General features: G+C 66.7%; 45 protein-coding genes. 24 read left to right on the top strand and 21 right to left on the bottom strand.

All coding sequences use genetic code 11. The features are described from left to right. Positions 1 to 57: 57 nt before the first annotated feature. The 4 genes from ACLFRM_RS02895 to wrbA all read right to left on the bottom strand — a co-directional run bounded on the left by ACLFRM_RS02895 (position 58) and on the right by wrbA (position 2,460). A complete protein-coding gene (locus tag ACLFRM_RS02895) occupies positions 58 to 540 on the bottom strand; it encodes an FKBP-type peptidyl-prolyl cis-trans isomerase (RefSeq protein ID WP_410754211.1) in 483 nt (160 codons plus the stop codon). A gap of 104 nt (positions 541 to 644) precedes the next feature. Continuing rightward, positions 645 to 1,466: a UTP--glucose-1-phosphate uridylyltransferase GalU gene (gene galU, locus ACLFRM_RS02890; protein ID WP_410754210.1), complete on the bottom strand. Its 822-nt coding sequence runs from the start codon at positions 1,464 to 1,466 to the stop codon at positions 645 to 647. Then, complete coding sequence (locus ACLFRM_RS02885) at positions 1,463 to 1,900, bottom strand: DUF2069 domain-containing protein (RefSeq protein WP_410754209.1); 438 nt, start codon at positions 1,898 to 1,900, stop codon at positions 1,463 to 1,465. Before ACLFRM_RS02885 ends, galU begins: the two co-directional genes overlap by 4 nt. Next, positions 1,900 to 2,460, bottom strand: a complete 561-nt coding sequence (gene wrbA, locus ACLFRM_RS02880) for an NAD(P)H:quinone oxidoreductase (protein WP_410754208.1) — start codon at positions 2,458 to 2,460, stop codon at positions 1,900 to 1,902. Before wrbA ends, ACLFRM_RS02885 begins: the two co-directional genes overlap by 1 nt. Positions 2,461 to 2,682: 222 nt before the next feature. On the opposite strand from wrbA, the gene ACLFRM_RS02875 reads away from it, so the two are divergent. Genes ACLFRM_RS02875 through ACLFRM_RS02865 form a run of 3 tightly spaced genes read left to right on the top strand, consistent with a single transcriptional unit; the run spans position 2,683 to position 5,585 of the window. Continuing rightward, the gene (locus ACLFRM_RS02875) at positions 2,683 to 3,291 is read left to right on the top strand and encodes a thioredoxin family protein (RefSeq protein WP_410754207.1); all 609 of its coding nucleotides are present in this window, start codon (positions 2,683 to 2,685) and stop codon (positions 3,289 to 3,291) included. A gap of 36 nt (positions 3,292 to 3,327) precedes the next feature. Beyond that, entirely contained in the window at positions 3,328 to 4,803 is a 1,476-nt protein-coding gene (locus tag ACLFRM_RS02870; protein WP_410754206.1) for a TolC family protein, read from the top strand. Beyond that, entirely contained in the window at positions 4,800 to 5,585 is a 786-nt protein-coding gene (locus ACLFRM_RS02865) for an efflux RND transporter periplasmic adaptor subunit (RefSeq protein WP_410754205.1), read from the top strand. The genes ACLFRM_RS02870 and ACLFRM_RS02865 overlap by 4 nt, the downstream gene beginning before the upstream one ends. 94 nt (positions 5,586 to 5,679) lie before the next feature. Here ACLFRM_RS02865 and ACLFRM_RS02860 read toward each other — a convergent pair whose 3' ends face one another. Beyond that, complete coding sequence (locus tag ACLFRM_RS02860; RefSeq protein ID WP_410754204.1) at positions 5,680 to 7,386, bottom strand: proline--tRNA ligase; 1,707 nt, start codon at positions 7,384 to 7,386, stop codon at positions 5,680 to 5,682. Between the two features lie 186 nt (positions 7,387 to 7,572). Further along, on the bottom strand, positions 7,573 to 8,112 hold the full coding sequence (locus ACLFRM_RS02855) for a DUF4124 domain-containing protein (RefSeq protein WP_410754203.1): 540 nt from the start codon (positions 8,110 to 8,112) through the stop codon (positions 7,573 to 7,575). 219 nt (positions 8,113 to 8,331) lie between these two features. Between ACLFRM_RS02855 and ACLFRM_RS02850 the strand changes: the two genes are divergently transcribed. Then, entirely contained in the window at positions 8,332 to 9,285 is a 954-nt protein-coding gene (locus ACLFRM_RS02850; protein WP_410754202.1) for a LysR family transcriptional regulator, read from the top strand. 167 nt (positions 9,286 to 9,452) lie between these two features. Here the strand turns inward: ACLFRM_RS02850 and ACLFRM_RS02845 are convergent, their stop codons facing one another. The 3 genes from ACLFRM_RS02845 to ACLFRM_RS02835 all read right to left on the bottom strand — a co-directional run bounded on the left by ACLFRM_RS02845 (position 9,453) and on the right by ACLFRM_RS02835 (position 12,209). Continuing rightward, positions 9,453 to 10,022, bottom strand: coding sequence for a DUF302 domain-containing protein (locus tag ACLFRM_RS02845; protein ID WP_410754201.1), 570 nt, complete (start codon positions 10,020 to 10,022; stop codon positions 9,453 to 9,455). A 226-nt stretch (positions 10,023 to 10,248) separates the two neighbouring features. Next, on the bottom strand, positions 10,249 to 11,673 hold the full coding sequence (locus tag ACLFRM_RS02840) for a PhoH family protein (protein ID WP_410754200.1): 1,425 nt from the start codon (positions 11,671 to 11,673) through the stop codon (positions 10,249 to 10,251). 41 nt (positions 11,674 to 11,714) lie between these two features. Then, positions 11,715 to 12,209, bottom strand: a complete 495-nt coding sequence (locus ACLFRM_RS02835) for a peroxiredoxin (RefSeq protein WP_410754199.1) — start codon at positions 12,207 to 12,209, stop codon at positions 11,715 to 11,717. A 274-nt stretch (positions 12,210 to 12,483) separates the two neighbouring features. Between ACLFRM_RS02835 and dapA the strand changes: the two genes are divergently transcribed. Continuing rightward, positions 12,484 to 13,380, top strand: a complete 897-nt coding sequence (gene dapA, locus ACLFRM_RS02830) for a 4-hydroxy-tetrahydrodipicolinate synthase (RefSeq protein ID WP_410754198.1) — start codon at positions 12,484 to 12,486, stop codon at positions 13,378 to 13,380. 63 nt (positions 13,381 to 13,443) lie between these two features. Continuing rightward, the gene (gene bamC, locus ACLFRM_RS02825) at positions 13,444 to 14,559 is read left to right on the top strand and encodes an outer membrane protein assembly factor BamC (protein WP_410754197.1); all 1,116 of its coding nucleotides are present in this window, start codon (positions 13,444 to 13,446) and stop codon (positions 14,557 to 14,559) included. Between the two features lie 159 nt (positions 14,560 to 14,718). On the opposite strand, the gene folE2 is transcribed toward bamC, so the two are convergent. The 12 genes from folE2 to ACLFRM_RS02765 all read right to left on the bottom strand — a co-directional run bounded on the left by folE2 (position 14,719) and on the right by ACLFRM_RS02765 (position 27,417). Beyond that, entirely contained in the window at positions 14,719 to 15,507 is a 789-nt protein-coding gene (folE2, locus tag ACLFRM_RS02820) for a GTP cyclohydrolase FolE2 (RefSeq protein ID WP_410754196.1), read from the bottom strand. 99 nt (positions 15,508 to 15,606) lie between these two features. Further along, positions 15,607 to 16,008 carry a 6-carboxytetrahydropterin synthase QueD gene (queD, locus tag ACLFRM_RS02815; protein ID WP_410754195.1) on the bottom strand — a complete coding sequence of 134 codons (402 nt, stop codon included), beginning with the start codon at positions 16,006 to 16,008 and terminating at the stop codon, positions 15,607 to 15,609. Then, complete coding sequence (gene dxs, locus ACLFRM_RS02810) at positions 16,005 to 17,921, bottom strand: 1-deoxy-D-xylulose-5-phosphate synthase (RefSeq protein WP_410754194.1); 1,917 nt, start codon at positions 17,919 to 17,921, stop codon at positions 16,005 to 16,007. The genes queD and dxs overlap by 4 nt, the downstream gene beginning before the upstream one ends. Next, on the bottom strand, positions 17,921 to 18,913 hold the full coding sequence (locus ACLFRM_RS02805) for a polyprenyl synthetase family protein (RefSeq protein WP_410754193.1): 993 nt from the start codon (positions 18,911 to 18,913) through the stop codon (positions 17,921 to 17,923). Before ACLFRM_RS02805 ends, dxs begins: the two co-directional genes overlap by 1 nt. Before the next feature lie 5 nt (positions 18,914 to 18,918). Continuing rightward, positions 18,919 to 19,200: an exodeoxyribonuclease VII small subunit gene (locus tag ACLFRM_RS02800; RefSeq protein ID WP_410754192.1), complete on the bottom strand. Its 282-nt coding sequence runs from the start codon at positions 19,198 to 19,200 to the stop codon at positions 18,919 to 18,921. An 83-nt stretch (positions 19,201 to 19,283) separates the two neighbouring features. Then, a complete protein-coding gene (gene radA / locus ACLFRM_RS02795; protein ID WP_410754191.1) occupies positions 19,284 to 20,666 on the bottom strand; it encodes a DNA repair protein RadA in 1,383 nt (460 codons plus the stop codon). Between the two features lie 7 nt (positions 20,667 to 20,673). After that, the gene (locus tag ACLFRM_RS02790) at positions 20,674 to 21,948 is read right to left on the bottom strand and encodes an HlyC/CorC family transporter (RefSeq protein WP_410754190.1); all 1,275 of its coding nucleotides are present in this window, start codon (positions 21,946 to 21,948) and stop codon (positions 20,674 to 20,676) included. A gap of 115 nt (positions 21,949 to 22,063) precedes the next feature. Next, positions 22,064 to 22,885, bottom strand: a complete 822-nt coding sequence (locus ACLFRM_RS02785; protein WP_410754189.1) for an inner membrane protein YpjD — start codon at positions 22,883 to 22,885, stop codon at positions 22,064 to 22,066. Between the two features lie 97 nt (positions 22,886 to 22,982). Then, positions 22,983 to 24,386 carry an FAD-binding oxidoreductase gene (locus ACLFRM_RS02780; RefSeq protein ID WP_410754188.1) on the bottom strand — a complete coding sequence of 468 codons (1,404 nt, stop codon included), beginning with the start codon at positions 24,384 to 24,386 and terminating at the stop codon, positions 22,983 to 22,985. 3 nt (positions 24,387 to 24,389) lie between these two features. Next, positions 24,390 to 24,953 (bottom strand): hypothetical protein, encoded by a 564-nt coding sequence (locus tag ACLFRM_RS02775; RefSeq protein ID WP_410754187.1) that lies wholly within the window; start codon positions 24,951 to 24,953, stop codon positions 24,390 to 24,392. Between the two features lie 82 nt (positions 24,954 to 25,035). Further along, complete coding sequence (locus ACLFRM_RS02770) at positions 25,036 to 25,443, bottom strand: YraN family protein (protein WP_410754186.1); 408 nt, start codon at positions 25,441 to 25,443, stop codon at positions 25,036 to 25,038. 27 nt (positions 25,444 to 25,470) lie between these two features. Continuing rightward, the gene (locus ACLFRM_RS02765) at positions 25,471 to 27,417 is read right to left on the bottom strand and encodes a penicillin-binding protein activator (RefSeq protein WP_410754185.1); all 1,947 of its coding nucleotides are present in this window, start codon (positions 27,415 to 27,417) and stop codon (positions 25,471 to 25,473) included. A gap of 163 nt (positions 27,418 to 27,580) precedes the next feature. Between ACLFRM_RS02765 and rsmI the strand changes: the two genes are divergently transcribed. From rsmI to ACLFRM_RS02675, 18 genes are all read left to right on the top strand, one after another. After that, positions 27,581 to 28,480 carry a 16S rRNA (cytidine(1402)-2'-O)-methyltransferase gene (gene rsmI / locus ACLFRM_RS02760; RefSeq protein WP_410754184.1) on the top strand — a complete coding sequence of 300 codons (900 nt, stop codon included), beginning with the start codon at positions 27,581 to 27,583 and terminating at the stop codon, positions 28,478 to 28,480. A 55-nt stretch (positions 28,481 to 28,535) separates the two neighbouring features. Then, the gene (locus tag ACLFRM_RS02755) at positions 28,536 to 29,585 is read left to right on the top strand and encodes a GGDEF domain-containing protein (protein ID WP_410754183.1); all 1,050 of its coding nucleotides are present in this window, start codon (positions 28,536 to 28,538) and stop codon (positions 29,583 to 29,585) included. 138 nt (positions 29,586 to 29,723) lie between these two features. Then, complete coding sequence (fliL, locus tag ACLFRM_RS02750; RefSeq protein ID WP_410754182.1) at positions 29,724 to 30,245, top strand: flagellar basal body-associated protein FliL; 522 nt, start codon at positions 29,724 to 29,726, stop codon at positions 30,243 to 30,245. Positions 30,246 to 30,302: 57 nt separating this feature from the next. After that, the gene (gene fliM, locus ACLFRM_RS02745) at positions 30,303 to 31,355 is read left to right on the top strand and encodes a flagellar motor switch protein FliM (RefSeq protein ID WP_410754181.1); all 1,053 of its coding nucleotides are present in this window, start codon (positions 30,303 to 30,305) and stop codon (positions 31,353 to 31,355) included. Then, complete coding sequence (gene fliN / locus ACLFRM_RS02740) at positions 31,348 to 31,767, top strand: flagellar motor switch protein FliN (RefSeq protein ID WP_410754180.1); 420 nt, start codon at positions 31,348 to 31,350, stop codon at positions 31,765 to 31,767. Before fliM ends, fliN begins: the two co-directional genes overlap by 8 nt. Before the next feature lie 11 nt (positions 31,768 to 31,778). Continuing rightward, positions 31,779 to 32,222 carry a flagellar biosynthetic protein FliO gene (fliO, locus tag ACLFRM_RS02735; RefSeq protein WP_410754179.1) on the top strand — a complete coding sequence of 148 codons (444 nt, stop codon included), beginning with the start codon at positions 31,779 to 31,781 and terminating at the stop codon, positions 32,220 to 32,222. Continuing rightward, on the top strand, positions 32,212 to 32,982 hold the full coding sequence (gene fliP, locus ACLFRM_RS02730; protein ID WP_410754178.1) for a flagellar type III secretion system pore protein FliP: 771 nt from the start codon (positions 32,212 to 32,214) through the stop codon (positions 32,980 to 32,982). Before fliO ends, fliP begins: the two co-directional genes overlap by 11 nt. Before the next feature lie 3 nt (positions 32,983 to 32,985). Next, a complete protein-coding gene (gene fliQ / locus ACLFRM_RS02725; RefSeq protein WP_410754177.1) occupies positions 32,986 to 33,255 on the top strand; it encodes a flagellar biosynthesis protein FliQ in 270 nt (89 codons plus the stop codon). A gap of 10 nt (positions 33,256 to 33,265) precedes the next feature. Then, entirely contained in the window at positions 33,266 to 34,036 is a 771-nt protein-coding gene (gene fliR / locus ACLFRM_RS02720; RefSeq protein ID WP_410754176.1) for a flagellar biosynthetic protein FliR, read from the top strand. A gap of 4 nt (positions 34,037 to 34,040) precedes the next feature. Beyond that, positions 34,041 to 35,180, top strand: a complete 1,140-nt coding sequence (gene flhB, locus ACLFRM_RS02715; RefSeq protein ID WP_410754175.1) for a flagellar biosynthesis protein FlhB — start codon at positions 34,041 to 34,043, stop codon at positions 35,178 to 35,180. 132 nt (positions 35,181 to 35,312) lie between these two features. After that, positions 35,313 to 37,343, top strand: a complete 2,031-nt coding sequence (gene flhA / locus ACLFRM_RS02710) for a flagellar biosynthesis protein FlhA (RefSeq protein WP_410754212.1) — start codon at positions 35,313 to 35,315, stop codon at positions 37,341 to 37,343. Positions 37,344 to 37,386: 43 nt separating this feature from the next. Continuing rightward, entirely contained in the window at positions 37,387 to 38,928 is a 1,542-nt protein-coding gene (gene flhF / locus ACLFRM_RS02705; RefSeq protein WP_410754174.1) for a flagellar biosynthesis protein FlhF, read from the top strand. Further along, the gene (locus ACLFRM_RS02700) at positions 38,925 to 39,815 is read left to right on the top strand and encodes a MinD/ParA family protein (protein WP_410754173.1); all 891 of its coding nucleotides are present in this window, start codon (positions 38,925 to 38,927) and stop codon (positions 39,813 to 39,815) included. The genes flhF and ACLFRM_RS02700 overlap by 4 nt, the downstream gene beginning before the upstream one ends. Beyond that, complete coding sequence (locus ACLFRM_RS02695) at positions 39,812 to 40,534, top strand: RNA polymerase sigma factor FliA (protein WP_410754172.1); 723 nt, start codon at positions 39,812 to 39,814, stop codon at positions 40,532 to 40,534. The genes ACLFRM_RS02700 and ACLFRM_RS02695 overlap by 4 nt, the downstream gene beginning before the upstream one ends. Positions 40,535 to 40,659: 125 nt before the next feature. Continuing rightward, positions 40,660 to 41,046 (top strand): chemotaxis response regulator CheY, encoded by a 387-nt coding sequence (gene cheY, locus ACLFRM_RS02690; RefSeq protein WP_410754171.1) that lies wholly within the window; start codon positions 40,660 to 40,662, stop codon positions 41,044 to 41,046. Between the two features lie 9 nt (positions 41,047 to 41,055). Beyond that, positions 41,056 to 41,826: a protein phosphatase CheZ gene (locus ACLFRM_RS02685; RefSeq protein ID WP_410754170.1), complete on the top strand. Its 771-nt coding sequence runs from the start codon at positions 41,056 to 41,058 to the stop codon at positions 41,824 to 41,826. Positions 41,827 to 41,916: 90 nt separating this feature from the next. Continuing rightward, positions 41,917 to 44,010 carry a chemotaxis protein CheA gene (locus ACLFRM_RS02680; RefSeq protein WP_410754169.1) on the top strand — a complete coding sequence of 698 codons (2,094 nt, stop codon included), beginning with the start codon at positions 41,917 to 41,919 and terminating at the stop codon, positions 44,008 to 44,010. Between the two features lie 3 nt (positions 44,011 to 44,013). Next, positions 44,014 to 44,663 (top strand): response regulator (locus ACLFRM_RS02675; protein WP_410754168.1); only part of this gene is annotated, 650 nt, incomplete at its 3' end.

The following is a 44,663-nucleotide window of genomic DNA, read 5'->3' as shown; positions in this document are numbered from 1 at the left end:
GGCACGCTGCCTTTTCTGTAGGTCGTTTCGGGACCGTGGCCCGAACGCATCGCTCGATCAGTGCTCGTGGCCGCCAGGTCCGTGGACGTGACCGTGTTCGATTTCTTCCTCGGAGGCCGGCCGCACGTCCTTGATCTCGACGTCGAAGTGCAGGGTCTCGCCGGCGAGTTCATGGTTTCCGTCGAGGGTGATCTCGTCGCCGTTGACCTCCTTGATGGTGACCACGGTGACGCCGCCTTCGGTCTGTGCCTGGAAGCGCATGCCCGGCTCGATCTCGTCGACGCCCTGGAACATGGAGCGGGGGACGGTCTGGACCATGCGCTCGTCGCGCTCGCCATAAGCGTCCGCCGGCTCGATCGAGACGGACAGGGTGTCACCCACCGACTTCTCGTCGAGTGCCTTCTCCAGGCCCGGGATGATGTTCTGGTGGCCGTGGAGGTAGGCCATCGGGCCGGTCTGCTCGGAGCTGTCCATGACCTCTCCGGCATCGTTTTTCAGGGTGTAGTCGATGGAAACGACGTGGTCGTTCTGAACTTGCATTGATTTGCCTCGCGTGGACGGCGGTGAATGTCGGGGGTGGTTTCCCGAATCCCTGTGCGACCTCAGGATCGACGAGAAATTCCCCGGATGCGCGGGCAAAGGCCCTAGCGCGTGCTGAGGTGGTAGAAGTGGTTGGTGGCGGCAACGAAGCCCGACGGGCTGCCGCAGTCGAAACGTCGTCCCTTGAACCGGTATGCGATCACCTTGCCTTGTTCGGCCTGCTCGCGCAAGGCGTCGGTGATCTGGATCTCGCCGCCGGTGCCGGGGGGCGTGCGGCGCAGGATGTCGAAGATGTCTGGGGTCAGGATGTAGCGACCGATGATGGCGAGATTGCCCGGCGCATCCTCGGCCGAGGGCTTCTCCACCATGTCGGTGACCCTGATCACGTCGTCGTCGATGGGGGTGCCGCCGATGATGCCGTACTTGTGGATGTCCCGTTCGGGGACCTCCTCGACGGCGATCACCGAGCACTGGTGCCGCTCGTAGATGGTGGCCATCTGCGCCATGATCCCGACCGGCGACCCCACGCAGAGGTCGTCGGCCAGCACGACGCCGAACGGCTCGTGACCGATCAGCCGTTCCCCGGTGAGGATGGCGTGGCCCAGACCGAGCATTTCAAGCTGGCGGGTGTAGGAGAAGGTGCAGTTGTCGATCAGGCGGTCGATCGAGGCGAGCAGGGATTCCTTCTTTGTGCCGCGGATCTGGTGCTCGAGCTCGTAGTTGACGTCGAAGTGATCCTCCAGCGCCCGCTTGCCGCGACCGGTGACCATGGCCATCTGGGTCATGCCGGCCTCGAAGGCCTCCTCGACGCCGTACTGGATCAGCGGCCGATCGAGAATCGGCAGCATTTCCTTGGGCATGACCTTGGTGGCGGGCAGGAACCGGGTGCCGTACCCGGCGGCGGGAAACAGACACTTCTCGATCATCGTGAATCCTCTGGTTTGGTGCGTGCTTGTTCGGTACGACGGCCACGGGGCGTGTTGCGACCGGCCTTCAGGAAACGGCGGCGCTTGATGCTGTGCCACCAGGCGGCCAGGAAGGCGGTGGTCGCCGCAATGGCGATCAGCAGGTGCCAGCCACGATCGGCCGGAACGGCCCAGGCATCGGTGGCCGAGATCAGAAGGTAGAACAGGGCGACCAGCGCCGCCCAGATCATGGTCTTGTAATGTCCGCGCCACAGGCCCGGCGATACGGCGACGGCCGGCAGCAGCAACAGGGCCGTGGTCAGTCCCCCGGGACGGAGGTCGGCCTGGCCGGCGACCAGCAGACCGAGGTAGCCGACGATCACGCCGGCCAGACCCAGCAGCATCAGCCGTAGCGGCCAGATCGGCAGCCCCTCGCTGGTCTGCCCGGCGAACATCAGGTCAGCTGCCGCGCGATCGTGGCCACCCGGGCACCCAGCGCACGGCTCAGTTCGCGCTCGTCGCGGCTCAACCGGGGGTGGTCGTTGGCCGTGTGGCTGGCCCCGTACGGCGTGCCGCCGGTCTGGGTGTGTGCCAGTTCGGGCTGCTGGTAGGGAATACCCGTGATCAGCATGCCGTGGTGGATCAGCGGCACGATCATCGAAAGCAGGGTAGTCTCCTGACCGCCGTGCATCGAGCCCGTGGAGGTGAACACCCCGGCCGGCCGGCCGACGAGCTCGCCCCGGAACCACAGTCCGCTGGTGTCCTCGAGGAAGCGCTTGACCGCCGAGGCCATGCCGCCGAAGTAGGTCGGGCTGCCGAGCAGCAGGCCGCGGCACTCGCGCAGGTCGTCGATGGTCACCTCGGGATCGCCGTCGGCGGGCTGCTGGCCATCCGGGCAGGGGATGCGCCGCAGCCGGGCCTGAGCGTCCTCGACCTGTTCGACGCCGCGTGCGGCCTGTCGAGCGAGGTTTTCGGTCTTGCCGGTGCGGCTGTAGTAGAGAATCAGGATGTCCACGGGGTCGTCCGGGCTGGTGTGGGGTGTTTGCGCGCCGGACCAGTTTAGCAATAACCTCGACGATCCGGGGTTGCCGGCCGGGCAAGTCCGGTACGGGTTCCCTGAGTGGGTGTACCCGGGGATGGGCGTATTGACAAATCCCCGTGTCGGTTTGAATGTTAGCTCTCTATCTGTCTTGCGACATGTGTGGGCAAGACCTGGAGACACCGGGAGGAGACGGCGATGACGGCAAACGATGTGAGCAGTCAGTTCTTGAGCGATCGAACGATGGGCCAAGGGGCGGGGCGCTCTTCGGGTAGCACCGCCCACCGGCTGGCCCGCCTGGGCGTTGGGTTGCTTCTCGCCATCGGGGTGGTGTTCTCCTCCGTCGGCCATGCCCAGGACCTCGAGGATTTCTGGGACGATCCGTTCAAGGACCTCAAGGCCGACGTCGAGCAGGCCCGCGACGAGGGCAAGGCGGGAGTGTTCGCGTTCTTCGAGATGGAGGAATGCCCGTTCTGCCACCGCATGAAGACCCAGGTGTTCACCGACCCGGCGGTGCAGGAGTACATCAAGGAGAACCTCGTCACGGTCAGCATCGACATCGAGGGTGACGTGATGATGACGACCCCGGATGGCGAGGAAATGAAGGAGAAGGATTACGCCTTCAAGGAAAAACGGGTGCGTGCCACGCCGGTGATGATCTTCTTCGATACCGATGGCGAGTCGGCAGTCCGCTATACCGGGCCGACACAGTCGCCCGAGGAGTTCCGGCAATTGATGAAGTTTTTCGTCTCGGGTGCCTACAAGGAACCGGGCATGAACTTCTTCAAGTACAAGAAGCAGCAGTAGTGAACCGTGGGTCGCCCCTGGCGGCCCACGAACGGCATGGAGGCAACCAGGATGGTGAAGGCGCGATTGTTCGGCACGGGTCAGTCGGTCGGTCGGGGACGGTCGATCGTCCTGGCGGCCCTGGCTTCGTGCCTGCTTGTCGGCTTCGCGGACTCGAAGGCCCTGGCGGCGGACAACCTCCCGCCACCGCCGACCGTCGAGGACGATGGCTTGGTCGAACCGGAGGCATTGCCGGACAAGCTGACGTTCGACCAGGTGCTGGACCTGCCGCTGGAGAACCAGTACGGCGTTGTCGGGGCGCGTGCCCGGTACGAGAGGCGACGCGCGGAGCAGGAGATGATCCGTTCGTCGAACCGGCCGCAGGTCACGGTCGATGGACGCTTGCGCTACGTCGAACCGGGGGATCTCGCGGTCGAGAACGATCAGCACGATGATCACCGGGCAGGCCTGTCCCTGCGGCAGAAGCTGTTCGACTTCGGGCGTCAGCAAGACCGCGAGGCAGCCGCCGAGGCGCGCCTGGTCGGCGAGCGGCTTTCCCTGCTCGACGAGCAGAAACGTCAGCGGCTGGCGATTCTGCGTGCCTATTTCGACGTCCTGCTCGCCGATCAACGCTACCAGGCGCTAAACGAGCGCATGGCGATCCTCTTCATCCGCTATGACCGGGCCCGCGACCGTCGGGAACTGGGGCAGACCTCGGACTACGATATCGCGGTATTCGAACGCGATTACCAGGACGCGATGTTGCAGCGTGCCCGGGCGGATGCCGATCGCCGGCTGACTCGGCGTCATCTGGCCGAGATCACCGGCCGCCCGGGCCGGTTGCCGCGTTCGCTCGAGGCGCCATCGTTGACCCGCCTGTTCGAGCGTGAGGTGCCGGCGGTCGGGGATCTGATCGAGACAGCCTTGCAAGAGGATCTCGCCCTGAACGCGCTGCGTCATCGGCACGACGGTAGCAAGTCCGACCTCACGGCGGCGCGTGGGGGCAACCTGCCCAGCATTCATGGCGAGGTCAATGCCGATCACTACAGCCGTGAAGGCGCGACCCGTGACCCGTTCCGCGCAGGTGTCTACATCGAATTCCCGCTGTTCCGCGGTGGTGCCAGGGACGCCGAGATCGCCGCCGCCCAGGCCGACCGGATGGGCGTGGTCGCCCGCATGGCCGAGCGCGAGGCCGATATCCGCCGCTATGCCACCGAGCTGGTGGAGATGATCCGGGTACACCAGTCGATCGGCAAGCAGCGTATCGACGCACTGGATAGCTATGCCGATCTCAATTTCATGCGCAACCAGACCCTGTACCAGATGGAGAAGGCCGCCGACCTGGGCGACGCCATGACGGAGATGTCGATGGCAAAGCTCGAACGCATGCAGACGACCTACGCGCTGGCCATGCGCTGGGCCGAAGTGGCCCTGCTCACCAACCAATCGCTGGAAGCGGTGCTGTTGGGCGAGCCCGGAGGCAGCGACGAGGTGAACGGCGGTGAAGACACCACGGAGGACGAAAGATCATGAAACGTATCGAGTCGCGATGGGCGCGTTGTTTCACCGTGCCCTTGGCCGTGTTTTCCTTCGGCCTGGGCGGGGTTGCCTGGGGCGAGGAGGTCGAGGGGCAGCTGGACTTCGCCGACCGGGTGGCGCTCTCGACGCCGGTGGCCGGGGTGGTGGAGTCGTTGCCGGTCAGGGCCGGTGAACGGGTCGACGAGGGCGCACTGCTGCTGGCGCTGGATTCGACGCCGTTCGATCAGCGCCACCGGATGGCTTCCGCGCAGATCGAGGGCCTGAGTCTGGCCGCCGAAGAGGCCTCTCTGGACGCCGATCGGGTGCAGGAGCTTTACGACCGCACGGTCGGTTCGGATTCCGAGCGTGCCCTGGCGGTGATCGAGCGCGAGAACGCCGAAGGCGAGCGGGACCGGGTCCGGGCACAGGCGGCACTCCGGGCCTGGGAGCGGGAGCAGTCACGTCTGGAAGCGCCGTTCGACGCCCGGGTCCTGTCGGTGGATGCCGCGGTGGGCGAGGTGGTCTCGCCGCAGTTGACGCCGCCGACCCTGATCGAGATAGCACGGGCCGACCAATTGCTGGCCATCGCTCGGGTAAGCGCCGATCAATTGGGTGACCTGGAGCTGGGCGACGAGATCACCGTCTCCCGGGGCGAGGAGCGCCGGACGGGGAGGGTCGATGCCATTCGGGCGCACGGCGACGATGGCGCGGTGCGCTACGATCTGGCGGTGCGGGTGGAGTCGGGCGAGGGCTGGCGTGCCGGTCAGTCAATCACCCTGACGTTGCCGGACGACTGAGCTCGAGCCGTTTCCGACGCCATGCGAGGCGGGGCGGGATCTCACATCCCGCCCCGTTTCTGGTTTTGGATATTGTGCCTCGCCGAAGAGCCGCTCAGGTCAGCTGGGCATCGATCCAGTCGAACAGCTGGTCGGCGGCGATGTCCTCGCTGGCCTCGGCGTCGCGTCGGCGCACCTCGAGCTGGCCGGCAGCCAGGCCGCGCGGGCTGACGACGACGCGCAGCGGAATGCCGATCAGCTCCCAGTCGGCAAAGGCTGCCCCCGGGCGCAGACCGCGATCGTCGAGGATGGTCTCGATGCCGCGGGCCCGCAGCTCGGCGTAGATGGCCTCGGCCCGCTCCATCACCGTCTCGTCCTTGTTGGCACCGATCGGCACGATGGCGACCGCAAACGGGGCGATCGGCATCGGCCAACGGATGCCGCGGTCGTCATTGTTCTGCTCGATCGCCGCGGCGACGATGCGCGAGACGCCGATGCCGTAGCAGCCCATCAGCGGGGTGAGTGGCTTGCCGTCCTCGCCGAGGACCTCGCAGTTCATCGCCCGGCTGTACTTGTCGCCGAGCTGGAAGACGTGGCCCACCTCGATGCCGCGGCAGATGTCGAGCTTGCCCTGACCGTCCGGGGCCGGGTCCCCGGCGACGGCATCTCGCAGGTCGGCGGTCTCCGGCTCGGGCAGGTCGCGTCCCCAGTTCACACCCGTCAGGTGATAGCCGTTCTTGTTCGCCCCGCAGGCGAAGTCGGTCAGCGCGGCGGCGGCGAAGTCGACGATGACCGGGATATCGAGCCCCACCGGGCCGATCGAGCCGACCGAGGCCCCGGTGAGTTTCGGCGCCTGGGCCTCGTCGACGAAGGTCAGGGGCTCGGCGATCGCCGGGTGCTTGGTCGCCTTGATCTCGTTGAGCGAGTGGTCGCCGCGCAGGATCAGGGCGACGGCGGGCGACTCGCTGCCGGCCACCAGCAGCGTCTTGACGGTGCGCGTCGCCGGCAGGTCGAGTGCGGTGGCCACGTCCTCGATGGTGCGCGCGTTGGGCGTGGCCACCTCGGCCATGGTCTCGGCCGGTTCCGGGCGCGGGCCGTCGGCCGGGAAGGTGGGCGCCATCTCCACGTTGGCGGCGTAGTCGCCGTCCACCGCGTAGGCGATGGCATCCTCGCCGGAGTCGGCCAGGACGTGGAATTCGTGCGAGGCGTTACCGCCGATCGAGCCGGTATCGGCCACCACCGCGCGCCAGGCCAGTCCCAGTCGCTCGAGGATACGGCTGTAGGCCGTGTACATGAGCTGGTAGGTCTGCTCGAGCGAGGTCGCATCGGCGTGGAAGGAATAGGCGTCCTTCATCACGAACTCGCGGGCCCGCATCACGCCGAAGCGCGGGCGGATCTCGTCGCGGAACTTGGTCTGGATCTGGTAGAAGTTCACCGGCAGCTGGCGGTAGCTCTTGAGTTCGCGGCGCGCGTAGTCGGTGATCACCTCTTCGTGGGTGGGCCCGAAGCAGAAGTCGCGGCCGTGGCGATCGGTCAGACGCAGCAGCTCGGGACCGTACTGCTGCCAGCGTCCCGATTCCTCCCACAGCTCGGCGGGCTGGACGGCCGGCATCAGCAGTTCCAGTGCCCCGGCCGCGTCCATCTCCTCGCGGACGATCGCCTCGACGCGCCGCAGAACCTTGAGCCCCAGCGGTGACCAGGTGTAGAGCCCCGATGCGAGCTTCTTGAGCATGCCGGCACGCAGCATCAGCTGATGGCTGACGATCTCCGCCTCGGACGGGGTTTCCTTCATGGTGTTGATGGCGAATTGGCTGGCGCGCATGGGGGTCTCGTTCGTGTTGGAAAGCGGGATGCCGGTGGTGGATCACCGGGACTTGGCAGGCGGGGATTGTACCGAGGCAGGCGATGGGGCGTCGAGGCAATTGCCGCAGGTGCGGGACGAGCCCTGCGGACGGCTAAACGGCCGCACAGGGCGGCCGCTTGAGTCGGTGGTGGTGACGTGAGGAGCCTACTCCTCGGCCGCGCTACAGGCCTCCTCGATGATGGCGTCGAGCCGCTTGAGTCGCTCCTTGCGCTGCTCTTCGCTCATCGGCTGATACTTGCCGTCCTCGTCCCGTACCATCAGCTGGTTGCCGCTGTTGGCGACGGACTCGCGTTGTTCGCGCGCCTGCCGACAGGTCTCCCGAGCCTTTTCCCGGTCCACGACCTTGGTTTCCGTGGCCGGATCGGACGGATCGCCTTCGCTAGATTCCGGCTCCTCCTCGCTCGGCGACTCGTCGATCTTTGGAGGCTCGTTTGGCTCCGGGGTGCCGACGGCGTCGACTTCTTCGGAGGGGCGATCCTTCGGCGGGGTCTGCGAAAACTGGACGTTGCCGCGCTCGTCGACGGACTTGTAGATCGTGGCGGCCTCGACCGGCTGGTGAGTTAACGCCAGCATGATCACGGCGACAACGGCGAGGCCCGCGACGGCCAGGCGGCGACCGCTACTCGCCTTGTTGCGTGTCGAGGGAGTCCCCAGCGGGGCGAGTTGTGCTGCGATTCCTTGCATGATGTCGGGTCCCGAAGTGATGGACGATCCAGTGCCGACCCGGCCCTTGGCCGAGCAATATGGTTCTTCCTGAGGATAAACCCCTCGTCCCGCCGTGAAAAGCCCCGGCAAGGCGGTCGTGCGGTGATGGTGGTCGGCGGCGTGCTGGTCGCAAAGCACAAGGTGGCTTGATACACTCTCTGGCCCAGTTTATCGCTCACCGGAACAGAGACTGAACCAATGGCCGACCGTCGCCTCAAGGTTTTCAATACCGTTGCCCGCCTGTTGAGCTTTACCAAGGCCGCCGAGGCGTTGCACATGACCCAGCCGGCCGTGACGTTCCAGGTGCGCCAGCTCGAGGAGCATTTCGACACCCGCCTGTTCGACCGGACGCACAACCGGGTGACGCTCACCGATGTCGGTCACACCGTCTACGAGATCTCCGAGCGGATCTTCGAGCTCTACGACGAGATGGATCGTCGTGTGAAGGAGATGACCGGCGAGATCGGCGGGGCGCTGAACATCGGGGCCAGCATGACGGTCGCCGAGAACATGCTGCCGGCATTGCTGGGCAATTTCCGCCAGGAACACCCCGACCTGTCGGTGCGCCTGAAGGTGGGCAACACCGAGTCGGTGGTGTCCATGGTCGAGCACAACGTGGTCGATCTGGCGCTGGTCGAGGGCAGCGTGACCAACAAGAATCTCCTGGTCGAGACCTGCCGCCGCGACGAGCTGGTGGTGATCATGCCGCCGGAGCATGAGCTTGCCGCCTATGCCGACGACGGCGTTCCCGTGGAGAAGCTGATGAAGTATCCCTTCATCTGCCGAGAGGAGGGCTCGGGCACGCGCGAGGTGGTCATCTCCTACATGAACGAGCAGGGCTTTGCCGAGGGCTGGGACGTCTGCATGGAACTGGGCAGCCCCGAGGCGATCAAGGGCGCTGTCGAGGCGGGCATGGGCCTGTCGATCATGTCCTCGGCGGGTATCAGCAAGGAGCTCAAGCTGGGTCTGCTGACCGCCGTGCCCTTGCAGCCCCGGCTGTTTCGCGACTTCTCCTTCGTCCGTCAACGGCACAAGTTCCGGCTGCCGGCGATGGAGCAGCTACTGGAGTTCTCGCGCCACTACTGTCGCGACAGCACGCCGATGCACGACCTGGAAGTCATCCAGCATACGGCGAACGGCGAGGAGGCCTGAGTCGCCTGCCTTGAGCTACCACCAGTAGCAAGACGAAGAACGCCCGGATCGCCTCCGGGCGTTCTTCGTCGTGGGATCGGTCCAGATCCCGCGCAACAAGAAACCCGGCGCGGGGCGGACCCGGCCGGGTTTCTGGAAAACGCGCCCCGAGGGGGCGGTCAGGGGGATCAGAAGCCGCCGCTGGCCCCGGCTTCCATCATCTTCCAGATGCTGTCACGCACGTGCATGGCGTCCTTCTTGAAGTCCGGATCCATCTCCTTGCCGCCGTGAACGAACATGTCCATGTTGAGACTGTAGAGCCAGTAGCCCCCGTCCTCGTCTTCGACCACCGAGATACGGCATGGCAGGTAGGCGGAGAAGTAGGGGCTGAAGTTGACGGCCTTGCGAGCGATCTGCGGGCTGCAGTACTGATAGATCATCAGGTAGCGCTGCTCTTCGCCCGTCTCCTGCTCGAGTTGCCTGGACAGCGGCATCTCGCCGACGTTCATCAGGCCCGTACCGACCGCGGCCGACTCGATGCTGGTCTTGATGTCGTCGGGGGTGAGGCCGTCCTCGACCTTCATCCGCCAGACGGTGGCAGCGCCCAGATCGCCGCCGCTTTCGACGAACTTGTCGTACATGTCCCCGTAAATGTCCATGGCCTTCGGATCGAGGTTGTCCTTGACCGAAAGGAACCCGCAGCCGGACAGCGTCATGATGGCGGCACCGAGGATCGATACCTTGAGGAAATTGCGCATGGGTGACTCTCCCTGTGTAATTTTTCGTCTTCAGGCCACCTGGCCTCGACGAATTCGATTATCTGCGCATTAGTACATGCTTACAAACTTGATTAATTTACTCCTGATAAAGGGCCTTAATTTGGTCATCCAGCCCCATCATGGCGGGGCGACCCAAAAAAGTGATCGCCCGCAGCGAGGCGGGCGACAAGGTGCTTTCGGTCGGCCGGACGCCGATTCAAGGTCCTCAGAGCACCTCGGCGGCAAACTCGGCCAGCCGTGAACGCTCGCCGCGAGTCAGGGTCACGTGGGCGCCGTGTGGCCAGCCGCGGAAGCGATCGACCACGAAGGTCAGCCCCGAGCTGGTCTCGGTGAGGTAGGGCGTGTCGATCTGGGCGATATTGCCCAGGCAGACCATCTTGGTGCCCGGTCCGGCGCGGGTGATCAGGGTGCGCATCTGCTTGGCGGTCAGGTTCTGGGCCTCGTCGATGATGACGAGCTTGTTCTGGAAGGTCCGGCCGCGCATGAAGTTGAGCGAGCGGATCTTGATGCGCGACTGCAGCAGATCGTTGGTGGCCGCCCGTTCCCAGGAACCGCCCCCGCCATCGGTCTTGGCCAGCACCTCGAGGTTGTCCATGAGCGCGCCCATCCAGGGCGTCATCTTCTCTTCCTCGGTGCCGGGCAGAAAGCCGATGTCCTCGCCGACGGGGATGGTCACGCGGGTCATGACGATCTCGGTGAACAGTTTCTGCTCCAGCACCTGGGTCAGGGCCGCGGCCAGTGTCAGCAGCGTCTTGCCGGTGCCGGCCTGGCCCAGCAGGCTGACGAAATCCACGTCCGGGTCCATCAGCGCGTTGAGCGCAAAGCTCTGCTCCGGGTTTCGGGCGGTAATGCCCCAGACGGAGTGCCGCTCCTGCTGGTAGTTGGTGACGCTCTCGAGCACGGCGCTGCCGTCGGCCTCGACCTGGCGCACCACCGCGGTGAACGGCGACGGCGCCTCGAGTCGCAGGTAGAGGTTCGGATACCACTCCGCAGTGTCCGCCCCGTGGATGCGATAGAAGACCCGGCCCTCGTCCTGCCATGACTCGAGTGCCTCGCCATGCGCCTCCCAGAAATCCGGGCCGAGCGTCTCGTGGCCGGTGTGCAGCAGCGAGACGTCGTCGAGCACCTGGTCGTTGTGGTAGTCCTCGGCCTTCAGTCCGACGGCGGTGGCCTTGATCCGCAGGTTGATGTCCTTGGAGACCAGGATGACTTCGCGGTCGGTGATCCGTTCCTGCAGGGCCAGCGTGATGCCCAGGATCTGGTTGTCCGCCCGGCTGCCCGGCAGGCTCACGGGCAGGTCGTTGCTCTCCTCACGGGTCTGCAGGAACAGCCGACCGGTCGGCGTGACGGCCCGTTCCGGCTGGCCGTGCAGGGTGGTATGGATGGGCAGTCCCTGGTTGATCGTGGCGATGTCCACGTCCGTGAGCATCTCGTCGAGGAACCGGCTGACCTGTCTGACGTTGCGTGCGGTCTCGGACTGGCCCTTCTTGCCGGCATCGAGTTCCTCGAGCACGATCATCGGCAGGTAGATGTCGTGCTCCATGAAGCGGTACAGGGCGGTGGGGTCGTGCATCAGCACGTTGGTGTCGAGAATGAACAGGCAGCGATTCTTGCGGGTGGTGGTGATCATCGCGTGAGGTAGTCCCTTTGATTGGAGGGCGGTCGGCCGTTTTACAGGGCCTTGACCGCCTCGAGTACCGCCTCGACATGCCCCGGTACCTTGACCTTGCGCCAGGTCTGCCGGATCACGCCGTCGGCGTCGATGAGAAAGGTGCTGCGCTCGATGCCCTCGAAGCGCTTGCCGAACATGTTCTTCATCCGCAGGACATTGAAGGACTGGCTGACCGAGCGGTCGGTGTCGGCGATCAACGGAAAGGTGAGGCCCTGCTTGTCGCAGAACCTGCGGTGGCTGGCGGCATCGTCGTTGGAAACGCCCACCACACGGGCACCGGCCGCCTCGAAGTCGGCCAGGCGGGTCTGGAAGTCCCGGGCCTCGGTGGTGCAGCCGGGCGTGTTGTCGCGCGGGTAGAAGTACAGCACCAGCGGGGTGCCGCGAAAGTCGTCACGGCTCAGGGTGTCACCGTCGACGGTCTGGCCGGAGAAATCGGGCGCGGGCTGGCCCGTGCGGGGTTCGGGAGACGAGGTGGCGGCCATCTTGCTGCTCATTGGTTCGATCAAACTCCCAGGCTGTGACGTCGTGATGAAGGCGGACCGCCGGATGTCGGTGTCCGGATCCAATATAGCAGCCACTCTGGGGGCGTGCGGGTGCCGACGGCAAGGGGCCCGAGTCCACATGGTTCCGGCTTGTCACTGGCCAATGACTGCCGGTACTATGCGGGTTTGGCCCCGCCCCGCGAGTACCTTGCGCAAGGTCGCCACCGGGGCCGGGTAGCGACGATCCACCGATCCGTACGCGAATTAACGAGATACGCGAGGCGACATGGCGGCGAACACGATTACCGGCAGCATGGTGGCCCTGGTCACCCCATTGCACGATGACGGCGCAGTGGATTATGTCGGTCTCAAACGCCTGATCGAGTGGCACGTGGATGCCGGCACCCACGCGGTCGTCGCGGTCGGCACCACCGGGGAGTCGGCCACCCTCGACTACGAGGAGCACATCGCCGTCATCCGGGCCACGGTCGACCTGGCCGCCGGGCGCGTTCCGGTGATCGCCGGCACCGGCGCGAACTCCACCCGCGAGGCGCTGGCGCTGGCGCGAGGCGCCCGCTCGGCCGGCGCGGACGCACACCTGTCGGTCACTCCTTATTACAACAAGCCCACCCAGGAAGGGCTCAAGCAGCACTTCCGGGCGATCGCCGACGCGGTCGACCTGCCGATGATCCTCTACAACGTTCCTGGCCGCACGGCGGTGGACATGGCGCCGGATACCACCCTGGCGCTGGCCGAGCACCCGAACATCGTCGGTATCAAGGAGGCTACCGGCTCGATCGAGCGCATGCGCGACATCATCCAGCGTTGCCCCGCCGACTTTTCCGTCTACAGTGGCGAGGACAACCTCGGCGCCGCCTGCATGTTGTCGGGCGGGAAGGGTAGCATTTCCGTCACCGCCAACGTCGCCCCCGGCCTGATGGTGCAGATGGCCGAGGCGGCCCTTGCCGGCGACGAGGCGGGGACCGCATCGCTGGATGCCCGTCTGGCCCCGCTGCATCGCGAGCTTTTCTGCCAGACCAACCCGATCCCGGTGAAATGGGCCCTGCATCGCATGGGTCTGATCGGGCCGACACTGCGCCTGCCGCTGACGCCGCTGGACAGCGCCTACCGGACGGGTGTCGAGCAGGCGCTCAACGAGGCGGGTTGTCTCGACGGGACCTGACCGGGACCGCCTTCACCGATTTCCCCTCCCGACATTCAATCAAGACACTGGAACCGAACAGGCATGCGATACCCCACCACCTCCCGGATGTTGACCTTCGCCGCGCTGGCGGCCACGGGCCTGATCAGCGGTTGCTCGAATATTCCGTTCGTCGGCGGCGACGACGACCGCGAAGCCGAGCGCGCCGCGCAACTGGAAGTGCCGCCGGCCTTCTCTGCCCCGGCCTCCGGCGGATCGGTGGCATTGCCGGAGATCGCCTCGGCCCGCGCCGAGAAAATGTCGCGCGACCAGGGCGGCGGCGTGCTGGCGAGCGGCACCGACATCCGCGTCGCCGGCGAGCCGGGCAGTCGCTATCTGGTCGTGGGCACCGATCCGGATTCGGTCTGGCCGAAGCTGCAGGGCTTCCTGCGCGATGAGGGGTATTCCGTGCGCCGCGTGGAGCCGGGCGTCGGCCTGATCGAGACCGACTGGACCGGCGTGGCCAGCGACGATGGCGGCGGCTTCAATATCATGAGCTTTCTCAAGATTGCCCGGGACACCCTGTTCAAGCCTGACTCGATCGAGAAGGTGCGCCTGCGCATCGAACGTGGCGAGAGCGACGACGAGACCCTGGTCTTTGTCACCGGGCAAAAGCGCGAGCTGACCGGCGACGAGCCGCTGGTGCCGGGCGAGGAGAGCACCACCTTCGAGTACAGCAACCCGGTGGACTCGCAGGCCATGACCGCCGAGACCATGTCGCGCCTGTCGGCCTACCTCTCTGGCGACAGCGCCGAGGAGTCCCGCGCCCTGGTGGGACAGAAATTCTCCTCCCGCTCCAAGGTGATTGCCGGCGACGAGCCCGAGGACCGCTACATCGAGGTCGGCCAGTCCTACCCGCGTGCCTGGAACCGGGTGGGCCTGGCCCTCGACCGTCTTGGCTTCGACCCGGTCTCACGTGACCAGGAAGAGGGCGAGATCGAGGTCAAGCACAGCTATCCGCAGTCGCTCTACGAGGGCATCGTCATGCGCGGCGTGACCGTCGACAAGGACGCCGAGATGACCCTGCACTTGAGCCTCGAGGTCCAGCCGCGTCGTGACGGCGGTACCGACGTGCGTATCGATCGCCTCAACGTCGCCGGTGGCACCCTGCCGCAGGACCGGGCCGTGATCCTCTCGCGGATCAACACCGAGCTGGAATAACCGGCTTCGGCGAGGCGGGCCGGGCCAACCGAGCCGACCCAAAGGAAAGGCCCCGTCTCGTCGAGACGGGGCCTTTCTGTATCTCGTCAGCCGTCTGCCTGGGGCCTGTCCCGGGTCCGAGGCCGGCGCCGACGAGGCGAGACCTGCACGCGATTCGGGTCAGCGCCCGGGGCGGTGAATCACCGCCCAGGCCGAGTGGTTGTGGATCGACTCGAAGTTCTCGACGCTGATCGAGAAGCCGTTCAGGCCGGGATAGCCCTCCAGGGCGTTGGCGACGTCGCGCACCATGTCCTCGACGAACTTGGGGTTGTCGAAGGCGTACTCGGTGATCCACTTCTCGTCTGGGCGCTTCAAGAGTCCCCACAGCGGGCAGGACCCCTGGGTCTCGACCGCGGCGATCAGCTCGCGCAGCGACAGCGTCGGGTCGCTGATCTCGGTTTCCACCGTGATGTGCGAGCGCTGGTTGTGCGCCCCGTAGGCCGAGATCTCCTTCGAGCAGGGACAGAGGCTGGTCACCGGGATCACCAGCTTGAGGTCGATGTGGGCGCGGCCGTGTTCGACGCGACCGATCAGGGTCACGTCGTAGTCCATCATCGCGCCCTGGCCGCTGACGGGGGCCTCCTTGGCGATGAAGTAGGGGAAGGTGAAGTGCGCCTCGCCGGACTGGGCCTCGAGCCGTTCGATCATCGCTCGGGTCCAGTCGGCGAGACCCACAATCGACAGCGTCAGTGGTCCGTCGTTGAGCAGGGCCACGAAGCGCGACATGTGGGTGCCCTTCTTGTCGGCCGGCAGGCCGACGGTCAGCTGGCACTCGGCCACGGTGGCGTGCTCGCGGTCCTCGTCGAGGAACGTCATGGGGTGACGAATCGCCTTGATGCCCACCTGGTCGATCGCGATATCGCGAGCATCGTGGCTGGACTGGACGTCGGGCATGTCGTGGCTGTTCATGGGCAGTTCAAACGCTGTGTGAATGGGGTGGGCTCGCGCCGCGTGGGGGCAGACTCTAGCACGTCGTGACGCACCTGGCCCCGGGCTTGCCCCGGGCGCTCAGGGACGGAAGGTGGCCGACGAGCGGTCGTTCTCCCAGACGGTCACGGCCGATACCCGGTAGGCGTCGGTATCGAAGCCGGCCGCCAGTGACCGATGGAAGTAGGCCGCGATGTGTTCGGCGGTCGGATTGACCGAGTCGAACGGCGGCACCTCGTTGAGGTAGGCGTGATCGAGCCGCTTGGCGATCTCGCGGGCCCGGGCACGAATCACCTTGAAGTCGACCACCATGCCGACCTCGTCGAGCTGCCGCCCGCTGACCTCGATCACCACTCGCCAGTTGTGGCCGTGCAGCCGGGCGCAATTGCCGTCGTAGCCGTGCAGGCGGTGGGCCGCGGCGAACTCCACCTCGGTGGTCAGGGTATAGATTCCCCCGGATGGCAGCGAATACGCGGTACTCATGTGGCGCTCACCTTGTCTAGAAATGCGGCGATACTAGCGGCGATCGAGACAGAATCAAGCCCGGTGTCGGCAAGGCACTCCTCGCGGCTGCCGTGTTCGATGAAGCGATCCTCGATCCCCAGACGCAGGCCCGGCCGGATCACGCCCTGCTCGGCCAGCGCCAGCAGCAGCTCGCCGCCGACCCCGCCGATGCGGGCGCCTTCCTCGACCGTCACGATCGCATCATGCTGCGCGGCCAGTCCGGCGAGTGTCTCGGTCGCCAGCGGGCGTGCCCAGCGCAGGTTGACCAGCGTGGCATCCAGCGTCTCGACGATCGGGATCAGCCGCTCGACCATCGCCCCGATGCCGATCACCAGGACACGCCGAGGCGCTTGCGCCGAGCTGCGATGCAGCAGCGTCGGGGCGGTGATGCCCTCGGCCAATGGCTGGCCCCCCAGCTCGGCCGGGCATTCGTCTCGAGGGTAGCGCACCAGGCAGGGCCCGTCGTGTGCCATTGCCCAGTCGATCGCCGCATTCAGATCCTGCGCGTCGGCCGGGGCGGCGATGGCGAGGTTCGGGACGCTCAAGCCCAGTGCCAGGTCGAAGCTGCCGGCATGGGTGGGGCCGTCGGGCCCCACCAGCCCGGCGCGATCGACCAGGAAGGTGACCGGCAGGTCCTGAAGGGCGATGTCGTGGATCACCTGGTCCCAGGCCCGCTGCAGGAAGGTGGAGTAGATCGCGACCACCGGGCGCATGCCCTCGGTGGCCAGGCCGCCGGCGAAGGTCACCGCGTGCTGTTCGGCGATTCCGACATCGTAGAGGCGCTCCGGGAAGCGGGCGGCGAAACCCTTGAGCCCGGAACCCTCGATCATCGCCGGCGTGATCGCGACCACTCGCGCGTCGTTTTCGGCGTGGTGCTCCAGTCGGGCGGCGGCCACCTCGGTCCAGGTCGGCGGGCCGGCCGGTATGGTTGCCTTGTCGGTCGAGGGCGCCATCGCCCGGCTCACACCGTTGCGTGCCACGCCATGGAAACCGACCGGGTCGCGTTCGGCCGGCGCCAGGCCCCGGCCCTTCTGCGTGACCACGTGCAGCAGGCGCGGCCCGCGTTGTTCCCGCAGGTTCGTCAGTGTGTCGAGCAGGGCGTCGAGATCGTGGCCGTCGATCGGGCCGAAGTATCGAAAGCCCAGCTCCTCGAACAGGCTCGAGGTGCCCAGCAGGTGGCGCACCCCGTCTCGCAGCCCCGCGCGGGTCGAGCCGAGCAGTTCGCCCAGCGGGCCGGCCTGGGCGAGCATTTCCTCGCCCGAGTGACGGAACCGCTCGACCAGCGGGTTGCTGCGCAGGCGGGTCAGGTGCTGGTTGAGCGCGCCGACGTTGGCCGAGATGCTCATCTCGTTGTCGTTGAGGATCACCAGCAGGTTCGCCTGCCGGTCTCCGGCGTGGTTGAGGGCCTCGAAGGCCTGGCCGGCGGTCATCGCCCCGTCGCCGATGATGGCGATGGCCTGCCGGTCCTCGCCCTGGCGCTCGGCGGCCAGCGCCATGCCGAGCGCAGCACTGATCGAGGTGCTCGAGTGACCGGCGCCGAAGGGGTCGTGCTCGCTTTCCGCCCGCCGGGTAAAGCCGGCGGGGCCACCCTGCTGGCGCAGTCGGTCCATCCAGCCGCGCCGGCCGGTGAGCATCTTGTGCAGGTAGGTCTGGTGGCCGACGTCCCAGACCAGCCGGTCGCGCGGTGTGTCGAACACGCGGTGCAACGCCAGCGTGAGCTCGACCACACCGAGATTGGCGGCCAGGTGGCCGCCGGTCGCCTCCACCTGTGCCAGCAGGGCATGGCGCATCTCCTCGGCCAGGGCGGCGAGCGAGCCGCGAGACAGGGCGCGGAGATCGGCCGGTTGCTCGATCAGGTCGAGCAGGTGGGTCTGGCGGGGCGCGAGAGGCATCAGTGATCGCGCCGGATGACGAATTCGAGACAGTCGGAGAGCGCTTCGGGGTCGGCCCCGAGCGTGCCCAGTTCCCACAGGGCGGCATGGGCGTGACGGACCGTGTCGTCGAGCTCGCGGCGGGCGCCGTCGAGCCCGGCGACGGTGACGTAGGAGCACTTGTCGGCCGCCGCGTCCTTGCCCGGGGTCTTGCCGAGGGCCTCGGCCGAGCCGGTCTCGTCGAGGATGTCGTCCTGGATCTGGAAGGCCCGGCCCAGGAGGCGACCGAAGCGGTCGACCAGCCGAAGCTGCCGGTCCGCCAACCCCGCCCAGCGTGCACCCATCAGCAGGGAGGTGCGGATGAGTGCGCCGGTCTTGCGATCGTGCAGGTCGGCCAGTCGGGCGAGGTCGGGTCCGGGCTCGCGGTCGCCCCGGCCGGCGAGTTCGAGGTCGATGGCCTGGCCGCCGACCATGCCGACCGGCCCGATCGCCGCGGCGAGTTCCTGGGTCCAGTCGAGCCGGGTTGCCGCGTCGGCCGTCGACTCGGTCAGTGTGGCGAAGGCCAGGCTCTGCAGGGCGTCGCCGGCGAGAATTGCGGTGGCCTCGTCGAAGGCGCGGTGCAGGGTGGGACGGCCGCGGCGCAGGTCGTCGTCATCCATGCTCGGCAGGTCGTCGTGTACCAGCGAGTAGACGTGCACGAGTTCGACGGCGACGGCTGCCGGCCAGAGGCTGTCGAAGCGCGCCTCGTTCGTTGCGGGCCAGGGGCGGCCGGTCAGACTGCCCAGGAACACCAGCGCCGGACGCAGGCGCTTGCCGCCATCGAGGGTGGCGTGACGCATGGCGCTGGCCAGCCGCTCCGGGGTGTCGGTCAGTTGCCGATCGAGGGTGCCGGTCAGGTGGGACTCGACCTGGTCGCGCAGGGCGATCAGCCACTCGTCGAAACTCGCCGGCGCGTTCGCCGTACTCCGGCTGGCTTCGGAAGTGATGGGAGTGTGGGGCGTGGCGTCGGTCACGGATGTCAGGACGAGCGCTCGGCGCGTCCGGCCTCGTCCGTGGCCGGTTCGTTGATCGCGGCGACCCGCCGCTCGGCCTCGTCGAGCGCCTTCTGGCACTGGCGCTCGAGTTCGACGCCGCGCTCGTAGTCCTTCAGCGACTGCTCGAGGCTCTGTTCCCCGGTTTCCAGGCGCGCGACGATCTGCTCGAGCTCGGCCAGCGCCTGCTCGTAGCGCGCGATCGCGGAGGGGTCGCCGTTCTCGACGGTCTGCGGGGTGATGGTCTTGGACGCGGGGGAAGAATCCATGGGAAGCCTCTCGGATAGCCGGCTAGGATTATATCGTCGCCGGGTGCGGGCGGCCAAAGCCATCGCCCGGCACGGGCGTGACGTCAAAACGTATCGACCGCCTCGATGGCCTCGTCGAGGTGCGCCACGGCGATCACCTCCAGCCCCTCGATCGGTTTGGGCGGCTTGTTGCCGCGTGGCACGATCGCGCGGGTAAAGCCGTGCTTGGCCGCCTCGGTCAGCCGTTCCGGCCCGCCGGGCACCGGGCGGATCTCGCCGGCCAGTCCCACCTCGCCGAAGATCACCAGCCCCTGGGGCAGCGGGCGGTCGCGGAAGCTCGAGAGCATGGCGATCAGGCTGGCGAGATCCGCGGCCGTCTCGTTCACGCGCACGCCGCCGACCACGTTGAGAAACACGTCCTGGTCGAACAGGGCCACCTGGCCGTGACGGTGCAGTACGGCGAGCAGCATCGCCAGCCGGTTCTGGTCGAGTCCGACGGTAAGCCGCCGCGAGCCGCCGCCGGGATGGTCGGCGACCAGCGCCTGCACCTCGACCAGCATCGGCCGGGTGCCTTCGCGGGTGACCATCACCACGCTGCCGGGCACCGGTTTCTCGTGGCGGGAGAGGAAGATGGCCGAGGGGTTGGAGACGGGCTTGAGGCCGTGATCGGTCATGCCGAACACGCCCACCTCGTTGGCGGCGCCGAAGCGGTTCTTGACCGCGCGGATGACGCGAAAGCGCGCGCCGGGATCGCCCTCGAAGTAGAGCACGGTGTCGACCATGTGCTCGAGCACGCGCGGCCCGGCCAGCGCCCCTTCCTTGGTGACGTGGCCGACGATCAGCACGATCACGTCATGGCGCTTGGCGAAGCGCACCAGCTGGGCGGTGGCCTCGCGCAACTGAGAGACGGAGCCCGGCGCGGCGGACAGTTCCTCGGTGTAGAGCGTCTGGATCGAGTCGACCACCATCAGCCCGGGCAGGGATTTCGAACAGGCGGCCAGGATCGACTCGATCCGCGTCTCGGAGAGCAGGGTCAGTTCGCCGGCACGTCCTGTCAGATCCGTGCCCAGCCGGCGGCCGCGCAGGGCGACCTGCTGCAGGGATTCCTCACCGGTGACGTAGAGGCATTCGATGCGATCCTGCAGCCCGAGCACGGTCTGCAGCAGCAGGGTGGACTTGCCGATGCCCGGGTCGCCGCCCAGCAGCACCACCGAACCGGGCACCAGTCCGCCGCCGAGCACGCGGTCGAGTTCGCCCAGCCCGCTGGACTCGCGCGGGGTTTCGGAGACCTCGACCTCGCCGATGGCGGTGATGCGCGGCGCCTCGCCGGCGTAGCCGGCCGGCTCGCGGGCGGGTGACTTGCCGCCGGGCAGGCGCATCTCGGCAAGGCTGTTCCAGGCCCCGCACTCGGAGCAGCGCCCGGCCCACTTGGGATGATCGGCGCCGCATTCGCGGCAGACGAAGGCGGTCTGGCTCTTCTTCGCCATCTCGCGCTCAGGTTTCGCTTTCGTCGCGCTTGAAGGTGGTGATCAGGGCCGTGTCGACGGCGCGTTTTCTGATCGTGCGCACTTCGATGTGTGCCTCGGGCAGGTCGATGGTCGCCCCGACCGTGGGCAGCGATTCGAGCTGTTCGATGACGAGACCGTTGAGCGTGCTGGCTTCGTCGGTGGGCAGCTCGATTTCCAGCTCGCGGTTGATCTCGCGGATCGGCAGGTTGCCGCGGACGACGTAGCGCCCGTCGTCCTGCAGGGTGATGCCCTCGTGGTCCGAGTCGGGCGAGGTGGTGAACTCGCCCACGATTTCCTCGAGGATGTCCTCGAGCGTGACCAGCCCCTGGATGTCGCCGTACTCGTCGACCACCAGCGCCGAGCGCCGCTCCTGGCGCTGGAAGTTCAGGAGCTGGGTGGTCAGCGGCGTGCCCTCGGGGACGTAGTAGGGCTCGGCCAGGCGGCGCTTGAGTCGGGGCAGCGTCAGGCTCTGGTCGATCAGCGGGCCGATCAGTCGGCGGACGTTGATGATGCCGATGGTGTGTTCCACCGAGCCCTCGAACACCGGCAGGCGCGAGTACTGCGCGTGGATGAGCTGGTCGAGAATGTCGTCCCAGTCCTGCGTGATGTCGATGCCGACGATCTCGGCGCGCGGGATCATGATGTCCTCGACGCTGGCCTGGCCGAGTTCCAGGACCGACAGGAGCATGGACTGGTCGAGGTCGGGCAGTCGCTGGCCGGATTCCCGCACGATGGTGTGGAGTTCCGCGCGGGTCAGGGCGTTCGAACCGGCGCCGCTCGGATGCAGGCCAAAGATCGACAGCAGGCCGTTGGCCAGCCAGTTGATCAGCCAGATCACCGGGCGCAGCGGACGGATCAGGAACGTGTAGACGAACGAGGCCGGGAAGGCGAAGCGTTCGGGGAAGACCGCCGCGGCGGTCTTGGGCGCCACCTCGCCGAAGATCAGTAGCAGGAAGGTCATCGCCCCGGTCGCGATGGCGATGCCCGAGTCGCCGAACAGGCGCAGTCCGATCACGGTGGCGATCGACGAGGCAAGGATGTTGACGAAGTTGTTGCCCAGCAGGATCAGGCCGATCAGCCGGTCGGGTTGTTCGAGCAGCCGCGAGGCGAGCACGGCACCGCGACGACCTTGCTTCGCCAGGTGGCGCAACCGGTACCGGTTGAGCGCCATCAGCGCGGTCTCCGAGCTGGAGAAGAAGGCGGACAGGAGGATGAGCACGGCCAGGGCCGTGAACAGAAAACCTAGGGGTATCTCGTTCAAGAGTGGGTGCGCTTGTGATTGGACCAGCGGGAAGTGTACGGCGAAGACCGCTGCATTTCGAGCCGGGTTGTCGCGACGGCTCGACCCGCCGCGAGATCGTCGGCCCGGCGAGGGGTCAGTCGAGGTTGAGTATCCACTCGAGCACGATCTTCGTGCCGAAATAGGCCAGTCCCATCAGGATGAAACCGGCCAGGGTCCATTGCACCGCGGTGCGACCCCGCCAGCCGGCCACGTGTCGGCCCGCCAGCAACACCGCGAAGACCACCCAGGCGATCACTGAGAGCACGGTCTTGTGCACCAGGTGCTGGGCGAAAATGTTTTCCAGGAACAGAAAGCCGGTGACCAGCGCCAGGGTGAGCAGCAGAAAGCCCATCACGATGAAACGGAACATCAACTGCTCGACCGATTCCATCGGCGGCAGGCGACGGATCCAGCCGGCCGGATGATGGCCATGCAGCGCCTGGTGCTGGATCAGCAGCATCACCCCCTGCAACGCGGCGAGCGTCAGCAGCGCGTAGGCGGCCAGCGAAATCAGGATGTGGGCGTCCAGGGCGATCTCGCCGGTGCGAATGGGCACGTTCGACTCGGGCACGAACACGGTCAGGAACACGGTGACCGCCGTGATCGGCAGCAACACGACGGCGATACCCTCCAGCTGTTCCCGGAACGCGCTGATCACCGTGATCGCGCTGGCCAGACCGAACACCGTGGCCAGTGCGTTGAGCACGGAGAGATTGAGTGCTGCAGGCGCGGACTGGAAGCCCAGCTGGTAGAGCAGGGCGCTCTGGCCGACCAGTGCGGCAACCGCGATCAGCAGCCCGGGCAGGCGAAAGGACAGGCGCTCGAAGCGCTGCCACTGGTCCACCAGCAATAACAGGGTGGCCAGTCCGAAGCCGGTGATGGTCGCGGTGGCGAGAAAGGTGACGCTGTGGTCCACGTAGGACGCTCCTCCTGGAGATCGGTATCGCGGGTAAGAGGCGTTTCACTCGATGACACAGTCTGCCATAGAGTCGGCGAGGCTTGATCAGTGAACTCTAATCCTGCAAGACCCGGTCTGGATGATCGGGCAGCTTCTTGTGCGGGTTGAGAATGCCGGTCGGGTCGAAGACGGCCTTGATGCCGCGCATCAGGTCGAGCGAATCCGGCGGGATTTCCCGGGCGACGAACCCGCGCTTGACCAGGCCGATGCCGTGCTCGCCCGAGAGGGTGCCGTCGAGGCGCAGGACCGTGTCGAACACCTCGTCGAGGGCCTGTTCCGCACCGGCCATCTGGGCCGGGTCGTCCGGATCGACCAGCAGGTTGACGTGGATGTTGCCGTTGCCCGCGTGGCCGAAGCTGACGATGGTGATGGCGTGGCGCCGAGCGATGTCGTCCAGGGCCTCGATCAGCCGGGGGATGCGCGAGACGGGCACCACCACGTCCTCGTTGATCTTCTTCGGCGCGACCTGGCGCAGGGTGGGCGAGAGCGCCTTGCGGGCGGCCCACAGGCGCTGTTGTTCCGCGGCGGTCTGGGCGACGGCGATGTCCGTGTCGGCCGAGCGAGCCGCCGATACCACCCGCTCGACCGTCGCCTCGATGCCGCTCTCGTCGCCGTCGACCTCGATCATCAACATGGCCCCGGCGCTGGCCGGGATATCGACCGAGGAATTGCGGCGCAGAAGATCGAGGGCGTTGCCGTCGATGAACTCGATCGCCGCCGGGGTGGCCGGCTGCGCCATCACCCGCGAGACCGCCGCCGAGGCGGCGTGCATGTCGGGGTAGAAGGCACGCAGCAGGCGCCGGGTTTCCGGCAGCGGGGTGAGCTTGAGCGTCGCCTCGGTGATCACCGCGAGCGTGCCCTCGCAACCGATCAGCAGCCGGGTCAGGTCCTGTCCGACCACACCCTTGGTCGTCTGCGAACCGGCCTTGACGGTCCGGCCGCGGCCGTCGACGGCCCGCAGGCCGAGCACGTTCTCCCGGCTGGTGCCGTACTTGACCGCGTGCGGGCCGGCGGCATTGCAGCCGAGATTCCCGCCGACGGTACACAGGGCGTTGCTGGTCGGGTCGGGCGGCCAGAAAAAGCCATGCTCGCCGACGATCCGCTGCAGTTCGGCGTTGATCAGCCCGGCCTCGACCACGATCAGCCGATCCTCGGGGCGAAAGTCCAGCACCCGGGTCATGCGATCGGTGACCAGCACCACCCCGCCGAGCACCGGCACCGCCCCTCCGGCCGTGCCGGTGCCCCGCCCGCGCGTGGTTACCGGTACACCATGGTCGTGGGCCAGTCGCACCACTTCGGCGACCTCCTCGTGGCTCTCCGGGAAGACCACCACGCCCGGTGCGTGATGCACGCGGCTGTTGTCCATGCCGTAGGCCCAGGTCGAGCCGGCGTCCGCGAGGAGGCGTCCGTCGGGCAGGGCCTGCCTGAGTTCCTCGATGAAGGCGCCGAGTTCGTTCACGGGTCAGTCGCTCAGGCCGAGCAGCTGGCGGTCGACCAGGTCGACCAGCGCGTGGACGCACTTGATCTGGGTTTCGTAGGCGATGCCCGGGCGTTCGGTGGGGATGCAGATCAGGCGGTCCTGGCTCTCCAGGTGCGGGGCGATCACTTCCTGCGAGCCGGCCGAGAGCAGCACCACCTGCATGTCCCGTTCGTGAGCGGCGCGCAGTGCGGGCAGGATGCCGTCGACCGCGTTGCAACTGATCGCGAACAGCACGTCGTTCTGCGCCCCCAGCGCGCGGATGGAGCGTACGAACGGCTCCTTGCCGCCCGGGTATTCCGACAGGGCCATGACGGGAAGGCCCGGGCGCGGGTGCTCGAGCTGCCCGGTCATCAGGCGGGCGAAGTAGTGCGCCATGTCGCTGCGCTCGCGCGAGCCGCAGGCATAGACGCGCTGGCCGTTGAGTACCGCGGTCAGGATCACGCCGGCCGCCTCCAGTGCCTGGGGTGCGCCCGCTTCCAGCAACTGGCCGATCTCGATCAGGTCGTTGTCGATGCGCCGTTTCAGGCCGTCGAGGATGTCGCTCATGGGCGTCGGGTCCGTGGAATGGGGGCTTGTTGAGGGTTCGTTGTTGTCATGGCGATGGCTTCAGGAACGCCTGGGGCTGACATCAGAAGGCATCGGGCAGCCAGTCGACGTGATTCTGTGCCCCTTGGGCGGTGACTGCCACCACGTCGAAGCGGCAGTAGAAACCCTGCCAGGCCGGTTCGGTGGCGACCAGTCGCTCGGCCGTTTCGCGTACCTTGGCACACTTGCGTGCCGAAAGGCTCTCCGCGGCCGTCACCAGGGCGCCGTCGTTGCGGGCACGCACCTCGACGAACACCAGGGTGTCGCCGTCACGCAATATCAGGTCGATCTCGCCGCGCCCGGCTCGTGCGTTGCGCCGCAGCAGTGTCAGGCCGGCTCGCTCGAGGTGCGCGAGTGCCAGTGCCTCTGCCCGCTGGCCGAATTGACGCCGCAGGCCCTGGTCATCGCGGCGCATCTCGTCGCGATGCCACCAGTCCCGTAGGGCCTCCATGCCGCGGCGTTTCATCCCGGCGACGACTCAGGGCGTCGAGGCGGGACGATCGCCATCACTCGCGCCTCCTTCCGGCGGGACGGCGTTCGGCAACTGCGAGGGGCTGGTGATCGAGCCGGGCAGCGTGGCGGCGGGTGCCGGATCGACCGGCTTCAGCAGGCCGTCGCGGAATTGTCCCCAGCGCGGCTGACGTTCGACCACGCCGGTGGCGGTGACCGACAGCTGACCGGTGAGCCCGTCGATTGCCCCGCCCTTCAGCAGGGTCTGCATGCGACCGGCCAGCGCCGCGGCGTCGGCACCGAAGGCGAACAGGCGGGGCAGCGAGCCGGCCAGCTGGGCCTGCTCGTAGGTGAGGCGCAACGGGTCTTCCGGTCCGGCCGTGCCGGCAAGCAGCATCGGGGCGATGGGAATGATCACGCCGTTCTTGTCGGCATCGCCGCGCGGGTCGCGGTTGCCGTTGTAGGCCAGGCCCAGGCCGTAGCGAGGGATGTCCTCGGCGCCGAAGTAGTCCAGCTGCGGCACCACCAGCGAGAGCTCGTCGCCGCTGGCGGCGAGGAAGATGGCATCGAGATCGTCGCGGATGATGGGCTGGAACGGGCCGTCATCCGATTTTGTCCGCACCCGCAGCAGGCCGCGCAACTCGCTGGAGAAGTCCGTCTGGCCGGAATCGAAGCGCGCGCGATCGACCACCTCGCCTCCCAGTAGCTCGAATTCGTTCGCGAAGGCCTCGCGGGTGCGTTCGCCGAGCTGTTGGTCGGCCGAGAAGATCGCCGCGCGTCGGTGCCCGTCCGTCCACATTCGCTGGGCGACCGCTGCGGCATCCTGTTCCGGGGACAGCGAAAAGCTGACCACGCCGCCGGGCAGCGTTTCACCCGACGGCGGCGTGTTCAGGGCAATGGCCAGGGGGCCGTCGGCCGGCAGGGCGGTCAGCGCGCCAAGCTGTTCCTTGAGCAGTGGGCCGATGATCACGGCGGCCTCGGCTCGTTGCGCCTGCTCGAGGGCAGCGCTGGCACCGATCCGGTCGCCGCCCGAATCGATGAACAATACCTCCCGCTTGCCAAGTGCCCCGTTGTCGCGGGCGTATTCGATACCGGCGCGTATCTCCTGGGAGATGCCGGCGTAGCGCTCGCCCTCGGGGAGCAGGACAGCTACCGGGCCCGTGTCGGCCGGTGCCCGGAGCCGGACTGTGGGTTCGCTGGCGCCGAGCATCTCGATAAATCCGCTCTCGATGGCCGGGTGGGCTCGATGGTCGTCCATCCAGCGGTCGATCCGATCAGGGCGTTCGCGGTAGGTCAGGGCCAGGTCGAGCCAGCCGGCGAACGGCTGGTTGTCGGCCTCCTCGGCGGCGCGGCGCAGTCGGTCGGTGGGCACCTCGGTGAGCCGGTTCCACAGCCGGGCGTGGTTTGCCTGCTGGTCCTCGTCGCCGAGCTGGTCGTCGAGGGCCGCGTGGTAGCGTGCCGCGGACAGCGGGTTGCCCAGCTCGCTCTCGAGCGCGCCGAGCAGGATCAGGCGACGGCGCTCGGTGTCGGCGTCCAGCGGCAGCGGGATGCGGTGAATGGTGCGGCGGGCCCGTTCGGGGTCGCCGTCGGCCCATTCGCCCAGCCCGCGGGCGATGGCGGCGCGGCGCGAGTTGATCGACTGCCAGCGCTCCCGGGTGTCGGCCTGCTGGTAGAGTTCACGGGCCAGGGCAAGCTCGTGGGCGTCGATGGCCGTCTCCAGCGCCTCGAGCTGCTGTTCGGCGCGCGCGGCCCCCGAGGTGGTCTGCGAGAGCGCCATGCGGGCACGGGCCAGGGCGGCCGGGTCCTCGGCCCTGATGGCCTGATCGACCTGCACCTGTGCCGCCTCGCGTTCGTCGTCCTGCGGCGCGGTGGTCACCTGGGCGCAGCCGCCCAGGGTCAGGCCCACGGTCAGCAGGCTGGCCAGCAGGGCACGTCGCGTGACGGGCTGGGCGAGCGGTCGTGGGCGTGTCGGCATGCGGTCCGTCTCCGGTAACGTGTCGGTCAACGTGGTCAATGGCCGGATTCGACGGGGTCGACCCGGCGGATCCCGCGTGTTTGGCCGAGGTGGGCCGCCAGGGCGGTGGTTCGTTTGCTCGAGCCAGAGGGGTTAATCAGAAATCGTGAACGAGTATAACCAAATGTCCAGTTCGAATGCGGGGTCGCGGCCAGTGGAGGCGGGTGGCAGCCGCTGGGTCGACCCCGGCCATCTCTACGTGGTCGCCACGCCGATCGGCAATCTTGCCGACATTAGCGCACGCGCACAGTCCGTGCTCGAGGGGGTGGATTTCATCGCCTGCGAGGACACCCGGCATGCCCGCGTCCTGCTCGATCACCTCGGGGTGCGCAAGGAGTGCGTGGCCCTGCACGAACACAACGAGCGCGGCGCGAGCGAGGCCATCGCGCGGCGGTTGGCCGCCGGCCAGTCCGCGGCCCTGATCAGTGACGCGGGCACCCCGGCGATCAGCGATCCGGGCGAGGTGCTGGTTCGCGTGCTGGTCGACGGCGGGGTGCCGGTGGTCCCGGTACCCGGGGCCTCGGCCGTGATCGCGGCCCTGTCGGCCTCGGGCCTGCCAGCACGTCCGTTCTGGTTCGAAGGCTTTCTGCCGGCGCAGGACAAGGCCCGCCGGGACCGGCTCGATCGGCTGGCCGGCGTCGAGGCGACCCTCGCCTTCTACGAGGCCCCTCACCGGATCGTCAAGTGCGTGGCCGTTGCGGCCGACCGGCTGGGGGGTGATCGGCGAGCGGTACTCGCTCGCGAGCTGACCAAGCGGTTCGAGCAGGTCGTTCACGGAACGCTCATGGAACTGGCGGGCCGATTGACCGAGGGGACGATTCCGGCCCGGGGCGAGTTCGTGTTCCTGGTGGCCCCGGCGGGTGGCTCGGCGGAGCCACCGGCGGCCGAGGCCGAGGCACTGATCGCGGCGATGATCGACGAAGGTGTGGCGCCCAAGACCATCGCCCGGGTGGTCTCGCGCACAACCTCGCTGTCCCGCAACGCCATCTACGCCGAGGTGCTGGCGCGTCGCAAGGAGCCGTAGGCGTCCATCGCCGGGCCGCCAGGATGTTCGGCCGGTGTATCCATGATTGGCACGCATGCTGCATTACCCCGTGGGCATCGACGCGGTGGATGGTTTTCCTGCCACCGCGACGGCCCAGAACAAAGGCTGCACCGACGGCCGACAACAAGGGGTTATACGCATGGCCTACTACCTCACCAGCGATGAATCACTGTTTGGGCAGGCGCCCTCCGGCTTGATGCCGCCGACGGGTGGCCGGACGGCGATTGTTCGGCCCGGCACGATCGCCCAGCCGGCCGCGCGCGGGCAGGCCCTGCTCGCCTCCCTGCTGAGGTGTATGAATGTGGCGGCCGCGCTCGACACGATCCGCACGCATGTCGAAGCATTCCTGACGGTAACGTCAATTTCCTGGCAGGTGGATGACGAGCGGTATTGCTGCACGGTCTGTCAGCCTTCCGAGCACACCATCCCGGTTGCCTTGACGCTCGACGATCGGCCATTTGGCCGGTTGCGGCTGCACAGCCGCCGCCCGGTGAGCGAGGGTGAACTGGCCGAGCTGCGCGAGATGCTGGCCGTAGTGGCCTACCCGTTGCGCAACCTGCGCATGCTCGAACACGCGCTCATTGCGGCCGAGCACGACGCGCTCACGGGCCTGAAGAATCGTCGTGCCTTCGACCTGGAGCTCAAGGCGGTGCACGCACGGGTGGATCGCTATGGCGGTGTCGCGAGTCTCCTGATCCTGGACATGACCCGGTTCAAGGCGATCAACGACACCTACGGTCACGACGTGGGCGACCGGGCGCTGGCACGGGTTGCCGAGGGTCTGGATCGCTGTCTGCGCGAGACCGACAGTGCCTATCGCCTTGGTGGTGACGAGTTCGTCGTGATCCTGCCGGAAACCCCCTATCGGGGTGCTCGACGTCTCGGTACGCGTCTACTCGAATGGTTTGGCCATCATCCGCTTCGCGAGCCGGGTGGGGAGCAGGTAACACTGCGGGCCCGGATAGGCATGGCGCAGTTCCGTGAGGGCGAGTCGGCCGAGGAGTGGTTCCGGCGTGCCGACCAGGCCCTGTATGGCAATGCCGGGATGGCCGGGGACGGTTGCCGCCTGGGGCGGCTTGCCTGAGTCCGGTGCCGGCAGCCGGTTCGGGTGAGGAGTGGCAAATAGGCGCCAAACGCGTGAGAATCGCGAACGTTCGACGAGGCGTTGGTTATCAAGAGACCCCGTGATCGGGGTGAATTCCAAGAACAAGAGGTAAGGAAAATGGCCGAAGGCGACGAGGCAGCCGCAGAAAAGAAGGGCGGCAACAAGCTGATCGTGATCCTGCTCGCGGTGTTGATCGTCGTGATCCTGGCGATCGGAGCGGTGGTCACGGCGTTGCTGCTCACCGGTGGCGATGACAAGCCGCCCGGTGAGGGGGAGGAGGCCACCGAGCAGAGCGAGGAGGTCGAGAAGCCCGAGGGGCCGCCGATCAACGTCTCGCTGGGTGATCCGATCACGGTGAACCTGAGCAAGCAGAACGACGCGAACGTGCTGCAGGTGCAGCTTGAGCTGGTCACCCGTGAGCCGAAGGTCGAGGAACTGGTCAAGACGCAACGTTCGCGAATCGTGAATGACGTCATGCTGGTACTCAGCGACGTCGACTCGGCCGAACTGCGTACCCGGGCGGGCAAGGAGGCGTTGCAGCAATCGTTGACCGAGGAGATCAACAGGATCCTTTCGGATGGCAGCGAGCTCGACCAGCCGGTCGAGAACGTCTACTTCACCAAGCTCCTGATGCAGTGATGCCGCGGGTGGAACACCCGGGGTCGGGGTCAGGGGGCCAAATGGCGCGAGGCGCTTATGTCTGAAGCCGACATCCTCTCCCAGGACGAGATCGACGCGCTGCTCAACGGCGTCGACGAGGGTGACGTCGAGACCGAGCAGGGGGTCGGGGATCCGACCCAGGCCAGGGCCTACGATCTCACCACCCAGGAGCGCATCGTCCGTGGTCGGTTGCCGACGCTCGAGATGCTCAACGAGCGCTTTGCGCGCAGCCTGCGTATCCGGCTGGTGTCCATGCTGCGTCGTTCGGTCGAGATCTCGATCGAGGGCGTGGAGATGACCAAGTTCTCGGAGTACATCCACACGCTGTTCGTGCCCACCTCGATGACGCTGATGCACGTGCGTCCGCTCAAGGGGCTGGGGATGTTCATGATGGAGTCGCGGCTGGTGTTCTCGCTGGTCGACAACTTCTTCGGCGGCTTCGGCATGCACGCCAAGATCGAGGGACGTGACTTCACGCCCACCGAGTTGCGGGTCATCCGACGTGTGCTCGAGCAGGCGACCGAGGAGATGCAGAACGCCTGGGCGGGCATCTACCCGATCATGTTCGAGACCGTCAGTCACGAGATGAATCCGCAGCTGGCGAACATCGTCTCGGCGACCGAGGTGGTGGTGGTCTCGAGCTTCCGCATCGAGGTCGAGGGCGGATCGGGAAAGTTCGACTTCGTCGTGCCCTACTCGATGATCGAGCCGATCCGCGATCTGCTCGACGGCGGCATGCAGGGTGACCGGCTGGAGGTCGACGAGCGCTGGACCAAGGCGTTGAAGCGCGAGCTGGGGTTTGCCGAGATCGAGCTGACCGCCCACCTGGCCGATGTGCGCATGTCGCTCAAGGATGTGGCCCACATGGAAGTGGGGCAGGTGATCCCCTTCGAGATGCCGGAATACGCGACGCTCGTCAGCGACGGGCTGCCCCTGTACCGCGGCAAGATGGGCGTGTTCAAGGGGAACAAGGCGATACGCGTCGAGGAGCCGGTGCCCGAACGGCTCGAGCGGGCGGCGCACCCCAACGAGATCCTGCGGGCGCAGATCCCCGGGTTGAACCAATCAGGAGACAAAGACGATGGCTGAAGAAACCGACAAGTCAACCGAGGACGACTGGGCGGCGGCCATGGCCGAACAGGCACACTCCGAGGGCGGTGCCGACAAGGGTGGCGGGCAGGCCGAGCCGGTCGGCATGGAACAGTTTTCCGACGGTGCCCATCCCGATGATGACGAGAACCCGGTCAATTTCGACGTCATCATGGACGTGCCGGTCAATATCTCCATGGAGATCGGCCGGACCGCGATCAACATCCGCAACCTGCTCCAGCTGAACCAGGGCTCGATCGTCGAGCTCGACCGGCTGGCCGGCGAGCCGCTCGACGTGCTGGTCAACGGCACGCTGATTGCCCGCGGCGAGGTGGTGGTGATCAACGAGAAGTTCGGCATCCGCCTGACCGACGTGATCAGCCCGGCCGAACGCCTGCGCAAGCTGCGGTGATTGCGTTGATCATGCGAGTCATTCCGTTTCTTTTCCTGTTCCTGCTGGCCGGCCCGGCCCGGGCGGCCGAGGCCATCGATCCGCTCGCGCCGAGCTATCTGGTCAAGCTGGTCATCAGTCTGATCCTGGTGCTGGTGCTGATGTTCGCCCTGGTCTGGGTGGTCAAGCGCGTCGGCCGTCTGGATGCCCGCGCCGGCAACTACCCGATGCAGGTGCTCACGCAGATGTCGATCGGCCCGCGCGAGCGCATCCTGCTGGTGGCCGTGGGCGACCGGCAGATGCTGGTCGGGGTCAGCCAGGGGGCGATCGAGTCGCTCGGCTGGGTCGACCCGCCCCTCGAGCCCCGCCGCCGGGACGGCGAGAATCCCAGCTTCGGCGAGGCCTTCCAGGCGCAGTTGGCGGCCCGTTTCGGGCGTCGCGGCCAGGGGAGCAAGGGAGGCTCCGATGAAGGCTAACCTCTCCAAGCGGTTGATGTCGGCATTGCTGCTGGGGTTTGGTCTTCTTGCGACCAGTCTGCCGGTGTTCGCGGAGCCGGGCCTGCCTGCCGTGACACTCACCGAAGGCGAGGACGGGGGGACCGAGTACAGCCTGACGCTGCAGATCCTCGCCTTGATGACGGTGCTCACGCTGCTGCCGTCGTTGCTGCTGATGATGACCTCGTTCACGCGGATCATCATCGTGCTGGCACTGCTGCGTCAGGCATTGGGTACGGTCCAGACACCCTCCAACCAGATCCTGCTCGGCCTGGCGCTGTTCCTGACGTTGTTCATCATGGCGCCGGTGTTCCAGGCCGCCTACGACGAGGGGGTCGGCCCGTACATGGCCGAGGAGATCGACGCGATGGAGGCGATCGATCGCGCCGCACAGCCGCTGCGCACCTTCATGCTCAACCAGACGCGCGAGAGCGACATCGCCCTCTACCAGGAGATCGGCGACTATCCCGACTTCGAAACGCCCGAGGACGTGCCGCTGACCGTGCTGATGGCCGCCTTCGTCACCTCGGAGCTCAAGACGGCGTTTCAGATCGGTTTCCTGATCTTCATTCCGTTTCTCATCATCGACCTGGTCGTCGCCTCGGTGCTGATGTCGATGGGCATGATGATGCTCTCGCCGATGATCGTGTCCTTGCCGTTCAAGATCATGCTGTTCGTGCTGGTCGACGGCTGGGCGCTGTTGATGGGCACGCTCGCGTCCAGTTTCTACATGGGGGGGTAGGCCATGAGCCCTGATACCGTCATCGATCTTACCCGCCAGGCCCTGATGGTCATCCTGTATCTCTCGATGCCGATTCTGCTGACGGCGCTGGCCGTGGGTCTCTTGATCGGCATGTTCCAGGCGGCGACCCAGATCAACGAGATGACCCTGAGCTTCATCCCCAAGATGATCGCGGTGGTGGTCGCCATCCTGCTGGCCGCGCCCTGGATGTTGCAGGTGATCGTCGATTTCACCGAGCGGCTGTTCAACAACATCCCCTCGCTGATCGCCTGAGGCAGGCCTCTTGGAACTGGCGATCGAGCAGATCCTCGGCTGGACCGCCACTTACCTGTGGGTGCTGATCCGGGTCGGGGCGATGCTCATGGTCGCGCCGATCTTCGGTTCGCAGTCCCTGCCGGCACGCATCCGGTTGCTGATCGCGCTGGCCGTTTCGCTGGTGATCACGCCGATGGTGCCCGAGATTCCGCCGATCGATCCGCTATCGATCGAGGGTGTCACCATGATCGTCCAGCAGTTGCTGATCGGCATAGCGATGGGGTTCATCCTCAACATGGTGATAGCGGCGTTCGTGATTGCCGGCGAGTCGATCGCCATGAGCATGGGCCTGGGCTTCGCCCAGACGGTCGATCCGCAGAATGGCGTGAACGTGCCACTGATCTCGCAGTTTCTGACCATCGTGGTCACCCTGCTGATGGTCGCCCTCAACGTTCCGGCGATGATCGTCAAGATGCTGGCGGATTCGTTCACCATCCTGCCGGTATCGCCGGTGGGGCTGACTGCCGAGGACTTTCGCGCGATCGCCTGGTTCGGCCAGCAGATGTACATCAACGCGGTGCTCGTCGCGCTGCCGGTGGTGACCACCCTGTTGATGGTTAACCTCGCCATGGGCGTGATCACGCGCGCCGCTCCCCAGATGAACATCTTCTCGGTGGGTTTCCCTGCCACCCTGCTGATCGGCTTCTTCCTGCTGTTCCTTGCCGCTCCCCTCTGGTTCCCTAACGTGGAACAGTTCGTGCATCAGGCGTTCGTGCTGATGTCCGAAATCCTGAGGTGAGTTGGTGGCGGAGAACGAGAACGGCCAGGAGAAAACCGAAGAGCCCACCGCGAAACGGTTGCGTGAGGCCCGCGAGAAGGGTCAGGTCGCCCGGTCTCGGGAGCTCAACTCCTTTGTGCTGACGGTCGGGTCGGCTGCCGTGTTTCTGGTGTTCGGTGGCCAGATGATGCTGGGGCTGGCCGAGGTCGTGCGTGACTCGTTCATCATCGAGCGCGCTGACGTCTTCGACCAGGCAGCGATGTTCTCGCGGCTGGCGAACGCCTTTGCCGACGGCTTTCTCGCCTTCGTGCCGATCTTCTTTGCCACGATCGTGCTGGCGATCGCCGCGACCATGGCGGTTGGCGGCTGGAACTTCTCCGCTCAGGCCATGGCACCGAAGCTTTCCAAGATGAACCCCATCTCCGGGCTCAAGCGCATCTTCGGTGTCCAGGCGCTGATGGAGCTGGGCAAGACCTTCGCCAAGTTCACGTTGATCGCCGCGATTGGGGTGGCGGTGTTTTTCGCCTTCGAACCCGAGTTCCTGAGCCTCGGCCTGCAGCCGTTCGATGCGGCCCTGGTGCACGCCGGATGGCTGATCGGCTGGGGGTTTCTCGCCGTTTCGCTCGGGCTGCTGCTGGTGGCGCTGGTCGACGTGCCGTTCCAGATCTGGAACCACAACAAGCAGCAGCGCATGACCCTCCAGGAAGTAAAGGACGAGCACAAGGACGTCGAGGGGCGGCCGGAGGTCAAGCAGCGCATCCGGCAGACGCAGATGCAGATGTCACGGCGGCGGATGATGGAGGCGGTGCCCGAGGCCGACGTGGTGGTCACCAACCCGACTCACTATGCCGTGGCGCTCAAGTATGACGCCGAGGGTGTGGGCGCTCCCATCGTGGTGGCCAAGGGTGTCGACGAGATGGCACTCAATCTGCGCAAGATCGCCGCGGCTCACGGTGTCGAGATCTTCGAGGCCCCGCCGTTGGCACGGGCCTTGTATACGCACGTCGAGATCGACGAGGTGATCCCCGCCGCGCTGTACACCGCGGTGGCCCAGGTGCTGGCCTACGTCTACCAGCTCAAGGAGGCCGCTCGCGGTGCCGGCCAGACGCCGGGACGACCGGAGCCCGAGGTGCCCGAAGGCTTCGACGTGCCGCCCGCCGAGTGACCGTGACCAACTGATGCCAACGCAAGCAGAGAAGAACGCGCCCGAATGAAACCCAGCCTGAACAATTTCAGTTTCGCTCGCCTCGGCGACACCCTGCGTCAGTACCGGGGGCAGGGCATCGGGCCACCGGTGATGATCATCATGCTGTTGGCGATGGTGATCGTGCCGTTGCCGCCACTGGGTCTTGACGCCCTGTTCACCTTCAACATCACCCTGTCGCTGATCATCCTGATGGTGGTGCTCTACGTGGGCAAGCCGCTGGATTTCGCGATATTCCCGACCGTCATCCTGATCGCGACCCTGCTGCGACTGGCCCTCAACGTCGCGTCGACCCGCGTGGTGCTGCTCAATGGCCACGAGGGCCCGGGGGCGGCCGGCAACGTGATCGAGGCCTTCGGCAACTTCGTCATCGGCGGCAACTACGCCGTCGGCCTGGTGGTGTTCATCATCCTGATGGTGATCAACTTCGTGGTCATCACCAAGGGTGCCGGCCGCGTCTCCGAGGTCTCCGCACGCTTCACGCTCGACTCGTTGCCCGGCAAGCAGATGGCGATCGACGCCGATCTCAACGCCGGCATCATCAACCAGGAGCAGGCGCGCGCGCGTCGCGAGGAGATCGCCTCGGAGGCCGACTTCTACGGCTCGATGGACGGTGCCTCGAAGTTCGTTCGCGGCGATGCCATCGCCGGCATCCTGATCGTGTTCATCAACGTGATCGGCGGGTTGCTGATCGGTGTCGCCCAGCACGGCATGCCGTTCGGCAACGCCGCCGAGACCTACGTCCTGCTGACCATCGGCGACGGCCTGGTCGCCACCATTCCCTCGCTGCTGATCTCGACGGCCACCGCGATCATCGTCACCCGGGTGACCGCCTCGACCGACGACATGGGCTCGCAGGTCCAAAAGCAGATGTTCTCCGACCCGCGGGTGCTTGGCGTGGCCGCCGGCCTGATGGCTGGTCTCGGCCTGGTGCCGGGCATGCCGAACGTGGCCTTCCTCGGCCTGGCGGCCCTGGCCGGTGGCGGCGCCTGGCTGGTGTCGCGTCGCCAGGCCGCCGAGGCGGCCGAGAAGGCTGCCGCCGAGGCCACGCCGGCGGAGACCAAGCCCGAGGTCAAGGAACTGACCTGGGACGACGTGCCCCCGGTGGACCTGATCGGCCTGGAAGTGGGCTACGGCCTGATCCCGCTGGTCGATCGCAACCAGGGTGGCCAGCTGATGCCGCGGATCAAGGGCGTGCGCAAGAAGCTCTCGCAGGATCTGGGCTTCCTGATCTCCACGGTCCACATCCGCGACAACCTCGATCTCAAGCCCAACGAGTACCGCATCAGCCTCAACGGGGTACCGATCGGCACCGCCGAGATATTTCCCGACCGCGACATGGCGATCAATCCGGGCCAGGTCTCCGGCGACATCAAGGGCATCCAGACCACCGATCCGGCCTTCGGGCTGAAGGCCTACTGGATCGATCGCGGTCAGAAGGAAGAGGCCCAGGCACTCGGGTATACGGTGGTCGATCCGGCCACGGTGGTCGCCACCCATCTCTCGCAGATCCTGGGCGACAACGCCGCCGACCTGTTCGGCTACGAACAGGCTCAGCAGCTGCTCGACACGCTCAAGCAGAGCAGCCCGAAGCTGGTCGAGGACCTGGTGCCCAAGACCCTGCCGATGACCACCATCGTCGAGGTGCTCGGTCAGCTGCTGGCCGAGCGCATCCCGATCCGCGACATCCGCACGATTGCCGAAACCTTGACGATCCAGGGGCAACGTACCCAGGACGTCGGGGAATTGACGGAGAGCGTGCGCATGGCGCTCGGCCGGATGATCGTCCAGCACATCAACGGCTTGGCGCCGACCGTGCCGGTCATCACCCTGGATCCACAGTTGGAACAGCTCTTGCTTAACAGTACCCAGCGCGGGAATCAGGCCCCCGGAATCGAGCCCGGCCTGGCCGAGCGACTGCACAAGTCGCTCAAGGACGCGGCCGAGCGTCAGGAGCAGAGCGGCAAGCCCGCCATCCTCCTGGTCGCACCGCAGATTCGCAGCTGGCTCTCGCGCATGGTCCGGCACTCGATCCCGACGCTCAGCGTGCTGAGCTATCACGAGATACCGGACAACAAGGAAATACGCGTGGTGGCGAGCGTCGGCAACCAGAACGAGGGCTGACGACTCGACCCCGTAACCCAACCGTCAAGGGTCTGGTGGACACATGAAAATCAAGCGAATCATCGCCAGTGACATGCGCGAGGCCATGCGCCAGGTACGGCGCGTGTTCGGTGACGAGGCCGTCATCCTCTCCAACAAGCCGGTCTCCGGCGGGGTGGAGGTGATCGCCGCGATGGATTTCGACGAGAAGGCGATCCAGCTGGCGGCCGCCCAGCAGTCGGCCAGCCGGATTGCCGGTGCCTCGGAGCGGCCCGTGGCCAGTGAGGCAAGGCGGGCCGACCACTCGGCGCCTCAGACGCGCGACGAGTCCGCGCGTGCGGCCTCGTCCGAGACCGAGATGACCCAGGGCGATGACGCCGCACCCAAGACCACCGCCGAGATGCTCGCCGAGCGCAGCCGACGGGCGGAAGCGGAGGCAGGCCAGACTGCCGAGGCGACTGCATCCGATGAGAACTCCGCCGCCGGGTCCGACGAGGACCGTGCGGCCTTCTCCGAGGCGCTGGCCGCCTGGAGCGAGCAGCTGGCCGGCCCGGCGACCGAGCCGGCCGCGAAAGTGGCCACCGATGAGCCGGTCGCCCGCTCGCCCAGCCGGACGCCGTCGCACTGGGATTGGCTGGTCGAGGACCAGGGCGCGGCCGAGGGGCGGCTGTCGACCCTGACCGAGGAGGTCGCCCAGCTGCGTGACCTGTTCGAGCGGCAGCTGTCGGTGATGGAGTGGCATCGTTTCAGTCAGGCGCATCCGGCCGAGATATCCACCGTGCAACGCCTCCAGGATATCGGTCTGCCGACGGGGCTGGCGCGCGAACTCGGTCGGGCCGCGGCCCAGGCGGCGCCGGATCGAGCCTTCGTCGAGGCGCTCAGGATGCTGGGCGAGCAACTCGAGCATCGCGCCGAGGACCCGGTCGAGGCTGGTGGGACGTATGCCTTCGTCGGCCCGACCGGGGTGGGCAAGACCACTACGCTTGCCAAGCTGGCCGCCCGCGCGGTCCTGCACCGGGGGCGCGACTCGGTCGCGCTGATAAGTACCGACCGCTTCCGTATCGGCGCCCAGGAGCAGTTGCGCAACTACGCCCGTATCCTTAATGTGCCGCTGCATATCGCCCGTGACGAGACGCACCTGGCCCAGTTGCTCGAGGCCGTGGCGGATCGGCACCTGGTGCTGATCGACACCTCCGGGATGTCGCAGCGCGACTTCCGCATGATGCAGAAGCTCGAGGCCCTGATGGGCGCGGGCGAGGCGGTCAAGCTCCTGCTGGTGCTGTCGGCCAACGCGCAGTACCCGGCGCTCGAGGACGTCAAGAAGCGCTTCGCCGGCCTGCCGCTGCATGGCACCGTGCTCACCAAGCTCGACGAGACCGTCCTGCTCGGGGGCGGGCTGGCCGCTCTGGTCCGCCCGCTGGCCGGAGTCGACGGCGAGCCGCGGCGTCTGCCGCTGGTCTGCGCTGGCGTGGGCCAGCGGGTGCCGGAGGATCTCTGGTTCCCCAAGGCGGCTGACCTCATCAAGCAGGCCCTGGAAATGGGGCAGTCACAACTCGAACACACCGACCGGGACGATCCGCTGTGGATGCTCAATCAAGCCGGATGACAACCCAGCCCGTCAATGGCCATGACCAGGCCGACGGGGTGCGCCACGCCAACGCCAATCGCCCGGTACGGGTGATCGCCGTGACCAGCGGCAAGGGCGGCGTGGGCAAGACCAACGTCTCGGTCAATCTCTCCGTGGCTCTCGCCCGCAGCGGCGACCGGGTCGTGCTGATGGACGCCGATCTCGGGCTTGGCAACGTCGACGTGCTGCTTGGTCTACAGTCCCGGGGCAATCTGTCCCACGTGCTCGCCGGGCAGGCGACCCTCGACGAGATCATGCTCGAAGGCCCGGAGGGTATCGGCATCCTGCCGGCGGCCAGCGGGGTGGCCAGCATGGCCGCACTGACTCCCGCCGAGAACGCCGGCCTGATTTCGGCCTTTTCCGGCATGCGCTGGCCGGTCGACACCCTGGTGGTCGATTCGGCCGCGGGCATCGCCGACTCGGTGGTGCGCTTCGCCGAGGCGGCCAGCGAGGTGATCGTCGTGGTCTGTGACGAACCGGCCTCGATCACCGATGCCTACGCGGTGATCAAGGTACTCTCGCGTGAGCACGGCGTGACGCGGTTCCACGTGGTGGCGAACATGGTCCGCGACGCGGCCGAGGGCCGGCGCCTGTTCGAGAAGCTGTCGGTGGCCGCCAAGCGCTTTCTCGACGTGACCCTGACCCACATGGGCTCGGTGCCGTTCGATGACTATCTGCGTCGGGCGGTGCAGCGTCAGAAGACCGTCGTGCAACTCTACGGGGGGGCCAAGTCGACCCGGGCGTTCACGGCGATGGCCGACAAGGTCAATCAGTGGCCGGTGCCGCGCGGACCACAGGGACAGTTGCAGTTTTTCGTCGAGCGACTGGTGAACAACGCCGAGCTGGATCCCGAGAACCTGCTATGAATGCACGTGCCATGTATCAGAACGTTCAGGCCGGATCGACCGAAGCACTGGTCGCCAAGCATGCCGATCTCGTCAAGCGGGTCGCCTTCCATCTGCTCGGTCGGCTGCCATCGCACGTGCAGGCCGAGGACCTGATCCAGGCGGGCATGGTCGGGCTGCTGGATGCCGCGCGACTGTTCGACGGGGACAAGGGCGCGTCGTTCGAGACCTACGCGGGCCTGCGCATACGCGGGGCGATGCTCGACGAGGTGCGTCGCAACGACTGGGCGCCGCGTTCGGTCTATCGTCGCCAGCGGGAGATCGCCCAGACGGTGGCCGAGATCGAGGCCGAGACCGGTCGCGAGGCGCGCGATGCCGAAGTCTGCGAGCGCATGGGTATCACCCTCGACGACTACCACGCCGCGCTTACCGACTCCTCTTCGGTACACGTGGGCTCGCTCGACCACGGCGGCGAGTCGGAGAACGAGACCTTCGACATCGCCGATCCCAACAGCCCGCAGCCCGACGAGGCGCTGGCCGAGGATCACTTCCAGCGCGATCTGGCCGACTGCATCGACGAGCTGCCCGAACGGGAAAGACTGGTGATGTCCCTGTACTATGTCGAGGAACTCAACCAGAAGGAGATCGGGGCGGTGCTCGGCGTCAGCGAGTCGCGCGTCTGCCAGATCCATAACAAGGCGATCATGCGGTTGAAAACCGCCATGAATGCCTGGAACTAGCCGGCCCATGCCAAGCCCGTTTGTCGACGGGCTCAATTTTGACCGGTCGGCGCCGATAGATCCTCTATAACCCATCTCGAACAAGGCAACCTGCCTGGTACTGACAAACGATCCCAGGGGCGAAAATGGACCGAAACATGAAGATCCTCGTGGTGGACGATTTCTCCACGATGCGCCGGATCATCAAGAACCTCCTCAAGGAGCTTGGCTTCACGAACATCGAGGAGGCCGATGATGGCCAGACGGCACTGCCGCTGCTCAAGCAGGGCAATTTCGATTTCCTAGTCACCGACTGGAACATGCCGGGCATGACCGGCATCGATCTGTTGCGCGCGGTCCGTGCCGACCCGAATCTTGCCAGTCTGCCGGTGCTGATGGTGACGGCCGAGGCCAAGCGCGAGCAGATCGTGCTCGCCGCCCAGGAAGGCGTGAACGGCTACATCGTCAAGCCCTTCAATGGGGCCACGCTCAAGGAGAAGATCGACAAGATCTTCGAACGCGTCGAATCGTAGGGGCGTGGGATGACACGAGCAGACGAGCAGGATTTCCAGCCGGTGGTCGGCCGCGAGAAGCGGCTGGCCGATGCCCGGGCACTGGTCGCGGCGATCGAGAGCGAGGACTCGGCGGGCGAGGCGCAGCTGATCGGTGAGCTGACCGCCGCCTACTCCGGCAACATCTTCGACGAGGTCGGCCGGATGACCCGCGAGGTGCACGACACCTTGAAGAGTTTTGCCGAGGACGAACGTCTGGGGGCGCTGGCCGAGGACGAGATGCCGGACGCGCGCGACCGCCTGCGCTACGTCATCACGCTGACCGAACAGGCCGCCACCCGCACCCTGACCATCACCGAGGAAGCCACCCCCACGGCCGAGCAGATCGTCGAGCGCTCGCAGCGCCTCAAGGACGAACTGGCTAAAGTCGCCGCCAGCGAGGCCGATAACGCTCGCCTGGGTGGCGTGGTCGAGTCGATGACCCGTTACCTCGACTCGACCACCCGCTGTGGGGAACGGCTCAAGGGCCAGTTCACCGAGATCATGATGGCCCAGGAGTTTCAGGATCTGTCCGGTCAGCTCCTGCTGCGGGTGATCGACCTGCTCGAACAACTCGAGGAAAAGCTGGTCGGCCTGTTGCAGATCACCGCCCCGGTGCGCGGCGCCAAGGGGCGGGACGGCAAGTCCGCCCCTGCCGAGCAGGCCGATGACGGCGTTGGGCCGCAACTGCCCAATGCCGGGGACAACGTGGTCAAGAATCAGGACGACGTCGACGATCTGCTCGCCAGCCTGGGATTCTGATCCCGGCGGTCGAGTGAGATGCCCGCTGTTGAAGGCGGGCAGGAATGTGTCGGCCCATCGTGGGTGACACCGAGCGAATGAGAGGCAAGCATGGCATTCGAACCCGACAACGAGCTGTTGCAGGACTTCCTGATTGAGGCCGGTGAGCTGCTCAACGGGCTGGACCAACAGCTGATCGAGCTGGAGCAGTCGCCCGATGACGCCGACCGGCTCAACTCGGTGTTCCGCGCCTTCCATACCATCAAGGGTGGCGCCGGCTTCCTCGAGGTTCATCCGCTGGTGGAGGTCTGCCACCGCGCCGAGGACATCTTCAACCTGCTGCGCAACCACGAGATCACCATGAACGGCCGCATCATGGACGTGATGCTGCAGGTGATCGACGTGCTCAACGGCATGTTCGACTCGTTGCGCGCCGGCGAATACCCGGAGGACGTCTCCAAGGCGTTCCTCAAGGAGATCGAGGGGCTGGCGCACCAGGATGCTGCCCCGGCCGCGCCGACCAGGACAGCCCCCGAGGCCCCGCCCGCCGAACCAGTGCAGGTGGCTGATTCCGTTGCCGAAGAGGACGACGCCTTCGATCGCATGCTGGCCGACCTGGACGCCGCGGAATCCGACGCCTCGCCGGCGGCAAGCGACGCGGCCGACGCCGATCTGATCAGCGACGAGGAGTTCGAGAGCCTGCTCGACGAATTGCACGGCAAGGGCAAGTTCCAGGCCCCGACGCCCGAGACGGCCGCCACCGGGGCCAGGAAGGAGAGCGCCGCCGCGGATTCCGACGAGATCACCGACGAGGAATTCGAGGCGGTACTCGACGAGCTCTACGGCAAGGGCAAGGCGCCGACGGCCGCTGCTCCCAAGGCGGCAAAGCCGGTCGAGACCACGGCCCCGGCCCCGGAAAAGCCCGCCGCGCCGAGCCCGGCGGCCGGCAAGGCCGCCGAGCCCGCCAAGGCGGAGACCAAGCCCAAGGCGGACACGCACAAGGCACCGGTGGAAACCACGGTCCGCGTCGACACCGAGCGGCTCGACAGCATTATGAACCTGGTGGGCGAGCTGGTACTGGTGCGCAACCGCATGAACACGCTCAAGTCGACCTTCGAGAACGAGGAGATCGCCTCGGTGATCGCCACGCTCGACATGGTCACTTCCGATCTGCAGGGTGCGGTGATGAAGACCCGCATGCAGCCGGTCAAGAAGGTCTTCGGCCGCTTCCCGCGCGTGGTGCGGGATACCGCACGCACGCTTGGCAAGGAGGTCAACCTCGAGCTCGAGGGCGAGGACACCGATCTCGACAAGAACCTGGTCGAGGCGCTGGCCGACCCGCTGATCCACCTGGTGCGCAACGCCGTCGACCACGGCATCGAGATGCCGGACGATCGCGAGGCCAAGGGCAAGGATCGCGCCGGCACCGTGCTGCTGTCGGCCGCTCAGGAGGGCGACCACATCCGCCTGTCGATTCAGGACGACGGGGCCGGCATGGACGCCGAGGTGCTGCGCCGCAAGGGTGTGGAAAAGGGGGTGGTCGATCCCGATACCGCCGAGCGCCTCAGCGACCAGGAATGCTTCGAGCTGATCCTGCACCCGGGCTTTTCCACCAAGGATCAGATCTCGGACATCTCCGGCCGAGGTGTGGGCATGGACGTGGTCAAGACCGCGATCACCAAGCTCTCGGGCACCATCAGCATCGACTCGGAGCCGGGCGAAGGCACCCAGATCAACATCAAGGTGCCGCTGACGTTGGCCATCCTGCCGACCCTGATGGTGATCGTCAGCGGGCGCAAATACGCCATCCCGCTGTCGGTGGTCAACGAGATCTTCGAGATGGCCGACAAGGAAGTGAACGTGGTCGACGGCCAGTCGACCATCACGGTACGCGACCGCGCCGTGCCGCTGTTCCGCATGACCGATTGGCTCGCCCTGCGCGGGGAGTCGCCGGGCACGCGCTGCGAGACCGACCAGGTGGTCATGGTCCAGCACGGTGCGCAACTCATGGCCCTGGTGGTCGACTCGGTGATCGGCCAGGAAGAGGTGGTGATCAAGCCCCTCGGCGAGCTGTTGCGCGTGGTCGAGGGCTTCGCCGGGGCGACGATCACCGGCGACGGACACATCGCCCTGATCCTCGACCTGCCGGGCATGGTGCGTCGCAATACCGGCCGCGGCCGGCAACGTCTGCGTTCGGTGGCCTGACCGATGCCGATCCGCCTGCTTATCGTCGACGACTCGCTGTTCTTTCGCCGCGCGCTGCGGGAGGTCTTCTCCAGCGACCCGCGGCTCGAGGTGGTGGGCGAGGCATCCAACGGGCGCCAGGCCGTGCTCAAGGCCTGCGAACTCAAGCCCGACATCATCACCATGGACGTCGAGATGCCGATCATGGACGGCATCTCGGCGGTGCGGCGAATCACCGATCGCTGTCCGACCCCGATCCTGATGCTCTCGGCCCTGACCAAGGCCGGCGCCGAGGCCACCCTTGATGCGCTGGATGCCGGCGCGGTCGACTTCTTTCCCAAGAACGGCGACGACCCCGAGGATACGCTGGCCCGTTCGGGGCGGCGTCTGTGCTCGCGGGTGCGGATGCTGGCGTTGCGCTCCCAGCGCGAATCGGTTTCGGCCGGCAACGGGTCGCGCCCGGAGATGCCGCCGGTGGCGGAGCCCCGTCAACGTGCGGGGCGCAGTGCCCCAAGCGCGTTTCTCAGCCGCCAGGGGCTGGTGGTGATCGGCGCGTCTACCGGTGGCCCGGCCGCCGTGCCCGCTGTTCTCGGCAAGCTGCCGTCCGACTTCTCCGTGCCGATCGTCATCGCCCAGCACATGCCGGGCGCCTTCACCGGCCCGTTCGCCCAGCG

The sequence above is a fragment of the Guyparkeria sp. genome (assembly GCF_046540515.1).
Classification (GTDB): Bacteria; Pseudomonadota; Gammaproteobacteria; order Halothiobacillales; family Halothiobacillaceae; genus Guyparkeria.
Note: the sequence above shows the minus strand (reverse complement) of the source record. Positions and strands in the feature narration are given on the sequence as shown.

Excerpts from the sequence above, each read along its gene's own strand:
- ACLFRM_RS02860 (WP_410754204.1), bottom strand. The coding sequence starts at position 7,386 with ATGCGCGCCAGCCAATTCGCCATCAACACCATGAAGGAAACCCCGTCC.
- flhA (WP_410754212.1), top strand. The coding sequence starts at position 35,313 with ATGATCATCATGCTGTTGGCGATGGTGATCGTGCCGTTGCCGCCACTG.
- ACLFRM_RS02755 (WP_410754183.1), top strand. The coding sequence starts at position 28,536 with ATGCTGCATTACCCCGTGGGCATCGACGCGGTGGATGGTTTTCCTGCC.
- ACLFRM_RS02875 (WP_410754207.1), top strand. The coding sequence starts at position 2,683 with ATGACGGCAAACGATGTGAGCAGTCAGTTCTTGAGCGATCGAACGATG.
- ACLFRM_RS02840 (WP_410754200.1), bottom strand. The coding sequence starts at position 11,673 with ATGATCACCACCACCCGCAAGAATCGCTGCCTGTTCATTCTCGACACC.
- fliL (WP_410754182.1), top strand. The coding sequence starts at position 29,724 with ATGGCCGAAGGCGACGAGGCAGCCGCAGAAAAGAAGGGCGGCAACAAG.
- radA (WP_410754191.1), bottom strand. The coding sequence starts at position 20,666 with ATGGCGAAGAAGAGCCAGACCGCCTTCGTCTGCCGCGAATGCGGCGCC.
- fliN (WP_410754180.1), top strand. The coding sequence starts at position 31,348 with ATGGCTGAAGAAACCGACAAGTCAACCGAGGACGACTGGGCGGCGGCC.
- ACLFRM_RS02855 (WP_410754203.1), bottom strand. The coding sequence starts at position 8,112 with ATGCAAGGAATCGCAGCACAACTCGCCCCGCTGGGGACTCCCTCGACA.
- rsmI (WP_410754184.1), top strand. The coding sequence starts at position 27,581 with ATGTCCAGTTCGAATGCGGGGTCGCGGCCAGTGGAGGCGGGTGGCAGC.
- ACLFRM_RS02895 (WP_410754211.1), bottom strand. The coding sequence starts at position 540 with ATGCAAGTTCAGAACGACCACGTCGTTTCCATCGACTACACCCTGAAA.
- fliP (WP_410754178.1), top strand. The coding sequence starts at position 32,212 with ATGAAGGCTAACCTCTCCAAGCGGTTGATGTCGGCATTGCTGCTGGGG.
- dapA (WP_410754198.1), top strand. The coding sequence starts at position 12,484 with ATGGCGGCGAACACGATTACCGGCAGCATGGTGGCCCTGGTCACCCCA.
- galU (WP_410754210.1), bottom strand. The coding sequence starts at position 1,466 with ATGATCGAGAAGTGTCTGTTTCCCGCCGCCGGGTACGGCACCCGGTTC.
- ACLFRM_RS02865 (WP_410754205.1), top strand. The coding sequence starts at position 4,800 with ATGAAACGTATCGAGTCGCGATGGGCGCGTTGTTTCACCGTGCCCTTG.
- ACLFRM_RS02845 (WP_410754201.1), bottom strand. The coding sequence starts at position 10,022 with ATGCGCAATTTCCTCAAGGTATCGATCCTCGGTGCCGCCATCATGACG.
- dxs (WP_410754194.1), bottom strand. The coding sequence starts at position 17,921 with ATGCCTCTCGCGCCCCGCCAGACCCACCTGCTCGACCTGATCGAGCAA.
- ACLFRM_RS02885 (WP_410754209.1), bottom strand. The coding sequence starts at position 1,900 with ATGTTCGCCGGGCAGACCAGCGAGGGGCTGCCGATCTGGCCGCTACGG.
- folE2 (WP_410754196.1), bottom strand. The coding sequence starts at position 15,507 with ATGAACAGCCACGACATGCCCGACGTCCAGTCCAGCCACGATGCTCGC.
- ACLFRM_RS02870 (WP_410754206.1), top strand. The coding sequence starts at position 3,328 with ATGGAGGCAACCAGGATGGTGAAGGCGCGATTGTTCGGCACGGGTCAG.
- ACLFRM_RS02835 (WP_410754199.1), bottom strand. The coding sequence starts at position 12,209 with ATGAGCAGCAAGATGGCCGCCACCTCGTCTCCCGAACCCCGCACGGGC.
- ACLFRM_RS02800 (WP_410754192.1), bottom strand. The coding sequence starts at position 19,200 with ATGGATTCTTCCCCCGCGTCCAAGACCATCACCCCGCAGACCGTCGAG.
- ACLFRM_RS02765 (WP_410754185.1), bottom strand. The coding sequence starts at position 27,417 with ATGCCGACACGCCCACGACCGCTCGCCCAGCCCGTCACGCGACGTGCC.
- ACLFRM_RS02850 (WP_410754202.1), top strand. The coding sequence starts at position 8,332 with ATGGCCGACCGTCGCCTCAAGGTTTTCAATACCGTTGCCCGCCTGTTG.
- ACLFRM_RS02680 (WP_410754169.1), top strand. The coding sequence starts at position 41,917 with ATGGCATTCGAACCCGACAACGAGCTGTTGCAGGACTTCCTGATTGAG.
- ACLFRM_RS02695 (WP_410754172.1), top strand. The coding sequence starts at position 39,812 with ATGAATGCACGTGCCATGTATCAGAACGTTCAGGCCGGATCGACCGAA.
- fliQ (WP_410754177.1), top strand. The coding sequence starts at position 32,986 with ATGAGCCCTGATACCGTCATCGATCTTACCCGCCAGGCCCTGATGGTC.
- ACLFRM_RS02770 (WP_410754186.1), bottom strand. The coding sequence starts at position 25,443 with ATGGAGGCCCTACGGGACTGGTGGCATCGCGACGAGATGCGCCGCGAT.
- queD (WP_410754195.1), bottom strand. The coding sequence starts at position 16,008 with ATGAGTACCGCGTATTCGCTGCCATCCGGGGGAATCTATACCCTGACC.
- cheY (WP_410754171.1), top strand. The coding sequence starts at position 40,660 with ATGGACCGAAACATGAAGATCCTCGTGGTGGACGATTTCTCCACGATG.
- ACLFRM_RS02700 (WP_410754173.1), top strand. The coding sequence starts at position 38,925 with ATGACAACCCAGCCCGTCAATGGCCATGACCAGGCCGACGGGGTGCGC.
- ACLFRM_RS02685 (WP_410754170.1), top strand. The coding sequence starts at position 41,056 with ATGACACGAGCAGACGAGCAGGATTTCCAGCCGGTGGTCGGCCGCGAG.
- fliO (WP_410754179.1), top strand. The coding sequence starts at position 31,779 with ATGCGAGTCATTCCGTTTCTTTTCCTGTTCCTGCTGGCCGGCCCGGCC.
- fliM (WP_410754181.1), top strand. The coding sequence starts at position 30,303 with ATGTCTGAAGCCGACATCCTCTCCCAGGACGAGATCGACGCGCTGCTC.
- bamC (WP_410754197.1), top strand. The coding sequence starts at position 13,444 with ATGCGATACCCCACCACCTCCCGGATGTTGACCTTCGCCGCGCTGGCG.
- flhF (WP_410754174.1), top strand. The coding sequence starts at position 37,387 with ATGAAAATCAAGCGAATCATCGCCAGTGACATGCGCGAGGCCATGCGC.
- ACLFRM_RS02775 (WP_410754187.1), bottom strand. The coding sequence starts at position 24,953 with ATGAGCGACATCCTCGACGGCCTGAAACGGCGCATCGACAACGACCTG.